Source organism: Caulobacter sp. GW821-FHT05F04 (assembly GCF_059419665.1).
On sequence record NZ_JBWKSF010000002.1, the window covers coordinates 557,837 to 614,340 of the forward strand.

General features: G+C 67.8%; 52 protein-coding genes and 2 pseudogenes (2 of these 54 running past the window's edge). 18 read left to right on the forward strand and 36 right to left on the reverse strand.

Features of this window, described 5'->3' with window-relative positions; translation table 11 throughout:
* From AC07R7_RS07055 to AC07R7_RS07070, 4 genes are all read left to right on the forward strand, one after another.
* Positions 1–492: the 3' portion of an RNA polymerase sigma factor gene (locus AC07R7_RS07055; RefSeq protein ID WP_492837182.1), read on the forward strand. 72 nt of this gene lie to the left of the window's left edge; the window shows 492 of its 564 coding nt (coding positions 73–564); the start codon falls outside the window, past its left edge; the stop codon is at positions 490–492.
* The gene (locus tag AC07R7_RS07060) at positions 461–1,447 is read left to right on the forward strand and encodes a FecR family protein (RefSeq protein WP_494634643.1); all 987 of its coding nucleotides are present in this window, start codon (positions 461–463) and stop codon (positions 1,445–1,447) included. Before AC07R7_RS07055 ends, AC07R7_RS07060 begins: the two co-directional genes overlap by 32 nt.
* Before the next feature lie 88 nt (positions 1,448–1,535).
* Positions 1,536–4,817 (forward strand): TonB-dependent receptor, encoded by a 3,282-nt coding sequence (locus AC07R7_RS07065; RefSeq protein ID WP_494634644.1) that lies wholly within the window; start codon positions 1,536–1,538, stop codon positions 4,815–4,817.
* Between the two features lie 10 nt (positions 4,818–4,827).
* Positions 4,828–6,414, forward strand: coding sequence for an alkaline phosphatase D family protein (locus tag AC07R7_RS07070; protein ID WP_494634645.1), 1,587 nt, complete (start codon positions 4,828–4,830; stop codon positions 6,412–6,414).
* A gap of 116 nt (positions 6,415–6,530) precedes the next feature.
* Here the strand turns inward: AC07R7_RS07070 and AC07R7_RS07075 are convergent, their stop codons facing one another.
* On the reverse strand, positions 6,531–8,279 hold the full coding sequence (locus AC07R7_RS07075) for an ATP-binding protein (protein WP_494634646.1): 1,749 nt from the start codon (positions 8,277–8,279) through the stop codon (positions 6,531–6,533).
* A 534-nt stretch (positions 8,280–8,813) separates the two neighbouring features.
* Here AC07R7_RS07075 and AC07R7_RS07080 point away from each other — a divergent pair.
* The gene (locus AC07R7_RS07080) at positions 8,814–9,377 is read left to right on the forward strand and encodes a helix-turn-helix transcriptional regulator (RefSeq protein ID WP_494634647.1); all 564 of its coding nucleotides are present in this window, start codon (positions 8,814–8,816) and stop codon (positions 9,375–9,377) included.
* Between the two features lie 97 nt (positions 9,378–9,474).
* On the opposite strand, the gene AC07R7_RS07085 is transcribed toward AC07R7_RS07080, so the two are convergent.
* From AC07R7_RS07085 to sapA, 6 genes are all read right to left on the reverse strand, one after another.
* Positions 9,475–9,867: a nuclear transport factor 2 family protein gene (locus tag AC07R7_RS07085; RefSeq protein WP_494634648.1), complete on the reverse strand. Its 393-nt coding sequence runs from the start codon at positions 9,865–9,867 to the stop codon at positions 9,475–9,477.
* 114 nt (positions 9,868–9,981) lie between these two features.
* Positions 9,982–10,173 (reverse strand): hypothetical protein, encoded by a 192-nt coding sequence (locus AC07R7_RS07090; RefSeq protein WP_125155443.1) that lies wholly within the window; start codon positions 10,171–10,173, stop codon positions 9,982–9,984.
* 87 nt (positions 10,174–10,260) lie between these two features.
* The gene (locus AC07R7_RS07095; RefSeq protein ID WP_494634649.1) at positions 10,261–10,884 is read right to left on the reverse strand and encodes a pyridoxamine 5'-phosphate oxidase family protein; all 624 of its coding nucleotides are present in this window, start codon (positions 10,882–10,884) and stop codon (positions 10,261–10,263) included.
* Between the two features lie 61 nt (positions 10,885–10,945).
* Complete coding sequence (locus tag AC07R7_RS07100; protein WP_492837174.1) at positions 10,946–11,377, reverse strand: OsmC family protein; 432 nt, start codon at positions 11,375–11,377, stop codon at positions 10,946–10,948.
* Between the two features lie 85 nt (positions 11,378–11,462).
* Entirely contained in the window at positions 11,463–11,699 is a 237-nt protein-coding gene (locus AC07R7_RS07105) for a DUF5961 family protein (protein WP_492886298.1), read from the reverse strand.
* Positions 11,700–11,836: 137 nt separating this feature from the next.
* A complete protein-coding gene (gene sapA, locus AC07R7_RS07110) occupies positions 11,837–13,831 on the reverse strand; it encodes a protease SapA (RefSeq protein WP_494634650.1) in 1,995 nt (664 codons plus the stop codon).
* 265 nt (positions 13,832–14,096) lie between these two features.
* Here sapA and AC07R7_RS07115 point away from each other — a divergent pair, with 265 nt between their 5' ends.
* Positions 14,097–15,311, forward strand: coding sequence for an OmpA family protein (locus AC07R7_RS07115; protein ID WP_494634651.1), 1,215 nt, complete (start codon positions 14,097–14,099; stop codon positions 15,309–15,311).
* Between the two features lie 272 nt (positions 15,312–15,583).
* Here AC07R7_RS07115 and mnmC2 read toward each other — a convergent pair whose 3' ends face one another.
* The 3 genes from mnmC2 to motA form a co-directional block, all read right to left on the reverse strand.
* A complete protein-coding gene (mnmC2, locus tag AC07R7_RS07120) occupies positions 15,584–17,371 on the reverse strand; it encodes a tRNA (5-methylaminomethyl-2-thiouridine)(34)-methyltransferase MnmC2 (RefSeq protein ID WP_494634858.1) in 1,788 nt (595 codons plus the stop codon).
* Between the two features lie 202 nt (positions 17,372–17,573).
* The gene (locus AC07R7_RS07125; protein WP_492886290.1) at positions 17,574–17,921 is read right to left on the reverse strand and encodes a hypothetical protein; all 348 of its coding nucleotides are present in this window, start codon (positions 17,919–17,921) and stop codon (positions 17,574–17,576) included.
* 106 nt (positions 17,922–18,027) lie between these two features.
* Complete coding sequence (gene motA / locus AC07R7_RS07130; protein WP_099575759.1) at positions 18,028–18,894, reverse strand: flagellar motor stator protein MotA; 867 nt, start codon at positions 18,892–18,894, stop codon at positions 18,028–18,030.
* Between the two features lie 179 nt (positions 18,895–19,073).
* Between motA and AC07R7_RS07135 the strand changes: the two genes are divergently transcribed.
* Positions 19,074–20,387 carry an MFS transporter gene (locus tag AC07R7_RS07135; protein ID WP_492886288.1) on the forward strand — a complete coding sequence of 438 codons (1,314 nt, stop codon included), beginning with the start codon at positions 19,074–19,076 and terminating at the stop codon, positions 20,385–20,387.
* A gap of 86 nt (positions 20,388–20,473) precedes the next feature.
* Here the strand turns inward: AC07R7_RS07135 and fixK are convergent, their stop codons facing one another.
* A complete protein-coding gene (fixK, locus tag AC07R7_RS07140) occupies positions 20,474–21,118 on the reverse strand; it encodes a transcriptional regulator FixK (protein WP_492837167.1) in 645 nt (214 codons plus the stop codon).
* 155 nt (positions 21,119–21,273) lie between these two features.
* Here fixK and fixT point away from each other — a divergent pair, with 155 nt between their 5' ends.
* Positions 21,274–21,600, forward strand: a complete 327-nt coding sequence (gene fixT / locus AC07R7_RS07145; RefSeq protein ID WP_492837166.1) for an oxygen-responsive sensory/signaling system negative regulator FixT — start codon at positions 21,274–21,276, stop codon at positions 21,598–21,600.
* 65 nt (positions 21,601–21,665) lie between these two features.
* Here the strand turns inward: fixT and fixJ are convergent, their stop codons facing one another.
* From fixJ to cydD, 4 genes are all read right to left on the reverse strand, one after another.
* A complete protein-coding gene (fixJ, locus tag AC07R7_RS07150) occupies positions 21,666–22,295 on the reverse strand; it encodes a response regulator FixJ (protein ID WP_492837165.1) in 630 nt (209 codons plus the stop codon).
* Positions 22,288–23,766 carry a PAS domain S-box protein gene (locus AC07R7_RS07155; protein WP_492886284.1) on the reverse strand — a complete coding sequence of 493 codons (1,479 nt, stop codon included), beginning with the start codon at positions 23,764–23,766 and terminating at the stop codon, positions 22,288–22,290. Before AC07R7_RS07155 ends, fixJ begins: the two co-directional genes overlap by 8 nt.
* 325 nt (positions 23,767–24,091) lie before the next feature.
* Positions 24,092–25,687: an ATP-binding cassette domain-containing protein gene (locus AC07R7_RS07160; RefSeq protein WP_494634652.1), complete on the reverse strand. Its 1,596-nt coding sequence runs from the start codon at positions 25,685–25,687 to the stop codon at positions 24,092–24,094.
* On the reverse strand, positions 25,684–27,309 hold the full coding sequence (gene cydD, locus AC07R7_RS07165) for a thiol reductant ABC exporter subunit CydD (RefSeq protein ID WP_494634653.1): 1,626 nt from the start codon (positions 27,307–27,309) through the stop codon (positions 25,684–25,686). Before cydD ends, AC07R7_RS07160 begins: the two co-directional genes overlap by 4 nt.
* Before the next feature lie 123 nt (positions 27,310–27,432).
* Here cydD and AC07R7_RS07170 point away from each other — a divergent pair, with 123 nt between their 5' ends.
* The 4 genes from AC07R7_RS07170 to AC07R7_RS07185 all read left to right on the forward strand — a co-directional run bounded on the left by AC07R7_RS07170 (position 27,433) and on the right by AC07R7_RS07185 (position 30,901).
* A complete protein-coding gene (locus AC07R7_RS07170) occupies positions 27,433–28,995 on the forward strand; it encodes a cytochrome ubiquinol oxidase subunit I (RefSeq protein ID WP_494634654.1) in 1,563 nt (520 codons plus the stop codon).
* Between the two features lie 14 nt (positions 28,996–29,009).
* Positions 29,010–30,161: a cytochrome d ubiquinol oxidase subunit II gene (gene cydB, locus AC07R7_RS07175; protein ID WP_494634655.1), complete on the forward strand. Its 1,152-nt coding sequence runs from the start codon at positions 29,010–29,012 to the stop codon at positions 30,159–30,161.
* A gap of 14 nt (positions 30,162–30,175) precedes the next feature.
* Positions 30,176–30,295: a cytochrome bd-I oxidase subunit CydX gene (gene cydX, locus AC07R7_RS07180; protein ID WP_035043223.1), complete on the forward strand. Its 120-nt coding sequence runs from the start codon at positions 30,176–30,178 to the stop codon at positions 30,293–30,295.
* Between the two features lie 153 nt (positions 30,296–30,448).
* Positions 30,449–30,901 (forward strand): chemotaxis protein CheW, encoded by a 453-nt coding sequence (locus AC07R7_RS07185; protein WP_125155460.1) that lies wholly within the window; start codon positions 30,449–30,451, stop codon positions 30,899–30,901.
* A 74-nt stretch (positions 30,902–30,975) separates the two neighbouring features.
* On the opposite strand, the gene AC07R7_RS07190 is transcribed toward AC07R7_RS07185, so the two are convergent.
* The 12 genes and pseudogenes from AC07R7_RS07190 to tet all read right to left on the reverse strand — a co-directional run bounded on the left by AC07R7_RS07190 (position 30,976) and on the right by tet (position 41,634).
* On the reverse strand, positions 30,976–31,455 hold the full coding sequence (locus tag AC07R7_RS07190) for an ASCH/PUA domain-containing protein (protein ID WP_492886276.1): 480 nt from the start codon (positions 31,453–31,455) through the stop codon (positions 30,976–30,978).
* A 230-nt stretch (positions 31,456–31,685) separates the two neighbouring features.
* Positions 31,686–32,375 carry a ribosome biogenesis GTP-binding protein YihA/YsxC gene (gene yihA, locus AC07R7_RS07195; RefSeq protein ID WP_494634656.1) on the reverse strand — a complete coding sequence of 230 codons (690 nt, stop codon included), beginning with the start codon at positions 32,373–32,375 and terminating at the stop codon, positions 31,686–31,688.
* Positions 32,375–34,228, reverse strand: a complete 1,854-nt coding sequence (gene yidC / locus AC07R7_RS07200; RefSeq protein WP_494634657.1) for a membrane protein insertase YidC — start codon at positions 34,226–34,228, stop codon at positions 32,375–32,377. Before yidC ends, yihA begins: the two co-directional genes overlap by 1 nt.
* A gap of 7 nt (positions 34,229–34,235) precedes the next feature.
* Positions 34,236–34,688, reverse strand: coding sequence for a ribonuclease P protein component (rnpA, locus tag AC07R7_RS07205; protein WP_492886270.1), 453 nt, complete (start codon positions 34,686–34,688; stop codon positions 34,236–34,238).
* Between the two features lie 93 nt (positions 34,689–34,781).
* Positions 34,782–34,916, reverse strand: coding sequence for a 50S ribosomal protein L34 (gene rpmH / locus AC07R7_RS07210; RefSeq protein ID WP_004622337.1), 135 nt, complete (start codon positions 34,914–34,916; stop codon positions 34,782–34,784).
* Between the two features lie 123 nt (positions 34,917–35,039).
* A complete protein-coding gene (locus AC07R7_RS07215; protein WP_494634658.1) occupies positions 35,040–36,038 on the reverse strand; it encodes an NADPH:quinone oxidoreductase family protein in 999 nt (332 codons plus the stop codon).
* Between the two features lie 147 nt (positions 36,039–36,185).
* Positions 36,186–37,250 (reverse strand): annotated as a pseudogene (locus tag AC07R7_RS07220) (alpha/beta hydrolase); the annotation flags it as partial.
* Between the two features lie 33 nt (positions 37,251–37,283).
* Positions 37,284–37,919 (reverse strand): TetR/AcrR family transcriptional regulator, encoded by a 636-nt coding sequence (locus tag AC07R7_RS07225; RefSeq protein ID WP_492837153.1) that lies wholly within the window; start codon positions 37,917–37,919, stop codon positions 37,284–37,286.
* 254 nt (positions 37,920–38,173) lie between these two features.
* Complete coding sequence (locus tag AC07R7_RS07230) at positions 38,174–38,425, reverse strand: DUF2164 domain-containing protein (protein WP_492886263.1); 252 nt, start codon at positions 38,423–38,425, stop codon at positions 38,174–38,176.
* A 132-nt stretch (positions 38,426–38,557) separates the two neighbouring features.
* Positions 38,558–39,955, reverse strand: a complete 1,398-nt coding sequence (locus tag AC07R7_RS07235) for a flavin-containing monooxygenase (RefSeq protein ID WP_494634659.1) — start codon at positions 39,953–39,955, stop codon at positions 38,558–38,560.
* Positions 39,956–40,029: 74 nt separating this feature from the next.
* Positions 40,030–40,356, reverse strand: coding sequence for a hypothetical protein (locus AC07R7_RS07240; RefSeq protein WP_494634660.1), 327 nt, complete (start codon positions 40,354–40,356; stop codon positions 40,030–40,032).
* Between the two features lie 60 nt (positions 40,357–40,416).
* On the reverse strand, positions 40,417–41,634 hold the full coding sequence (gene tet, locus AC07R7_RS07245; protein WP_494634661.1) for a Tet(A)/Tet(B)/Tet(C) family tetracycline efflux MFS transporter: 1,218 nt from the start codon (positions 41,632–41,634) through the stop codon (positions 40,417–40,419).
* An 83-nt stretch (positions 41,635–41,717) separates the two neighbouring features.
* Between tet and AC07R7_RS07250 the strand changes: the two genes are divergently transcribed.
* Entirely contained in the window at positions 41,718–42,341 is a 624-nt protein-coding gene (locus AC07R7_RS07250) for a TetR/AcrR family transcriptional regulator C-terminal domain-containing protein (protein ID WP_494634662.1), read from the forward strand.
* Here the strand turns inward: AC07R7_RS07250 and AC07R7_RS07255 are convergent.
* The gene (locus AC07R7_RS07255; protein ID WP_494634663.1) at positions 42,325–43,653 is read right to left on the reverse strand and encodes a PQQ-dependent sugar dehydrogenase; all 1,329 of its coding nucleotides are present in this window, start codon (positions 43,651–43,653) and stop codon (positions 42,325–42,327) included. The two genes, AC07R7_RS07250 and AC07R7_RS07255, sit on opposite strands and share 17 nt — an antisense overlap.
* A gap of 75 nt (positions 43,654–43,728) precedes the next feature.
* Here AC07R7_RS07255 and AC07R7_RS07260 point away from each other — a divergent pair, with 75 nt between their 5' ends.
* A complete protein-coding gene (locus tag AC07R7_RS07260; protein WP_494634664.1) occupies positions 43,729–44,394 on the forward strand; it encodes a GDSL-type esterase/lipase family protein in 666 nt (221 codons plus the stop codon).
* A gap of 159 nt (positions 44,395–44,553) precedes the next feature.
* Here AC07R7_RS07260 and AC07R7_RS07265 read toward each other — a convergent pair whose 3' ends face one another.
* The 8 genes and pseudogenes from AC07R7_RS07265 to AC07R7_RS07300 form a co-directional block, all read right to left on the reverse strand.
* Positions 44,554–47,634 (reverse strand): efflux RND transporter permease subunit, encoded by a 3,081-nt coding sequence (locus tag AC07R7_RS07265; protein WP_494634665.1) that lies wholly within the window; start codon positions 47,632–47,634, stop codon positions 44,554–44,556.
* 13 nt (positions 47,635–47,647) lie between these two features.
* Complete coding sequence (locus AC07R7_RS07270) at positions 47,648–48,718, reverse strand: efflux RND transporter periplasmic adaptor subunit (RefSeq protein ID WP_492886247.1); 1,071 nt, start codon at positions 48,716–48,718, stop codon at positions 47,648–47,650.
* A 238-nt stretch (positions 48,719–48,956) separates the two neighbouring features.
* The gene (locus AC07R7_RS07275) at positions 48,957–49,394 is read right to left on the reverse strand and encodes a hypothetical protein (protein WP_494634666.1); all 438 of its coding nucleotides are present in this window, start codon (positions 49,392–49,394) and stop codon (positions 48,957–48,959) included.
* Positions 49,395–49,469: 75 nt separating this feature from the next.
* On the reverse strand, positions 49,470–49,820 hold the full coding sequence (locus AC07R7_RS07280; protein ID WP_492837142.1) for a hypothetical protein: 351 nt from the start codon (positions 49,818–49,820) through the stop codon (positions 49,470–49,472).
* Positions 49,821–50,017: 197 nt separating this feature from the next.
* Positions 50,018–50,362, reverse strand: coding sequence for a hypothetical protein (locus AC07R7_RS07285; RefSeq protein WP_492886243.1), 345 nt, complete (start codon positions 50,360–50,362; stop codon positions 50,018–50,020).
* Positions 50,363–50,588: 226 nt separating this feature from the next.
* A pseudogene (locus AC07R7_RS07290) lies at positions 50,589–50,738 on the reverse strand (helix-turn-helix domain-containing protein); the annotation flags it as partial.
* Positions 50,739–50,800: 62 nt separating this feature from the next.
* The gene (gene mgrA, locus AC07R7_RS07295; protein WP_494634859.1) at positions 50,801–51,859 is read right to left on the reverse strand and encodes an L-glyceraldehyde 3-phosphate reductase; all 1,059 of its coding nucleotides are present in this window, start codon (positions 51,857–51,859) and stop codon (positions 50,801–50,803) included.
* Between the two features lie 95 nt (positions 51,860–51,954).
* Positions 51,955–52,857: a LysR family transcriptional regulator gene (locus AC07R7_RS07300; RefSeq protein WP_492837139.1), complete on the reverse strand. Its 903-nt coding sequence runs from the start codon at positions 52,855–52,857 to the stop codon at positions 51,955–51,957.
* Between the two features lie 150 nt (positions 52,858–53,007).
* Between AC07R7_RS07300 and wrbA the strand changes: the two genes are divergently transcribed.
* From wrbA to AC07R7_RS07320, 4 genes are all read left to right on the forward strand, one after another.
* Positions 53,008–53,607, forward strand: coding sequence for an NAD(P)H:quinone oxidoreductase (wrbA, locus tag AC07R7_RS07305; protein ID WP_492837138.1), 600 nt, complete (start codon positions 53,008–53,010; stop codon positions 53,605–53,607).
* 552 nt (positions 53,608–54,159) lie between these two features.
* On the forward strand, positions 54,160–54,981 hold the full coding sequence (locus AC07R7_RS07310) for a flagellin (protein ID WP_494634667.1): 822 nt from the start codon (positions 54,160–54,162) through the stop codon (positions 54,979–54,981).
* A 329-nt stretch (positions 54,982–55,310) separates the two neighbouring features.
* Positions 55,311–56,135 (forward strand): flagellin, encoded by an 825-nt coding sequence (locus AC07R7_RS07315; RefSeq protein ID WP_492886233.1) that lies wholly within the window; start codon positions 55,311–55,313, stop codon positions 56,133–56,135.
* A gap of 254 nt (positions 56,136–56,389) precedes the next feature.
* Positions 56,390–56,504 carry the 5' portion of a hypothetical protein gene (locus AC07R7_RS07320; protein WP_492886231.1) on the forward strand. It continues 41 nt past the right edge of the window, so the window shows 115 of its 156 coding nt (coding positions 1–115); it begins with the start codon at positions 56,390–56,392; its stop codon lies off the right edge, out of view.

A 56,504-nucleotide genomic window follows, 5' to 3' on the forward strand; every position in this document is an offset into this window, starting at 1 on the left:
GTCGATGACGTGATCCAGGAGACCTATACGATCCTGGCCGCCCGCGAGACGGTCGAGGATATCCGCAATCCTCGCGCCTATCTCTTCCAAGTGGCGCACTCGATCATCGTGCATCATGTGCGGCGGGCCCGCATCGTTTCGATCCGGGCGGCCGACGACCTGGAAGGCTTCGATCCCGCCGATCAGGCCGCCTCTCCCGAGCAGACGGCGATCGACCGCGATGAATTGCAGCGCCTGGCCGAGGCCATAGCGGCCATGCCGGGGCGAATGCGCGAGGCGTTCATCCTGCGCCGCGTGCATGACTTGCCGCAGCAAGAGGTCGCCAGGCGCATGAAGCTATCGGAGAGTACGGTCGAAAAACATATCGGCCGAAGCTTCAAGTTCTTGATCCAGCGGTTCGGTGATAGCGGAAGACCCGGGTCTCGAGCCTCTAGGACTGTGAAAGCGGAGACCGCCGTCTTTGATCGCGCGAAAAACCAACGAGGACATTGACGACGTCGCGGTCGCGTGGGTCGCGCGGGAGGATCGCGCGCCGCTTTCCGAGGAGGACAAACAGGCCCTGCGGGTCTGGCTGGACGGGGATCCCCGCCGGCCGGGAGCCTACTTGCGGGCCAAGGCGGTGGCGATGCGCACCCTGTCGGCGCGCGCTCTGGGCGCCCACTACGATCCGGCCGGCTTCGGCGCCGAGGGCGAGCAGAGGCCGTCGCGGCGGAGGATCATGGCCTGGGGCGGCGCGGCCCTGGCGTCCGCGGCCGTCGTCGGCGTCGCCATGGGCCTGCAGGCGCCCAGAGCCTACGCCACGGCCCGGGGCGAGATCCGGCTGACGCCTCTGGCGGACGGGTCGACGATGATGCTGAACACCCAGACCCTGGTGCGGGTGAAGTACGATCGCGACCGTCGGTTCGCGAGCCTCGATGAGGGCGAAGCCTATTTCACGGTTCTGCCCGATCCGGCTCGCCCGTTCGTGGTCGAGGTCGCGGGGCGGCGATTCAGCACCACGAGCGGGGCGTTCCGAATCCGCAAGCTGAAAGGCGAGCCGCTCGACGTGCTCGTCCACGGCGGACGCCTCGACCTGACCAGCCACGCGCCGACCGGAGCCGAACGCGCCTTGGTGCTGGAGGCCAATATGCGGCTGACCGCGAGGGACAACGCCGCGGCTGTTCCGCGTCGCGCCTCGCAGGATGAGGTCCGGCGGGATCTCTTGTGGCGGGAGGGCCAGATCGCCTTCGAGGGGGAGACCTTGGCGCAGGCGGCGGCGAGTTTCGCGCGCTACAGCGACGTCCGCGTGGTGGTGCCGGATCCGGCCCTGGCCCGCGAGCCGGTGGTCGGACTGTTCGCCGCCAACGATCCCGTCGGCTTTGGCCATGCGGCCGCCGAGATGTTCGGCGCCACCGCGGAGGTCAGGAACGGCGCCGTCGTTCTCCAGCGAGGCTCCGGCGAAGAATAAAGTTTTGTGACGTATGGAGGGGCGACGCGCCGCCGAGCCTCTCTGCCCCCGAACACCGCGCCTTCAGCGGTCATCGGGGATAGAGACCATGGTTTCCCAACGCGCCCTCCTGGCGTGCGCCGCCGCCGGGGCGATGCTGTGCATTACATCGCCCGCGCTCGCCCAGACACGAACCTTCAACGTTCCCGCGCAACCCGCCTTCAAGGCGCTTCCCGAATTCGCCCGGCAGGCTCGGATGCAGATCGTCGCGCCCGGACGCGACCTGGCGGGCATCCAGACGCCGGCGGTCGTGGGTGAGTTGGACGTGCGTCTGGCCTTGGCCCGCCTGCTGGAGGGCACGCCGCTCGAGGTCGCGCGGGACAACGGCCAGGTGATCGTCCTGCGCTCGACAGCGCGCGGTTCTCGCGGCCAGGCCGGACGCGGGGCCATTTCCGGCGCGGTGATCGACCCGGCCACCGGCGAATATCTGCGCGACGCCACGATCCGGATGGTGACGAGCAACGGCGAGCATCGCGCGGCCGCTTCCGGGGAGCGGGGCGAGTTTCGGCTGACGGACGTGCCGGCCGGCGAGGCGCAGGTCACGGTCAGCTTTACCGGCTATCCCGACAGCAGCGTGTCGGTGACCGTCGAGGCCGGCAAGAGCCTGCAACTCGACCTGCGGCTCTCGCGGTCCAGCGTGGACGACGCGACCAAGCTGGGCGAGGTCGTGGTCATCGCCTCTCAGCGCGACGGCGACGCGCGGGCGATCATGAGCCAGCGTCAGTCGATGGACATCAAGAACAGCCTGTCCTCCGAATCGTTCGGCGACATCGCCGAGGGCAATGTCGGCGAGTTCATCAAGCTCATGCCGGGCGTCGACACGAACGGCGAGGGCGATGACACGGTGCGCTATGTCCGCCTGCGCGGCCTGCCGTCGGAATATACCTCGGTGACCGTCAACGGGGTCAGCATGGCCGCCGCCGACGCCAATGACGGCTCGACCACCTCGCGCTCGTTCAGTTTCGAGCAGGTGTCGCTGAGCAGCATCGACTCTATCGAAATTTCCAAGACCATTAGCGCCGATGTCGACGCCAACGCGCCGGCGGGCGCCATCAACCTGCGCACCAAGCGCGCCTTCGACCGCAAGGGCCGCCGGGTCTCCGCCCAGCTCAATGCGTTCACGCATTCGGATCTGTGGAACGACAGGGAAACCGGCCCGGACGAAGGTCGACGCGGCGGCAAGTTCCTGCCGAGCGGCCAGATCGAATATTCGGATGTCTTCTTCAACCGTCGTCTGGGCGTCGTCGCCAGCGTTAGTCAGTCCAGAACCTACACGGAAATGGAGCAGACCTACTATCCGCGCAGCTACGTCCCGACCGCGGTCAGCCCGGAACCGATGGCGCCGAACACCATCTACGCCCACATGCGTGGGCAGGAGGTGTCGCGTTTCGCTTCATCCCTGACGCTGGATTTCAAAGCGACGGACCGGCTTATCCTGTCCTTGGCCGGCATCTACAATCAGTCCTATCTGTGGTCGGGCCAGCGCACCTGGATATTCACCACCGATGCGCGGGCTCGCGGCGTCATCGGCGACGCCATGACTGATTTCACGACGAAAAAGACGGCGTCGGCCACCGCGATTACCGCTCAGAACAACGCTATTTCCAAGGAGGGCAAGGGTAAGACCTTCATTCCCAGCTTCGAATATCAAGGCGATCATTTCGGGCTCGACGGCAACCTGTCCTATTCGGACTCGACGTCGACCTATGATCCCCTGGGCAAGGAAGGCTCCATCTTCAACCTGGTCACCTCGCCCACGGCGACCGGCAATTTCGCGGTGAAGCGTTCGGGCCTTATGGCCCAGGACTGGCGGATCACCCAGATCGACGGCCCGGACTGGAATGATCCGGCCAGTTTCAAGGCCGCCAATATCACCCTCAACACACAGGACGGCCGTTCCGCCCGCACCGAACTGGTCGGCGGCGCGTTGAACCTCACCGTCCCGGTGAAAATCCGCTCGACCCAATTGACGATCAAGACCGGTCTGAAGGCCAAACGCGCGGTCTATGATTTCAAGAATGAACGCAGCGCCTATCAGTACCGCTATACGGGCCCCTTGACCGTGGCGCAGTTTCTCGCCGACACGTCCAGTATAAACGAACTATCCTTCAATGATCTCGGTATCAAAGTCGCGTCGATTTCGGGCGACTCGGCGCTCTATACCCCCAGTAATATAAAGATGGGGCAGTTCTTCCTCGCGCACCCCGACCAGTTCACGCAGGCGTTGACGGCGGACAACTACTATACCGCCTTTATCGCCAATACCCGTCATTTCGAAGAAGACACCAACGCCGCCTATCTGATGGCGACGGCGGAAATCACCGACAGGATCACCGGACGGCTGGGCCTGCGGTGGGAGGAAACCGAGACGCGCGCGCGCGAGTTCGATCCGTTGACCGCGGCCGCGGTCAAGGCGGCTGGATACGCGGTGTCGGCTTCGACCGGGCGCGCCACGACGATCGACGGCCTGAAGTATCAGTACGAGAGCCGGCCCAGGATCGACCGGGAGGGCTCCTATGACTATTTCTTCCCCAGCGCCTCGCTGAAGGTCGCCATCAACGACAGCACCGATTTCCAGCTGGGCTACAGCCGCACCATTCGCCGGCCGGAAGTCAACGTGCTGGCCGGCGTGTGGTCGGTCAATGACGATCTGCAGATCGTCACGGCGCCGAACCCGGGGCTGAAGCCCGAACTGTCGGACAACATCTCCGTACGCATCGCCCACTACTTCGAGCCCATCGGGCTGGTGGCCATCAACTATTACCGCAACAAGGTCAAAGGCCTCTTCCAGACCGAGGATCTGACGGCGGAAGAATTCGGCTACGCGGGCACGGACTACGCGAACTATATGTTCCGGACCACCAGGACCGCCGGCGGCGACGCCATCAACATCAATGGCTTCGAGATCGAATTCAATCACGCGCTAGCCTATCTGCCGGGCGTGTTGAGCGGTCTTTCGGTCAAGGGCTCCTATACCCAGACCAATCCGGAAGCGCCGATCGCTCTGTCGGCGCGTCACTTCGGTTCGCTGGCCTTGGCCTACAAGAAGGGGCCTCTCAGCTTCAACCTCAACACCGTCATGACTGGGCGCAAGCTGAACAGTGTTTCGACGGGGTCGTTCATCGAGCCGCGTACGGACATGAGTTTCTCGGGAGCCTACGCCGTGCGCCAGAATGTGCGCCTCTTCCTGTCGATGCGTAACCTGCTGAACGAGAACACGAACATCATACTGCCGGGCGTCGACACGCCGAACGGTCCGATTGGCGACCATGCCGGCGACTACCGCGCCTATGGCCGGAGCGCCACGCTTGGCCTTCGGCTGACCTTCTGAGGTGGCGGCGATGCGTCTGCAAAGATCCGGCCTTGATCGCCGGACGTTCCTCGCGGCGGCGGGCGGCCTGGCGCTGTTCGCGGGTCCGGATCGCGATGCTCGGGCCTGGGTCGCGCCGAGGTTCGCCGACTATCCGTTCTCGCTCGGCGTGGCCGCCGGCGACCCCTGGCCCGACGGCTTCGTGATCTGGACCCGCCTGGCGCCCCGGCCTCTGGAAGCGCATGGCGGGATGCCGACCCTGGCGGTCCAGGTTCGCTGGGACGTGGCGGAGGACGAACGCTTCGAGCGGATCGTCCGGTCGGGCGAAGCCATCGCGCGGCCCGAGCTCGCCCATAGCGTCCATGTCGAGATCGACGGGCTGCGGCCCCGCCGCCCTTACTGGTATCGCTTCCGGGTCGATGGCGCCGAGCCCAGCGCGGCGGGCCTGGCCTGGACGGCGCCGGCCTCCGGCGACCAGCCCGAGCGGATCCGTCTCGCCGTGGCCGGTTGCCAGGCCTATCCCAACGGCTGGTACGACGCCTGGCGCCACATCAGCCGCGAGCCGGATCTCGCCGCGGTCTTCCACTACGGCGACTACATCTACGAGGGCGGCCGCAGCGACTACGTCGTCACCGACGCGGCCGGCGCCGTCGTCGAGCGCAACCACCTCGGCGGCGAGGTCTACAGTCTCGACGACTACCGGCGGCGCTACGCCCTCTACAAGACCGACCCGGACCTGCAGGCGGCCCACGCCGCCGCGGCGTTCATCGTTTCGTTCGACGACCACGAGGTGGACAACAACTGGGCTTCGGCCTTCGACCAGGATGGCACGCCGCCCGAGGTGTTCCTGCTGCGCCGCTACGCGGCGATGCAGGCCTGGTACGAGCACATGCCCGTCCGCAAGGCTCAGTTTCCACGCCCCGACGGCCTCGCCATGCATCGGCGGCTGGACTACGGGCGGCTCTTCCGGATGCACGTCCTGGACACGCGCAGCTACCGCGGCGACCAGCTCTGCGACCGGGCGGGACAGGCCCATTGCCGGGCCGAGGATGGATCGGACGCCACCATGCTCGGCGCCGCCCAGGAGACCTGGCTGGGCGAGGGACTGAACAACGGCGCGCGCTGGAACCTGATCGCCCAGCAGGTCTTCGTGATGCCCTTCGTCCGGCGCGGATCGGCAGGCGAACGCATCGTCTCCAATGACACCTGGAACGGCTATCCGGCGGCCCGGGCGCGACTGGTCCGCGCCATCACCGAACGCAGCCTGACCAACGTGGTGATCGCCACGGGAGACGCGCATATCCACGCGGTCGGTTCGGTTCCGCTACGCGATGAAGAACCGGGCGGGCCCGCCGCGGCGACCGAATTCCTGGCCACTTCGATCTCATCCGCCGGCGATGGCGCGCCGATGACGCCGAACCTGCGCTCCGCGCTCGAGAACAGCCCCAATCTCGCCTTGGCCAACGCGCAGCGCGGCTACCAGACCTTCGACATCACGCCGAACGCGTGGCGAACCGACGTCAAGGTGCTGGACAAGGTGCAGTCGCCTGGCGGCGCGCTCGACACCCTGGCGCGGTTCGCCGTCATGCCGGACCGGCCCAAGCTGCACAGGCTGTAGTGTGCTGGATTTGAAGTTCGCCCGCGCTTGGATCGGGCTCTGAGCGAACTTCGGAATCGGGACACTAGCCTGTCGCTGGCCGTTCCTGTCGCCCCGGACGGAGCGGCCTTGCATCGTCAGGATTCCTGCCGACCCCGGGAGCGGGGGACGCGGGCGGTATTGGCGACCGCGGAAAGCAATTCACAGGCATTGATCGGCTTGCCGACGAAGCCGTCCATTCCCGCGTCGAGGCACTCGGCGATCTCTTCGCTGGAAGCGTTGGCCGTCACCGCGATGATCGGGGTTGCGGCGACCTCTCCGCCGAGCCTCCTGATCCGTCGGGTGGCCTCCAGTCCGTCGAGCTGGGGCATGTGAACATCCATCAGGATCAGATCGAACCGCCCCGACGCGGCGGCCGCGACCGTCGACAGGCCGTCCTCGGCGAACTCGTAGCGGAGACCCGCCTCGTCCAGCAGGATCGCGATCACGCGACGATTGAGCGGATGATCCTCGGCCACGAGGATCAGGGGATCGAAGTCGATGGGGTCGGGCGAAGCGGATGGCGTGGGCGTCTGGCTCGACGGACTGACGCGTGGAAGGGTCACGTCGACCGTGAAGGTCGAGCCCGTCTGGAGGCCGGGCTCGGCTCTGATGTCGCCGCCCATCATGGCGACCAGCTCCCTGCAGATCGCCAGGCCCAGTCCGGCGCCGCCATGACGGCGCGTCGTACTGGCGTCGCCTTGCACGAACGGCTCGAACAAGCGCTCAAGCTCGCACGGCGCGATGCCCGGGCCGCTATCGGAAACGGAGAACGTGACGCGATCCGAATTCCTGTCCCCGGCGGCGCGCAGGCTGACGGCGCCGCGTTCCGTGAACTTGATCGCGTTGCTCAGGAGGTTCGAAAGCACCTGCCGCAGTCGATGGCCGTCGGCGAGAGCGGCTTCAGGCAGATCCACGCACTCGACGTGCAGCTTCAGATCCTTGGCCTCGGCCGCGAAGCGCCAGACCTCGGTGATGGCGAGCACCAGCTGGCCAAGGTCGATCGGCGCCGGGTCCAGCGAGAGGGCGCCCGACTCGACGCGCGCCAGGTCCAGCACTTCATTGAGGATAGACAGAAGGGCGTCTCCCGACGACTTGATGAGCTTGGCCATCTCAAGTTCCGCGGCGGGCAGAGGGCGCTTGGCCAAGGCGTCGGCGACGGCCAGGACCCCATTGAGCGGCGTTCGCAGCTCGTGACTCATGATCGCCATGAACCGGGACTTGGCCTGGCTGGCTTGCTCGGCCTCCTGCCTGGCGGCCTGGGCCTCTCGCGTGCGCTCCTGGAGGTCACGCTTTCGCGCCGTCAGGTCCTGGCCCAAGACGCGAAGCTCTTCGACCTGCTGGCGCAGGCGCTGATTGGCGAGCGTCAGGGCGGCGTCGACCCGGAGGCGCTCGTCGATGTCTCGACAGACGCCGATGAACTTCCGGGCGCCGCCGATCGTCGCCTCACCCACCGACAGCTCGATGGATACGCGGCCGCCATCGCGTCGTGTCAGGCTAAGGGGCCTTGGACCCGCGTTCAGAATGCCGCTGCCGCCTGTCTCCAGGTAGCGTGTGACACGGACCTGATGCGTGTGGGCGTCGTTCGAGCTCATCAGCACCGACAGGGGCTCGCCGACGAGCGAGCCTGGCGGCCAGCCGCCCAGGGCGTGAGCCGCGGGGTTGGCGTTCTCGATGACGCCATTCACGTCGATCACGAAGATCGCATCGGCGGCGTTGTCCAGGATCGCGTTCAGGCGGTCCTCGGCGGCGGAATGGGTCTCTCGCGGAAAGAGCACGATCTGGGTGGCGGCGTCGTCGCCCTCGGCCTGGCGCCAGGAGAGGGCCGACCAGCCCAATGCGGTCAATGCCTCATCGTTCGCCGGTCCCGTGGGCGCGCGCGCGAGCCTGCGCAAGAGCGTCCGCGCGGTCCGCTCTGGAACCTTCAAGCGCTGGCTGACCAGAGCGATCGCGTCCGTGGTGTTCAGGATATCTCGGTCGCCCGCTATACAGCGAGCCAGCGTTCCGGCGCTCTCGAACTGTAAGACGATCGGCGCGACAGCGCCCGATCTTGCCGCGTCTTCAGAGGTATAGTTAGCGCTAACTACAGGGCAATTTCGAGCGGGTCTTGTCGCCATAACTTCCTCGAATCGGCTCTCGACACGAGCGTGACACGGTGACGTCTGGCGTTGCTCATCCCTATGGCTAGGCGCCGTACCGTAAGTTGCGGCAGATCAATTCCTTGCGGTTCGATTTCGTCAAAATACTAGCCAGAGGGCTAGGTGACGCGCCAGGATAGATTCCCTATTTGCAGTGGGGGTATTTGGCGGCGCCACTAAGTTTATCGACGTAGGTCAGCAATGAGGGTGGCGATCTTAGGCTCGGACATGGAGCGCGCGGCGATGCTGCGGACCATGGTTGCCGAAGCGATCGGAGGCGAGATTTCCATCGGCGTCCAGACCGCCCAACTCCCGGCCGATGTGACATTCGACTTGCTTCTCCTGGACGTGCCAGCCACCGCCGACCCGGCCGACAGCTTCGCACAGGTCGCGAATCTGCGGGCGCGACAGCGTGTCCTGTTCGCCCCTCGATGCGACCTGGACCTCGCCAAGCTCGCCTATGCGCAGCGTTTCCAGGGCTTTATTGGAGAGCAGATCACCCGGGAGATGCAGCACGCGATATTGCGGTTCATCGTCGCGGGCGGCGAATATTTTCCGTGGGTCGACAAGGGCAAACTGCAGGAGCGGCCGTCAGTGGAGCGGCTGTCCAAACGGCAACGCGAAGTGCTTGGTCATTTGCTGAACGGCAAGACCAACAAGCAGATCGCCGACGCGCTCAGTATCTCTCTGGCGACCGTGAAGCTGCACGTCCAGGCCATCCTGAGCGAGGCGGGCGCCCGCAACCGCACGGAAGCCGTCGTCCGGTTCGGCGGGCTTGGCCGAGCGGGTCTCGGGAAGGACGTCTGACTATCCGAGTTTGCGGATGCGCGAGCCGCCTGCGGCAAGGGGGCGCGCTTCCCAGGATTCCGTCGGCGAGACCACCTTCCGGCGTCGCCATGGGGCTCTAGGTCATGTCCGGGATCTGGTTCCATATCATGCGGCCGATCTTGACGGCGCCCGCGACGTCTCGAAACTCCCAGATCTCACGGGAGTGATCGACCTGGGTGGGGGCGCCGCTGTCGAAGCGTATCGTCTGCGTGCCGTGCAGGGCCGCCAGGCCGAAGTCGTCGCGGACGACAAGCTCCACGGCCTCGAACACTGGCTCGATGTGGCAGCCGCTGATCACGCCCGCGAAGCCTTCGGCGATTTCCCGCCGGCCGATCCGCGTCTCGCGGCCAAGGGGCCACCAGACCCCGTCCTCGGTGGACAGGCTGGCATAGCCCTCGACGTCGCCCGTGCGCACGAAGTGAGGCTGCACCTCCTTGAAGATGCGCTCGATCCGCTCCCTGGTGATCATGCGGCCGCCTCCCGACGCCGGCACGATGCGCCTGGTAGTAACTTTCGGTCAAATTGTATCGAGAATTTATTCTCTTTTAAGGAGTGTTCGTCCCGGCCAACGCGAGGCTGACGTCTAGATGGGCTCGCTGATCGGCTGGAAGCTGGCCGGGTCCAGCCCCTCGTCGACGCCTTTGACGTAAAGGCCTTCGGCGTGGTGATGGTAGTCCTCGACCTCGTAGACTTGGCCCGAATAGACGCCCAGATGCGGCAGGCTCACCCCGGTGCGCAGCAGCATGTCGCCCTGGCGGAAGATGCGTTCGCTCATGGTGGCTCCCTCGTGTGACGACGAAGCGTGCGGCGCCGGAGGCGGCGGCGCCAAGACACGAGTTCGTCAGCTTCCGGAACGGAACGTCTATGAAGGGCCGAGGCGCTCGCGCAGCTGCTGGTTTTCCGCCTCCAGAGCGGCGAGCCGGTCGCGCAGCGGCGCGACCGCGCGGGCGATCTCGGCCTCTGTGAAGCGCGGGACGATGTGCTGCGGACAGTTCCAGTCGAAGGCCGCCAGCCGCAGGCGGAAGATCCGCTCGGGGCGGGCGCGGTGGCCGGGGACGCTGACCCGCGCCAGCAGGTCGGGCTCGGCGTCCAGCGCCAGGCGCTCGGCGTGGGCCAGGATCTTCAGGCGGGCGCGGCGGGGATAGTCGACCAGGATCAAGGCCACGCGGTCGTCGGCGTCCAGATTGCCCGTGCTGATGTACTGGCGATTGCCCGCGTAGTCGGCGAAGGCCAGGGTCGTCTCGTCGAGCACCTTGAGGAAGCCGGGCGGGCCGCCGCGGTGCTGGACGTAGGGCCAGCCGGTCTGCGAGACGCTGGCCATGTAGAAGCTGTCGCGCTCGGCGATGAAGGCGACCTCGTTGGGCGTGAAGGCCTCGGAGACGCGATCGACCGCGCCGGGCGTCCACAGCTGGTCGACGCCCATCTCGGCCTGGACCGCGCGCACGCTGGGCGAGCTGGCCAGGTCCAGGAAGCTGTAACGGTTCACGGCGCGATCTCCCGGCGTCGCGCCCGCCCGGAAGGGGAGGCGCGCGACACCGGGCAGGATCCTATTCGATCAGGCTGGCGTCGAGGGTGATCTCGGCCTTCAGCAGCTTCGAGACCGGGCAGCCGGCCTTGGCCTTGGCGGCCAATTCCTCGAACTGGGCCTGGTCGGCGCCGGGGATGCTGGCCTTCAGGGTCAGGTGCGAGGCGGTGATGGCGTAGCCGCCCTCGACCTGTTCCAGGGAGACCTTGGCGGAGGTGTCCATGCGGTCGGCCTTCAAGCCCGCCTCGCCCAGGATCAGCGACAGGGCCATGGTGAAGCAGGCCGAGTGGGCCGCCGCGATCAGCTCCTCGGGGTTGGAACCGGGCTGGCCCTCGAAGCGGCTGGCGAAGCCGTAGGGATAGTCCTGCAGGGCGCCGCTCTCGGTCGAGATCGAGCCCTTGCCGTCCTTGATGCCGCCGCTCCAGGCGGCCGAGCCGCTTCTGACGATCTTCATGTCGGTCTCTCCAGGTCAGGGGAATATCGGGACGATCCACCACGGCGCGGCCGCGGCGGCTTGAAGGAAACGGCTCTTCTTGTGTTCAGGCGCCGGCGCAAGGTTCGGTCTCGCCGGTCGCCAGGTCCACCCGGAAGCACTGCTCGCGCCCGGTGTCCTCGTCGCGGACGAGGATCGCCAGGTCGCCGCCGCCAGCGTCGCTATCGGGGGCGTCGTGGGCGAACTCCTCGACATAGGCGAGCGCCGCCGCTTCCGGGCTGGCCTCGTCGATCAGGCGGGCATGGTGGCCGTGCAGATGCAGGGCGCGGGCGGTGAAGGTCATGCCAATCTCCTCGGGGCTATCTCCTCGGCCAGGAGAAACGCGCCGGGGCCGCTTTCGGATTCACCGAACGCGAAAACGGCGGCGAGCCGTGAGGCCCGCCGCCGCGTCGCGTCGCCGGATCGGAGGCCCGGAGGGCCTCAGATCAGATTGTATTCCGGCTTGGCGTAGGTCCCGATCAGGTCGACGCCATAGACGTTGTGCGCCACCTGGTCGGCGAAGAAGACGTCGGCCGACTTGGCATAGACGCCGACGTGCTCGGTCTCGGCCGCCGCCAGCAGCCATCCGACCATTGCCGCCTTGGTCCCCTGACCATTCGCGCCGTCCTGACCGTAATAGGCCATGTAGCTGGCGCGGGTCATGGTCGAGCCGCCCACGGCGACGGTGGTGTCCAGCAGGTCGTGGACCTTCTGGTCGGTCGGCGTCGCGCCGAAGATGGCCGCATAGGCTTTCTTGGTGGCGTCGAAGAGCGTCAGGGACCCGTAGCTCGCCGTGAAGCCCGAGGCGCCTTCGCCATTCTTGCCCAGATTGACGGCGAAATTGATGAAGCGGTTCACCGTGTCGAACGACTGGTAGTAGGCGCTGTTCAGGGTGTTGGGGTTCGCGCCGTTCGGGTCGACCAGATAGTCCATGCCCGCGACGGTCGGGGTCTTGCCCGTGAAGAACTGGTAGGAGAGGGCGGCGACCGCGCTGGTGTTGACCGCCGCCTTGACGACCAGGCCGATGGCGTCCGTGTAGCTGGTCCCGGAGGCCATGGCACCGGCGATCGACTTGGTCATGGCGTCGGCGCCGGTGCTGAAGGGCTGCAGGCGCAGGACGCTGGCCATGGCCGAGGCCACGCGGCTGTCGACCATGGCGACCGCGCGGTCCGAAAACTGCAGGTTCTCGATATTGATGGCGGTGTCCGTGCCGTCGGTTCCGGCGCTGTCCTTGATCTGCCAGCCGCCGTTGGCCAGGGCGCTGAAGGCATAGGACGCGAACTTGCCGGCGTAGGCGGCGGTGTCCAGGCCCGCGCCGCCGTCCAGGATGTCGTTGCCCGAGCCGCCGGTGATGCGGTTGGCCACCGCGTTGCCGGTGATGGTGTCGGCCGCGGCGCCGCCGATGGCGTTCTCGATGACCGCGCCGATGGCGATGGTGACGTTGCCGGTCAGGCCGCCGACGCTGGAGAAGAAGCCCTCGCGCAGTTCGATCGTCTGGGCGACCTTGTAGCCGGAGAAGTCGAAGGTGTCGGTCCCGCCGGCGTCCCAGGCGGCGAACACCAGCTTGGTCGACGACGAGGTCGCCGAGAACCAGTCGCGCCCAGCGTTGGCGTTGAAGCCGTAGATGGTGTCGCCGGTGCGGGTGGTCATGTTGGCGCCATAGGCCAGCTGGGCCGCGGCGATGTCGTCCAGCAAGGGCGAGGCGGCGTAGGCGCCGCCGAACGCGCCGCCGGTGTTGGACTCGCCGAAGTAGGACATCACCGTATACTGACGGCTGTCCTCGTAATAACCGGCGTTGGCGCTGTAGGTGATCGCGGCGGCCGCGCTGTCGGCGTCGTATTTGGACGGGTGGGCCAGGCCGATGGCGTGACCGATCTCGTGGACGAGCACCATGCCGCCATAGTTCGAGCCGCTTGGGCTGCTGTTATAGCCGAGGCTGGAATTGACCCAGACATCGCCCGAGTCGCTGCTGGGCTGGGCGTTGCCCGGATAGTAGGCGAGGGCGGCCGAGCCGGACTCGCCGGTGCTGTAGTCGCCGAACAGAATGGCGGCGTTGTCGCTGTAGGCGGCCGCGCCGGTGGTTCCGGTTCCGACGCGTACGAACTTGATGTCGGCCACGTCCGACCAGGCCTGCAGAGCCTTCTCGGTCTGGACGATCTGGGCGGCGTTGAACTGCGAGAAGCCCGAGGTGTCGCTGGGCATGGTGGTCGGCGCGGTGGCGCGATAGGCGTAGGTCACCGTCGCTCCGACATGCAGGGCCGGACCCCAGCCGGGCGCGCCGCGCAATAGCTGCGAGGCCGCCTCGGCCACCGTCAGGCTTTCCTTGCCCGCCACGACCCCGTCGCGAGCGTCGGCGTTGACGAAGGCGTTCGGAGCCTCGCCCCCCGTGATCCTCACGGGTTCCTGGCCGGCCTGTGAAAACGCTTCAATGCTCACGGACATACTCCACCCGACCAAGCCCGCAGTATGTAGAAATCGAATTTCTCCTTCAATCTCCGTTACTTGCGACATGAGCGCACAGTTTTCCGGCCAAGCTAAGCGCTGCCGGAACACCGGTTGGTCCGCGCCCATTTCACAATTGATCGGCCTTTGTGGCGTTTCTGCCACACCTAAATCCGCTGAGTGCGCGTTTGTCGTGCTGAGGTCCCGGGGCCGTGTCGGGCCCGCGACATACTACTAGAGACTAGAGAGGGTTTTAGAGATGAATATGCGGTTGCTTGCCGGCGTCGCCTTGGTCGCGCTCGGCGCGGCCTCGGGCGCTTCGGCTCAAAGCGCCTTGAGCGGCTTCTATGTCGCGGGCGATGTGGGCTACCACGAGCCGAGGGACGTCAAGGCTACGTCCTCGAACGGCTATCAGTGGAATTTCTCGGGCGACAAGGACTGGGCCGGCTTCGCCCGCCTGGGCTACAAGTTCTCGCCGAACTGGCGCGTGGAAGCCGAATACGGCTATCGCCCCAGCGACCTGAAGAGCGTCCGCGGCAACGGTCTGGCCGGCGCTCAGCCGATCGGCCTCTGCACGCCTGGCGTCGGCCGCTCGCCGGCCTCGCCGGATTGCGGTGAGCTGGACGGCAGCCTGAAGGCCACCACCCTGATGGCCAATGTCATCTTCGACCTGGCTCCCGGTGGCACCTTCAACCCGTATATCGGCGCCGGCGCCGGTACGGCCTGGGTGCACAACAAGGCCTATGGCCAGCTGTCGGGCGTTCCCGCGGGCGGCGCTCGCTTCCAGAACACCAACTTCGACGACGTCGACCAGGCCTTCGCCTATCAAGGCATCGTGGGCGTGGGCTGGAACTTCGCCGAGAACTGGTCGATGGACCTGACCGGCCGTTACCTGGAAACCAAGAACCTCAAGTGGGGTTCGGTGACCCAGAACACGGGTCCGGCCGGTGGTTCGATCACCGACGTCGGCACCTTCTCGGGCAAGTACAAGGACGCTTCGGTGACCCTGGGTCTGCGCTACACCTTCGGGTCCGCGCCGCCCCCGCCGCCCCCGCCGCCTCCCCCGCCGCCCCCGCCGCCCCCGCCCCCGCCGCCTCCTCCGCCCCCGCCGCCGATGCCGGCCGCTCCGGCCTATGAAGCGCGCGAGTTCGTGGTCTACTTCCCGTTCGATCAGTACGTGCTGACGCCGGAAGCTCAGGCCGTGGTCCAGCAAGCCGCTGAATACGCCAAGGGCGGCAACGCGACCAAGGTCGTGGTGACGGGTCACACCGACACCTCGGGCTCGGATCGCTACAACCAGAAGCTCTCGGAACGCCGCGCCAAGGCCGTCGCCGATGGCCTGGTCAGCCAGGGCCTGGCGGCCACCGCCGTGGCGGTCGACTGGAAGGGCGAAAGCGCTCCGGCCGTCGCGACTGGCGATGGCGTCAAGGAACCGCTGAACCGCCGTTCGACGGTCTCGATCAACTTCCAATAAGGAAGTCCGGATCGGTGGAATTGGGGCTGGCCGCGAGGCCGGCCCCTTTTTCTATGGGCGGCGCTGTCCATGGGCGGCTCCAGGGACGCGTGGCTCAAATGGAAAGACGCTCCCGATGGGGCGTCGGGAGCGTCCGATCCGGCGGACCAAGAGGGCGGAGGACCGCCGTAATGGGCCGGCAAGAAGGGGGCGCCGGCCTCATCGGTAGATTTGAGCGGATAGGAAGCACGGGCGGCAAAGGGTCCGTCGCGCGCTCCGATAACCGTGTTCGATTATACGCCGATACCCGTGTCAGGCGAGTCGAAACGGCCGGACTCGGTCAGGTGCGACAATTGGCGCGGCAAGGGCGAGGGATGGCCCAGGAGGCTGGCGATCAGGTGCTCGGCCAGCAGCGGGGCCAGGCAAAAGCCGCGCGAGCCGAGGCCGGCGAGGACCAGCAGGCCATCGTCGCCAAGGCTCGCCAGCGGCAGACGGTCCGGCGTCGTGGCGCGCACGGCCGCGCGGCCTTCGAACGTCTTGCCCGCCAGGCGCGCGGCCAGATCCGGCAGACCCTTGGCCAGGATGTCGAGGTTGCGGGCGTGGTCCTCGGGACGGACGTCCACGGCGGTCTGGTCGCGGTCGTGGGTGGCGCCAAACAGGACGCCATCGCGGGTCGGCACGGCATAGCCGCCGAAGGCCGTCGCCCGGGTCGTCTCGCCCGCGGTCCAGCTGGCCTGGCCGCGCACGGGTTTCAGGCGGATCTGGGGAAGAAGTTCAGCGCTCGCCGCGCCGGCGGCCAGGGCCACGCGATCGGCGGTCAGGATAAGGTCGCCGGCCTCGTCGAGGAGTCGCCAGGCCCCATGGCGTCCTGGGCCGGCGCGCTCCAGGCGGGTGACGCGGCGGCGGATGATCTCGCCGCTCCAGGCGGCGGTGACCAGGGCCGGCTCGATGACCAGCGCGCGGGTCATGGCCAGGGCGTCGTCGCGCAGGAGCATGGCGCCTGGCTCGAACAGGTCCTGTCCGGCCACGGTGGCGAAGCGGGCCGGATCGCGTTCGCTGGCGGGCAGCTGCAGCACCTCGCGGGCGATGATCGCGCCGGGCTCGGCCTCGTACAGCGCTGCCGCGCGGGCGAAGGCCTGGGCGTAGAGCGCCGCGCGCGGGCCGCCGCCGGCGTCGAGCGCGGGGGTGACCAGGGCGGCCGGATTGCCCGAGGCGGCGACGTGGTCCGGATCATCGACGACGGTGACGCCAAGGCCTTCGGCGCGGGCGGCGCGCGCCAGGGACGCGCCGGCGATGCCGCCGCCGATGATCGCCAGGGTCTGGGGCCGCGGCGCGGGCGCATGCGCGCCCATTTCTCTTGAGGGGGGCAGCCAGGCCTCCAGCCGCTCGCGCTTACGGCCGAAGCCGGGGCGCTTGGCGATCTCGAAGCCGGCGGCTTGCAGGCCGCGCCTTACCGCGCCGGCCACGGTGAAGGTCGCCGCGCGGGCGCCCGGGGCCGAGCGGCTGGCGACGGCGGCCAGCACCTCCTCGCGCCACATGGCCGGGTTCAGCGCCGGGGAGAAGCCGTCCAGGAACCAGGCGTCCGCCGCACCGTCCCAGGCCTGCAGCGCCGGGATCACGTCCATGACCGCCAGGTCCAGCAAGGCGTCGAAGCCGGGCAGGTCCACGCGGTGGAAGCCCCGCGCGCGACCCGGCCAGTGGTCCAGCAGCACCTGGGCCGCCTCGCCCAGCTCCGGCCAGTGGGCCAGGATCCGGGCGGCCTCGTCGCGCGCCAGCGGATGGGCCTCGATCGAGAAGATATGCAGGCGGCCGCCTTGCCGGCCGTTCGCGGGCTTCTCGCGCCGCCAGAGGTCGAGCAGGGCGGCGATGTTCAGGCCCGAGCCAAATCCAAGCTCGCCGACCGTGAAGTCTGGCTGCGCCCCGAACCGCTCGGGAAGGCCGCAGCCGGTCAGGAACACGGCCCGCGTTTCGGCCAGGCCGTCGACGCTGGAGAAATAGACGTCGCCGTACAGGCTGGACTGCGGCAGGCCGTCCTCGCGCCAGACGAGGGGCGAACCGTCGGGAGGGTTGGTGACGCTCATGGGGCTGCTAGAGCGCTGGGGGAGGTCAAACGTCAAGACCGCTCTCCAACCCGATCCCCCCGGCGAAGGCCGGGGCCCAGATTCATCCTGAGCGTCAGATGTGAAAGCGCCCTCCGCCGAGGTTCGACGAAGGGCGCTCTGGGCTCGACCTGGGCCCCGGCCTTCGCCGGGGAGATCGGATCTTGAATTTTAGGCGAGACCCCTAGTGCCCCGCCTTCTTCTCTTCCGGCTTGGCGGCGGTCGCCGCGTCCGCAGCGGCGGTGGCCGAGGTCTCGGACGGCGTCGAGGTGGCGCCCGTGGCGGCGGCGTCCGCGGCGGTATCCGCCGGGTCGGCCGGCGCCGCGGCCGCGTCGGCGGCGGCCTTGTTGGCGTCGGCGGCGGCCTGGTCCTTGGCCGAGGCGGCGTCGGTCACGGTGCTGGCGTCGGCGGCGGCGGCCTTGGCGGCGGCGCTGTCGCCTTCGGCTTCCTCATGCTTGCCGCAGGCGGCCAGCGACAGGGCCGAGACGGCCACGCCGGCGATCAGGAGTTTGCGAAGCATCGTGGTGTTCATGCGGATTTCCCCTAGCGGCGGACGCCGTCGCCTTGTCGACGACGGCTTTGCGCAGAAGGAATACCGGTTCGAAAGCGCGTGCAAGTTACGACGCGCTAACGTGCGACTACTCGTTCGGGATCTGCGACAGCGCCTCTTCCAGCTCGGCGAAGCTGGGCTGGGCGGGCGAGGGCACGTTGCCGCGGCCGATCTCGACCGAGATCTGGGCGGCGTTGCCGTGCAGGTGGGCGACCAGGACGGCCTGGATGATCTTGTAGAAGGCGCCGTCCTCGTTGACGACGGCCTGCAGGCGCGTGGCCATGGGGCCGACGATGCCATAGGCGATGAACACGCCCAGGAAGGTGCCGACCAGGGCGCCGCCGATCATGCCGCCGAGGACGGCCGGCGGTTCGGTGATCGAGCCCATGGTCTTGATAACGCCCAGCACGGCGGCGACGATGCCCAGGGCGGGGAGGGCGTCGGCCATGTTTTGCAGAGCGTGAGCCGGCTCGAGCGCCTCGTGGTGGTGCTTCTCGAGCTGCTTTTCCATCGCGTCCTCGACCTGGTGGGGGTCCTCCAGGTTCATGGTCATCATCCGCAGGGTGTCGCAGATGAAGTCGACGGCGAAGTGGTCGTGGGTGATCTTCGGGTAGCGGGCGAAGATCGTGCTCTCGCCCGGTTTTTCAATGTGGCTTTCCAGGGCGATGACGCCCTTGGACTTCATCGTCTTGGTCAGCAGGAACAGCAAGGACAGCAGGTCGCGATAGTCAGACGGCTTCCACTTGGGACCCTTGAAGATCTTGCCGAAGCCGCCGGCCGTGCCCTTGATGACGACCATGGAGTTGGAGATCAGGAAGGCGGCGACGGCCGCGCCCAGAATGGCCATCAGCTCGTGTGGGGCGGCTTCGATGATCACGTCCAGCTTGCCGCCACCCATCAGGTAGCTGCCAAACACCATGCCGAAGAGCATGACGATGCCGATGATCTGGAACATGGTGGAAGACCGACCCCGAGAATGAAGCCGCATGATCGCGATTAATGATTAAGCCAACGTTTTCACGCGCTCATCCAAGCCGTCCGTGATCCGCGACACATCGCGCGCGCGACCCAAAAATCGCGTCTTTCCGGTTCTGATGCTTCCCTCGGAACAGGAGGGGGCCTAACAAGTGTTTGATGACTGGGGAGTCCAAAGAGGCCCGGGATAACCGGGCGCCGTTCGCGATCCTCTTTGGCGTGTCCGTGGCGACCGCCATGGGGAACAACGGCATGCTGTCGGTGCTGCCGGCCATCGGCCGCCAGATCGGCATCCCGGACGCCATGGTCGCGGCCATCTTCTCGCTATCGGCTGTGCTGTGGGCCATCACCTCGCCGCTGTGGGCTCGCCAGTCGGACCTGCGTGGGCGCAAGCCGCTGATCCTGCTGGGCCTGGGCGGCTTCTGCGTGTCGATGCTGCTGTGCGCCCTGGTGGTGTCGGCCGGCCTGCATCACCTGGCCCCGCCGCTGGTCATCTTTGTCGCCTTCCTGCTGTGCCGGGCGCTGTTCGGGACCTTCGGCTCGGCCGCCAATCCGGCCACCCAGGCCTATATGGCCGAGCGCACTAGCCGCGAGGAGCGCACCCAGACCATGGCCACCCTGGCCGGAGCCTTCGGCCTGGGCACGGTGGTCGGTCCGCTGCTGGCCCCGCTGTTCGTGCTGCCGGGCGTGGGCCTGGCCGGACCGATGTTCGCCTTCGCCCTGCTGGCGGCGGGCATGATGGTGGTCGTGCATCGGGGCCTGCCCGAGACCTTCAAGCCCGGACGCGGCGAGACCCCGCCCCGCCGCCGGATCGGCCTGTCCTGGCGCGGCGGCGATGCGGCCCTGTGGCGGGATCCGCGTCTCAAGCCGTTCCTGATCTTCGGCTTTCTCGTGGCCGCCTGCCAGACCGCCCAGACCCAGACCCTGGGCTTTCTGATCATCGACAAGCTGGGCCTTCCGCCGATCAAGGCGCAGGGCTTCATCACCCTGGCCATGGCCGCCGGCGCGGTGGCGGCGCTGCTGGCCCAGTGGGGCCTGATCCGCATGTTCCGCATGGGGCCGCGCGACCTGATGCGCTGGGGCGTGGGCTGCGCGGCGATCGGCAACATCGTCGTCGCCTTCGCGCCGGACTACGCCGCCGTGGCCATCGGCTACGCCATCGCCAGCCTGGGCTACGGCTTCGCGCGCCCGGGCTTCACGGCCGGCGCCTCGCTGTCGGTCGAGGCCAAGGACCAGGCCGGGGCGGCCGGGGCCATCGCCGCCATCAACGGCCTCAATGTCGTGGTCGCGCCGCTGTTCGTGCTGCTTTACGAGCGCATCGGCTGGGGGCCGTTCGTCCTGAACGCGGCCATCCTGGCGGCGCTGGTCGTCTACGCCCTGCGCCAGGCGACCCTGCGCGCGGTCGACAAGGGCGGCGCGCGGGAAGAGGCGACGATCGCGGGGCTCGAGCGGACGGACGAAGGCGGGGTCTAGTCCCTTCAAAGCTCCTAATTCTTGTCATCCCGGACAGCCTCTGCGAGGCTTCCGGGATGACAAGAGCTTGGTTGCGTTGCTGGTGATCAATCGACCATCCGCTCCAGCGCCCGACGATCCTGCAGCACCACGCACCGCACGCTGGGCAGGGCGATCAGACCCTCGTCCTGCAAGGCCGTCAGTGTCCGCGACACCGTCTCGATCGTCAGGCCCAGATAGTCGGCCATGTCCTGGCGGCCCATCGGCACGTTCAGCTCGGCGCGGGCGTGAGTGCGTTCAGCGATGTCCAGCAGCAGGCCGACAACCCGCTCCTGGGCCGAGCGACGGCCCAGCATCAGCACGTGGTCCTGGCTGCGCTGCAGGACCTCGGCGGTCAGGCGGAACAGAGCCCGGGCGGCGTCGCTGCGCGTCGCGGCCAGATCGCTGAGCGCCCCGCGCCGGATCATCCGGATGCTGGCGTCGGTCAGGGCCTCGGCCGTGATGCGGTGAGCATCTGCCATCTCCAGGCCGAAATACTCGCCAGCGAAGTGGAAGTCGTCGATCTGGCGGCGACCGTCGCGCAGGATGCGGTAGGTCCGCACCGCGCCGGTGACGACTTGGTAGACATAGTCGGCGGCCTCGCCCTCGCCGAAAATCTCCTCGTCGCGCGAGAAGCGCGAGCAGGCGCCCGGAATGGCCAACACGGAATCGAGGGCGCCCGGAGCGGCGTCGATGCGAAGCGGAGACAGCATGGAAAGACCCTTCTGATAGTGGGGTCATGCGCCTATTCCCGACGCCGCGATATTCGGGAGCCGCGCCTAAGGAAACCCCCTTACGCGGGCGTGCGGGTGGCGAGTGTTTGAGGCGGATCAACCCGCGCGGACAGGTGTCCAGGCAAGATGACGCCATGTCGGATCGTCCCCTCATCCTGCTGCTCGTCGAGGACGAGCCCCTGCGCGAGGCGCTGCGCTTCTCGCTGGAGACCGAGGGTTATGCGGTGGGAACGCGGCCGGATGGGAGACCGGCCGCGGCGGTGGTCATCGACGATGATCGAGAGGACTGGCCGGCCGTGGGGGAGAGCCCGACGATCGTGCTGACCGGCGATGCGGAGCGGCTGCTGCGGCGAGGCGTGCGCGGCGTGTCGCTGGTGGAGAAGCCGCTGCTGGGGGATGCGTTGAGCGTGAGGCTGAGCGAAGTCCTGAAATTCAACCAAAGCCTGTTATCGCGGCCGTAGCGAAGCGGACAGGAGCATCTGGAGCCCTTTGCGCTTCGGATGATTCCATCCAACGCTACAGGGCCCTAGGTCTGCCCCCGCACCGACAGCGTCATCCGCACCAGCGCCGCCAGGTTGTCGGCCTGCATCTTGGTCATCAGCTTGGCCCGATAGATCTCCACCGTACGCGGACTGATGCCCAGTTCGCGGGCGATGACCTTGTTGGCGTGGCCGGCGACGACGCCGTCCAGCACCTGGCGTTCGCGTTCGGACAGGGTTTCCAGGCGATGCAGGATGGCGGCCTGGTCGTCGGTGACCGGGGCGGCCTCGGCGGCCTTGATGGCGCGACCGAGCGCATCCAGCATGCGGGCGTCCGAGAACGGCTTCTCGATGAAGTCCACGACACCCGAACGCATGGCCTCGACGGCCATCGGGATGTCGCCGTGGCCGGTGATCATCACGATCGGCATCTTGACCTTCAGGGCCGCCAGGCGCGCGACCAGCTCCTGGCCGCTCATCTCCGGCATGCGCACGTCGGTGATCACCACACCCGGCTTGGCGTCTGGCAAAGCCTCGAGGAAGGCCGGGGCGCTGGCGTAGGCGACGACCTCGAAGTCGGCGGACTCCAGCAGGAAGGCCAGAGACTCGCGGGCGCTCTCGTCGTCGTCGACCACGTGCACGACGGCGGTCGGGGTCGCCAGGGGGGCCTCACTCATCGACGGTTTCCTTCTTATGATCGGCGGGCGGCAGGGTGAAGCGGAACAGCGCCCCGCCGCCGGGATTGGCCTCGGCCCAGATGCGGCCGCCATGGGCCTCGATGATCGAACGCGAGATCGACAGGCCCACCCCCATGCCCTGCGGCTTGGTGGTCATGAAGGGCTGGAACAGGCGCTCCAGCACCTCGGGCGCGATGCCGGGGCCGGTGTCGGCGACGCTGACCTGCGACCAGCCCTGGTCGGTCACGGCGCTGGTGATGGTCAGCGCCTTCCGCCGCGCGCCGTTCTCCTGCATGGCGTCGATGCCGTTGCGGATCAGGTTCAGCAGCACCTGCTGCACCTGGACCCGGTCGGCATAGACGGCGTCCGCCGCCGGATCCAGGGAGAGGCGCACATCGACCTGGCGGTCGCGCTCGCCGATCAGGGCCAGGGCCGAAGCCTCCTCGATCAGCTTGGACAGGCTCTCGTCGACCCGCTCGCTGGCCCCGCGGCGGACGAAGTCGCGCATGCGGTGGATCACCTCGCCGGCCCGCAGCGCCTGGGCGGCGGCGCGGTCGATGGCGTCGCGGACCTTGGCCTGGTCGGCCTCGCGGCCCCGGTCGATCAGGCGGCGCGAGCCGGTCAGGAGGTTGGCGATGGCCGACAGCGGCTGGTTCAGCTCGTGGGCCAGGGTCGAGGCCATCTCGCCCATGGCCGTCAGTCGCGAGACGTGGACCAGCTCGTTCTGCAGCTCCTGCAGGCGGGTCTCGGTCTCCTGGCTCTGGGTCAGGTCGCGGATGAAGCCGGTATAGGAGGGCATCGGCCCCTTGGTCTCGCCGACCGCCAGCTCCATCGGGAAGGTCGAGCCGTCCTTGCGCAGGCCGACCACGACGCGGCCGACGCCGATGATCCGCTTGTCGCCGGTGCGGTGGTAGCGCTGGATATGGTCGTCGTGGGCGGTCGCATGCGGCTCGGGCATCAGCAAGCCGACGTTCTTGCCGAGAACCTCGGCGGCGGTCCAGCCGAACATCCGCTCTGCTGCGGGACTGAACGAGGTCATCAGGCCGTCGCGGTCGATGACCACCACCCCGTCGGGCACGGTGTCGAGGATCGAACGCAGGTGGTCGTTGACCGCCGCCTCGCGCCGCCGCGCGGCGTGGAACCAGCCGCCGCCCACGGCCATGCCGAAGCCGACCGACAGGAAGATCGCCGCGCACAGGCCGCTGACCAGGTTGAACGGGATCTCGCGCGTCACCCACCAGACGCTGGCCCAGGCGAAGGTGGTGGCGAAGGCGCCGGGGCCCAGGCCGCCGAGCGCGGCGCTGACCAGCACCGCCGGCACGAACAGCAGGAACGACGAGGGCGCGGTGAACGCCGCCGGCAGGTACAGGCGCGCCACCGCCGTCGCCATCACCGCCGCGAGGGCGGCCAGGTAGGCGGTGGGATGTGGATCGCTATAGAGCGTCGAGGACAGGCCCCGGGCTGGCTTCATGGGTGTTCTCAGTCTCGAAGTCCTTATAGCCGGACGGGTTTGAGCCAGGTCAAGGCGCGGTTATTGCGTAGGTCGGAGGCTGGACGTTCCAAGCAATCGGAGCGTTCGAATGTCTGACGGGCAAATGGCGTACCTGGGTCTGGTGATCGCGGCGTTCTCGGCGTTCGCCGTGGTGCTGTTCGTGACCTACATCCGCGTGAACATGAAGTAGGGGATCCCAAGTCGAGCTGGGAGTTCCCCCAAAGCCCGATTTCCCCGGCGAACGCCGGGGCCCAGATTCATCCGGAGCCCTTAGGGTTTTCGCGACAGCGCTCGCGTCCAATCCTCAAACTTTGGTGAGTTCGATCTGGGCCCCGGCGTTCGCCGGGGAGATCGGGTTTTTGTTTGCATTCATCTCCAGCCGCCGCCCGCAGATCGCCGCCGGCGCCGCGCGATGGCTGACCAGCACCAGGCCCTGGCCGGTGCGGTCCAGACGTTCTCGCAGCCGCTCCACGACCATCATCTCGGTCGCCGCATCAAGGCCCTCGGTGGGCTCGTCCAGCAGCAGCCACGGCGCGTCCCGCAGATAGGCCCGCGCCAGGGCCAGGCGCCGCCGCTCGCCGCCGGACAGGCGCTCGCCGTCGTCACCGAGATAGGCGTCCAGACCCCGCGGCGCGGCGCGGATGCGGTCGGCGAGGGCGGCGGCTTCCAGGGCCTCCCACAGCTGCGCGTCGGTCGCCTTGGGCGCGGCCAGGCGAAGGTTGTCGCGCACCGTGCCGGCCACCAGGCCGGCGTCCTGTGGCAGCCAGGCGAAGGTCGAGCGGGGGAGGACGGCTTGGCCGCGCAGGCCCAGCAAGGCCTCGATGGCGCTGGTCTTGCCGCAGCCGGACGGGCCGACGACTGCCAGACGTTCGCCGGGACGCAGGGTCTGGCCGAGGATGGTCACGCTGGGCGGCGTCTCCGGCTTCGGCGTGATCGCCTGAGGGCGATGCCGCAGGATCGCGTCCAGCCGGTCCCGAGCCTCGCGCGCCGCGCCGTCCTGGTCGAAGGCGTGGGCCAGGCCGGCCAGGGCGTCGACGCTCATGGCGGCGGCCAGGCCCGCCAGGGCGGCCAGAGGCGCGCCGGCCGGGGCGGCGCTGGCGATGGCGGCGGCGACCGCGACGCCGAGGAGCGTGGCCTGGCTCATCAGGATCAGGCCCTGGGCGCGGGCGGCGGCCAGCCGCGCGGCGTCGAGCTCGGCGGCCTTGGCGTTCAACGCCTCGCCGGCCCAGGCGTCCAGGCCGTAGGCGCGCAGCTCGGCCGAAGCGGCGACGAGGGCGGCGGTGGTCTCCTTCAGCGCTCCGACCTTGGTTTGAATGGCGGCGCGGGCGGGCGTGGAAAAGCGCTTGGCCAGGGCGCGGGCGATCAGGATCGCGGCGCCGGCGGCCAGCAGAATCAGGACGGCCGGGAGCCAGCCGGCCAGGGCGGCCATCACTAGGCCCGAGCCCAGGCCGGCGACCGCGCTCCAGGGGGCGGAAAGACGGACGAAGCGGGTCTCGATCGCGTCGACGTCCTGCACTAGGCGGGCGGAAGCCTCGCCGCGCGACAGGGTCAGCGACTGGGACGGCGGGGCGGCCGCCAGGCTCTCGAACACCGCCGGGCGGATGGCGGCCAGGGCGCGCAGGGCGGCGGCGTGGCCGCTCAGGCGCTCGCCATAGCGGGCGGCGGTGCGCAGGATGGCCAGCAGCCTGATCATCGCGCTGGGGATCAGCACGTTGAAGGCATGGGCCGCGGCCAGCCCCGCCAGGCCGGCGGCGGCGCTGGCGACGATGAACCAGCCGGACAGTCCCAGCAGGATCGTCGAGGCTCCGCCCACGACCACGGCGCTGGCGATCGCCAGCCGCAGGGCGCCGGCGCGCTGGCGTTTCTGGGCGCGGATCAGGTCGTCTAGGGGGCTGGTCAAAGGCGGATCACTTGGTCGGCGAGGGCGGCGACGGCCTCGGAGTGGGTGGCGATCAGGGTCGTGCGGCCCTTGGCGGCCACGCGGATGGCGGCCAGCATCCGCTCCTCCGCGAGCGCGTCGAGATTGGCCGTCGGCTCGTCCAGCAGCAGGATCGGGGCGGGCTTGAGCAGGGCGCGGGCCAGGGACAGCCGCCGCCGCTCGCCGCCGGACAGACCGCTGCCGCGCTCGTCGAGCACGAAGTCGAGGCCGCCGGGGCGGTCGAGGGCCAGGCCGACAGCCCTGGCCGCCGCCTCGATGTCGGCGCGGGTCGCGTCGCGGCGGGAGAGGGCGATGTTGTCGGCGATCGAGGCGGGCAGGATCAGCGGCGACTGGCCGGCCCAGGCGATGTCGGCGGCGCGGGGCGCGGCGCCGTCGATCAGGATTTTCCCGCCGGTCAGGGGCGCGAGATCCAGCAGCAGGTTCAGCAGCGAGCTCTTGCCCGCGCCGCTGGGGCCCACGAGGGCGGTGATGGTTCCGGCCTCGGCGGTGAGGTCGAAGGCGTCCAGCGCGGGGGTGTCGGTGTCGGCATAGCGGACGGTGACGCTCTCGAAGCGGATGGTGGGGGCCTGGGTCAGCGGCGTCGTGGCGGGCCTGGCGGCCGGGAGCTTGAATGTCGCGAGACTGGCCGAAGCCGCCTCGGCGGCCTGGCGGTCGTGATAGGCCGCGGCCAGGCGGCGCATCGGGGCGTAGATCTCCGGCGCCAGGGCCAGGACGAAGAAGGCGCGCTTCAGATCAAGGGTCTCGGGGACCGGGAACGGCAGCAGGCGCAGCAGATTGAAGCCGCAATAGACCGCCACCAGCGCCACCGACAGGGCCGCGAAGAACTCCAGCGCCGCCGAGGAGATGAAGGCCACGCGCAGCACGCGGATGGTGCGCTCGGCCAGCTCGGAGGCCGAGCGGCGCAGGGCGGCGGTCGTCGTCCCCTCGGCCTGGAAAGCCAGGACCACCGGCAGGGCGCGGACGCGGTCGAGGAACAGGCCCGACAGGCGCTCCAGGGCCAGGAACTGGGCGCGGCTCTCGGCGGCGGCGGCCGTGCCGGACAGGATCATGGCGGCGATGAAGGGAATGAGCGTTGCCAGCAGAATGCCGGCGCAGATCGGGCTGGCGATCGCGGCCACGGCGATCATCACCAGCGGCAGCACGGCGGCCGACAGCCGCGCGGGCAGGAAGCGGGCGAAGTGCCCGTCCAGCGCCTCGACGCCCTCGACCAGGGCGGTGACGGCCTGGCCCATCGGGCGACGCGGGCCGGCGAACACGGAACGGGCCAGATCGGCGCGCGCGGCGGCCTTGACCTGGGCGGCGGCCCGCGCGCCCGCTTCACCCGCCGCGCGGGCCAGCCAGCCTCGCAGGGCCCCGGCCACGACGATCGCCAGCAGGGATAGGCTCAGAGCCAGCGTTCCGCGCTGGCTGGCTATCGCATCGACGCTGAACGCCAGCCCCGCGGCGAAGCCGATCGCGGCCAGGCCGTCCAGCAGTACGAACGTCCGCGCGCGGCCCATCGCGGACCCGCCGCGCCGGCCGGCCTGCTCGAGCCACGTCCTTGGTTCAACGGAACCATCAATCTGCACTATGTCGGCGCCCATGGGTTGAGTGTAGGCTGGTTTGGTCCGCGAGCCTTGATCCCGATCAAGGAGTGGGCGGTCGCGGCGGTCTAGGGGAAAGTCCTCGAACGGCGTGATCATCGGCCGTTCGTTTGGGAGCTGTCCATGGACCCCGCCGTCATTGATCTATCGCGACTGCAGTTCGCGCTGACCGCCTTGTACCATTTTCTGTTCGTGCCCCTGACGTTGGGGCTCAGCATCATGCTGGTCATCATGGAGAGCATCTATGTGATGACCAAACGGCCGATCTGGCGGACCACCACCCGCTTCTGGGGCGCGCTGTTCGGCATCAATTTCGTGCTCGGCGTGGCCACCGGCATCACCATGGAATTCCAGTTCGGCATGAACTGGTCGTACTACTCGCACTATGTCGGCGACATCTTCGGCGCCCCATTGGCGATCGAAGGGCTGATGGCCTTCTTCATGGAAGCCACCTTCGTCGGGCTGATGTTCTTCGGCTGGGACAAGCTCAAGCCCGTCGGCCACCTGTTCGTGACCTTCATGGTCGGTCTGGGCACCAATCTGTCGGCCCTGTGGATCCTGGTCGCCAACGGCTGGATGCAGAACCCGATCGGCGCGGCCTTCAATCCCGACACCATGCGCATGGAAGTCTCCAGCTTCCGCGACGTGCTGTTCAACCCGGTGGCTCAGGCCAAGTTCGTGCACACGGTCAGCGCCGGCTATGTGATCGCCGCCGTGTTCGTTCTGGGGATCTCGGCGCTGTATCTTCTGAAGGGCAAGTACGCGGGCGTGGCCAAGCGCTCGATGACCGTCGCCGCCGCCTTCGGCCTGGCCGCCTCGCTGTCGGTGGTCGTGCTGGGCGACGAGAGCGGCTACGCCCTGACCGACAACCAGAAGATGAAGCTGGCGGCGCTGGAAGCCATGTGGGAGACCGAGCCCGCCCCGGCCGGCCTGACCGCCTTCGGCATACCGGACCTGAAGGAGCGCAAGACCCACTACGAGGTCAAGATCCCCTATGTCCTGGGCCTGATCGCCACCCGCAGCTTCGACACGCCGGTGGAGGGCATCTTCCAGCTGGTCGCCAAGGCGCAGGACCGCATCGAGTCCGGCGTCGTCGCCTATGGCGCGGTCGAGGCCCTGAAGGCCAACCCCAAGGACATCACCGCCCGCGCCACCTTCGAGGCGCACCGCCGCGACCTGGGCTACGCCCTGCTGCTGAAGCGCTATGTCGCCGACCCGCGCCAGGCCTCGCCCGAGCTGATCCAGAAGGCGGCCTGGGACACCGTGCCGCCGGTGCCGGTGATGTTCTGGGCGTTCCGGATCATGGCCGGGATCGGCTTCCTGATGATCGCCCTGTTCGCCACGGCCTTCCTCCTGGTCACCCTGCGTAAGCACGACACCAAGTGGTTCCTGGTCATCGCCGTGGCGGCCATCCCGCTGCCGTGGATCTCGACCGAGCTTGGCTGGTTGCTGGCTGAGGTCGGCCGGCAGCCCTGGGCGGTGGACGGCGTGCTGCCGACCTTCCTGGGCGCCTCCAGCCTGTCCGTCCCGCAACTGCTGACCAGCATCGCGGCCTTCACCCTTCTGTACGGCGCGCTGGCCGTGGTCGAGATCGGCCTGATCATCAGGACCGTCAAGAAGGGTCCCTTCGCCCCGCATGAGTCGGTGCTCGACGGATCCGTCGAAGCCGAACCGGCCGTCGCTTAAAGGAGCGCTGAATCATGGATATCCCCGTCGATTTCGCCACGCTTCGCGTCATCTGGTGGGCTCTGGTCGGGATCCTCCTGATCGGCTTCGCCTTGACCGATGGCTTCGACATGGGCGTCGGAGCGCTGCTGCCCTTCGTCGCCAAGACCGACCAGGAACGCCGGATGGTCATCAACACCGTCGGCGCGACCTGGGAAGGCAACCAGGTGTGGTTCATCCTGGGCGGGGGCGCGATCTTCGCGGCCTGGCCGTTCGTCTACGCCATCAGCTTCTCGGGCTTCTATCTGGCGATGTTCCTGGTCCTGGCGGCGATGATCATGCGACCGGTGGGCTTCAAGTATCGCTCCAAGCGGCCGAATCCGAAGTGGAGGGCGTTCTGGGACTGGGGTCTGTTCGTCGGCGGCTTCGTGCCGGTGCTGGTGTTCGGCGTGGCCATGGGCAATGTGCTGCAAGGCGCGCCCTTCCGCCTGGATAGCGACCTGCGGGCCTTCTACGAGGGCGCCTTCATCGGTCTGTTCTCGCCTTTCGCCCTGGTGTGCGGTCTGCTGTCGGTCTCGATGCTGGTGCTGCACGGCGCGGCGTGGCTGACCATCAAGGCCGAGGAAGGGCCGGTCACCGAGCGCGCCCGCCTGTTCGGCGAGATCGCGGCCCTGGCCAGCATCGTGCTGTTCGCGGCCGGCGGCTTCTGGGTGGCGTTTGGCGGCCTGGGCTTCCGGATCGAGGGCTTGGCCGACGCGGCTGGTCCGTCCAACCCGCTGCGCGGCGCCGCCGCCGTGCGGGCTCCGGGCGCCTGGCTCGACAACTATGGCCGCCATGGCTGGATGGTCATCGCCCCGGTTCTGGGCTTCGTGGGCGCGGCCCTGGCCCTCTATGGCCTGCGGTTCAACAAGGCCTGGGCGGCGTTCAGCGGCTCGTCCGCCTCGGCCGTCGGCATCATCGCCACCGTGGGTCTGTCGATGTTCCCGTTCATCCTGCCCAGCAGCTTTGATCCGCGCTCCAGCCTGACGGTGTGGAACGCCTCGTCCAGCCACATGACCCTGTTCATCATGCTGATCGTGACGTTGATCTTTCTGCCGCTGGTCCTGATCTACACTGCCTGGGTCTACAAGGTGCTGTGGGGCCGCAGCACGACCGGCGCCCTCGCCACCAACCCCGACCTGTACTGAGGAGCTAGAAAGTCATGTGGTACTTCACCTGGATCCTCGGCCTTGGCCTCGCGGTCGCCTTCGGCGTGCTGAACGGCGTCTGGTACGAGTTCAACCTGTCGGACGACGGCGACGAGGGCCTGTCGGAGCCGTAGGGACTCGGTTTGAGGGGGCGCGACAATCCGGCGCGCCCCTTCGAGCTCAGCCTTAACGGTTGTTAAAGGCCATTCGGGCTCTTGTAGGCAGGAGCCCGAGAGCGCGTCGAACACGCCGCCCCGGGACCGCTGAATTCGACCCGGGGATATCGCATGACCGACAACACCGCGCCCGCGCTGGAGCTGATCTCGTTCTGCATCGGCGAGCAGGAATTCTGCATCGACGTGAAGACGGTCCGCGAAATCCGCGGCTGGACCCCGGCCACCCCGATCCCGCACGCGCCGGCCTATATGCGTGGCGTCATCAACCTGCGCGGCGCGATCATGCCGGTCATCGACCTGCGCAACCGCCTGGGCCTGGGCGTCACCATCCCCGAGACCCGCCACGTGATCGTGGTGGTCGAGTGCCAGGATCGCCTGGCCGGCATCCTGGTCGACGCCGTGTCGGAAACCTTCACCGTGCCGCGCGACAGCCTGCAGCCGGCCCCCGATGTCGGCGTGGAAGAGCTGCGCTACATCCAGGCCATCATCTCGATGGAAAACCGCCTGATCACCTATCTGCGCATGGACGACGTGTTCCCGGCCGTGGTTCGCGAAGCCGCGTAGGCTTCGTCTCTCCGGACAAAAGAAAAGCCGCCGAGGGTGACCTCGGCGGCTTTTCTCTGTCTGGTGCTCGGCGATCAGCTCTTGCGGACGATCCGCGCCGCCGCGGCATGGAAGCCGGCTTCGGCGGCGGCCAGGTCGGCCACGGCGCCTTGGCGCTCGGCCGCGACGCCCATGTTGCTCGCCGCGTAGCTCTCCGAGACCTTGCGGGCCCCCTGGGCGCGCAGGGCCGCGTTGGAGGCGGCGGTCTCGTGCCAGGTCGCCAGGCTCTCGACGGTGACCTCGGCGGCGGCGTCCGGGTGCGGAGGAACCTCGCCGAAGCCGATGGCCACGAAGCCGTGGATCACGCCGCCATAATCCTCCTCCGACAGCAGGAAGGTGATCTGGCGCTCTTCGCTCTGGCCGGTATAGGCGTCGTCCTCCGGATCGAACTCGCGCAGCACCAGGATGTCGCCGACCTTGAAGTCACGGTCGTTGCGGCGGATCTCGAAGCGCTTCTGGCCCGAGCGCACGGCGGCGAAGTATTTAGGCCAGGTCTTGAGTTCGTGGCGGGTCATGGGCGGCGGACTTTCGAAACTAGAAAGCGGGCGGTTCTGGCGGCCGAAGCCTAGCGCAGGGTTAACCGTCCAAACATATCCCCAAATTCCGATTTCCCCGGCGAAGGCCGGGGCCCAGATCTATCCGGACCGGCTTGGGTGAGCGCGCCATCCGCCTCATCGGCTTCCAACGCGCTCGTGGGCTCGATCTGGGCCCCGGCCTTCGCCGGGGAGATCGGATTATTGTTGTCTCACTCGTCGATACACAACCGGACGATCTCGGCCCGCAGCTCCGGCATGCCCAGGCCCTTTTCGGACGAGGTGGCCAGCACGCGCGGGAAGGCGGCGGCGCGCTTGGAGATCGCCTTCAGCGTCTCGGCCACGACCTTGTCGACCTCGTGCGGCTTGATCTTGTCGGCCTTGGTCAGGACGATCTGGTACGAGACCGCCGCCGTATCCAGGGCGTCCAGGGCCTCGAGGTCGACCTTCTTGAGGCCATGGCGGGCGTCGATCAGCACATAGACGCGCTTCAGGTTCGGCCGGCCGCGCAGATAGGCCCGGCCCAGGTCCTGGAACTTGTCGGCGATCGAGCGCGAAACGCGGGCGAAGCCGTAGCCGGGCAGGTCGACCAGGCGCACCTGCTCGGCCAGCAGGAAGAAGTTGATCTCCCGCGTGCGGCCCGGCTCGTTCGAGGCGCGGGCCAGGTACTTCTGGCCGACCAGGCCGTTGATCAGGCTGGACTTGCCGACGTTGGAGCGGCCGGCGAAGGCCACTTCCGGCAGATCCGCGGCGGGCATGGCGTCCATGCGCACCGCGCCCATGATGAACGAGACCGGCTGGGCGAAGAACACCCGCGCCGTCTCGATCTGCTCGTCCGTGAAGTCGGCCGCGCCCGACAGGACGCTCGGAAGCTCGGCGGGAAGGTTGGGTTCGTCGCTCATCAGGTGGCGTTAGCAGGTTTGCCCTGCAAGCGGGCGATGATCTTGTCGATCGGGTTCTCGACCTTGTAGCGGCGCATGATGATGTATTGCTGGATGATGGTCAGGACGTTGCTCCAGCACCAGTAGATCACCAGGCCCACGGCGAACTGCGACAGGGTGAAGGTGAAGACGATCGGGAACAGCTGGAAGATCCGCTGTTGCATCGGGTCGCCCGCCGGCGGGTTCATCGCCGTCGTCAGCCACATGGTGAAGCCGTACAGCAGCGGCCAGACGCCGATGTGCAGGGTGGTCGACAGGAAGGCGCCGATCAGCGGGGCGTGGGCCGGGTCCCAGGGGATCAGGCCGAACAGGTTGAAGATCGTCGTCGGGTCGCGCGCGGACAGGTCGTGGATCCAGCCGAAGAACGGCGCGTGGCGCATCTCGATGGTGACGGTCAGCACCTTGTACAGCGAATAGAAGACCGGGATCTGCACCAGCATGGGCAGGCAGCCCATCATCGGGTTGATCTTCTCCTTGGCGTACAGGGCCATCATCTCCTGCTGCTGTTTGGCGGGATCGTCCTTGTGCTTGGCCTTCAGCTTCTCGACCTCGGGGGAGATCTTCTTGATCTTGGCCATGCTCTCATAGCTCTTGTCCGCCATCGGATAGAGGATGAGCTTGAGCAGGACGGTCAGCGCCATGATGGCCAGGCCGAAGTTGCCGACCATACGATAGAAGATCTCCAGGATGTTGAAGATCGGGCGCGTGAAGAAGCTGAACATGCCCCAGTCCACGGCCCAGTCGAAGCGCGGGATCTCGGCCTTGCTGTTATCCCAGAACTTCCACCAGGCGGGCGCCTGGCCGTTGTATTCGTACTTGCGCAGCAGCGGCACGGTCTTGGCGCCGGCGAACAGGCGGGTCTTCTGGGTCAGGGTGGCGCCCGGGTTCAGGGCCTGGGTCGGGCCGACGAAGTTGACGTCGTAGATGTCGGCGCCGCCGGCCTGGGTGACGCGGTACTGGGCCTTGATGGTCTGGTCCTGGTTGGGGATCAGGGCCGCCAGCCAGTACTTGTCGGTGATGCCGGCCCAGCCGCCGACCGAGTCGAAGGTCGAGAGCGGCTTGTCCTTCTTCCACTTGCCGTACTTGGCCACCTCCAGCTTCTGGTCCTTGCCGGAGCCCAGCACACCGATGGCGCCTTCGTGGACGATCTGGGTCTTGCCCAGGTGGTCGGTGATGCCCTGGCGCTGGACGGTGGCGTAGGGGGCCAACTGGAAGGCGGCGGTCCCGTTGTTCTTGACGCTGTCGGTGACGGTGAACATCGCCTGGTCGTCCACGCCGATCACACGGGTGAAGGTCAGGCCCATGCCGTTGTCATAGGTCAGGGTGACGGGAGAATTGGGACGCAGCACCTGGCCCGGCGCGGCGGTCCAGACGGTGCGGCTGTCGGGCAGGCCCGGCAGGTTGGCGCCGGCCCAGCCGAAATCGGCGAACCAGGCGTGCTCGGCGCCCTCGGGGCGGAACAGCTCGACCGGCGGTGAGCCCTTGTCGGTGGTCTCGGCGTACTTGCGCAGGAACAGGTCGTCGATGCGGCCGCCCTTCAGGGCGATCGAACCCGACAGGGTCGGAGTGTCGACCACGATGCGCGGGCTCTGAGCCTTGGCGGCGTCGCGCGACAGGCGCAGCGGGGCCGGATTGCCGTTGGCGTCCAGGGTCACGCCCGGCTGCGTCGCGGCCTGGACCTGGGCGGCCTTCTTGGCGCGCGCCTCGATCTCGGCGCGCTTCTGCTGCGGACCCAGGATGAAGAACTGGTACCCGATCAGGATCACGAACGCGCTGACAATGAACATCAGCGTGTTTTTGTTGTCGTTCTGCATGGAGCGCTTAACCGGAAACTTTGAGATCGGGTTGTTGGGAAGTGGCGTCTTGAGCGGATGCGCCGGATGACGGGCGGGGAACCTTGGGTCCTCCGCGATCATGCTCGGCGGCGAGGCTTATCAGCGCTGTTTTAACGTCGTCAAGCAAACGCCCCCATTCGCGCGTCGTGGTTCCTCCGCGCGCGATGAACACATAGTCGTGCGAAGGGCGCGCATGAAGGGGCAGGACCAGCCGGGCGGCCTCGCGGAGACGGCGCTTGGCGCGGTTGCGATCGACGGCCCCGCCGATCTTCTTGGTGGCCGTGAAGCCGACCCGGACGACCGGATCCTCGTCGGGGCGCTTGCGCATCTGGATGAAGACGGCGCCGCGCGACAGGGCGGGGGCCTTGGCCGCCAGCAGGAAGTCGGGGCGCTTGCGCAGCCGCTCGAAGCGAAGGGGGGCGAACTTGGGTTCAGGCATGAAAAAAGCCGCCTTTCCGGCGAGAACCTGAAACCAGGTCTGTGGAAAAGGCGGCTTTGATCATCGTCTAACCTCCCGAGGGAGGAAGAGAAATTAGGCGGTCAGGCGCTTGCGGCCCTTGGCGCGGCGACGCGCGACGACCTTTTGGCCATTCTTGGTGGCCATACGCGCGCGGTAGCCGTGACGGCGGGCGCGCACGAGCTTCGACGGCTGGAAGGTGCGCTTCACGACGTGGCTCCGAAATGCAAATACGTTGAACGCGGTGACCAGGTCCCCGCGAGTGAGGGGCGGTGGATAAAAGAACGGACGAGGGATGTCAACCTGAGTCGGTTCAATCACTTGCCCGTGGGGTCACGGAACGATCACCGCTTTCCCCACCACCTTACGCCCCGCCAGCAGCTCGAACGCCTCACGCCAGCGATCCAGCGGCAGCGCCATATGCACATGCGGCCGGATCACCCCCTCGTTCGCCATTTTCCAGATGGCCTCGGCGTTCTCGCGGCCTTTCTCGGGAAACCGCCGGCCGTACTCGCCGGCGCGCACGCCCATGACCGAGAAGCCCTTGATCAGTGGCATGTTGACCGAGACGTTCGGGATCCGGCCCGAGGTGAAGCCGATGACCAGCAGCCGGCCGTCGAAGGCGATGCAGCGGACGCTCTCGTCGAACACGTCGCCGCCCACGGGATCATAGATCACGTCGGCCCCGTGGCCGCCGGTGATCTCTTTCACGCGTTCCCGAAAGCCGCCGGTGACGTTGATGAGGGCGTCGGGGGCGTAGAGCGCCTGAACGGCCGCCAGCTTGTCGTCCGAGGCCGAGGCGGCGATGACGCGCGCGCACAGCGCCTTGGCCAGGTCCACCGCCGCCAGGCCCACCCCGCCGGCCGCGCCATGGACCAGCACCCACTCGCCAGGCTCGACCCGCGCGCGGCGGACCAGGGCGACATAGGCCGTGAGATAGGCCGCGCCATAGGCGGCGGCCTCGGCGAAGGACAGCCGCGCGGGCTTGGGCTTCAAGGCCTCCGCCGACAGCACGGCGTATTCCGCGAACCCGCCCAGCCGCGCCCCGCCGACCACGGCGTCACCGACCTGGAAGCTGGTGACGCCCTGGCCAAGCGCGGCGACCTCGCCGGCGATATCGAGGCCCGGCGTGAAGGGCAGGGGCGGTTTGAACTGGTACTCGCCGCGGGTCATCAGCAGGTCGGGAAAGTTGACGCTGGCGGCGCGCACGCGGACCAGCACCTCGCCGGGGCCCGGCTGGGGCGTGGGGACGTCTCGGACGGCGCAGCCGGCGAAGTCGGGGGCCAGGTCCTCGACGACGAGGGCGCGCATGGTGGGGGGAACAGAACTCACGCCATCTCCTCAATCCGGTTTCCCCGGCGAATGCCGGGGCCCAGATTCAGCCTGATCGGTTGGGGCTGATCCGAAAAGCGCGCCCATCAGCGTGTCAGGCGCTCATGGGTTCGATCTGGGCCCCGGCATTCGCCGGGGAGAACGGACTTATTGAGAAGCGCGCTGATCAAACGCCTGCCGCACCAGTCCCGCGATTTCGCGGCACGCGCCGTCCGCCGCCGGGATCGCGCCGGTGAAGGCCGTGAACCCGTGGGCCAGGCTATCGTAGCAGCGGTACAGCACCGGCACGCCGGCCGCCTGAAGGCGCTTGGCGTAACCCTCGCCCTGGTCGACCAGCGGGTCGAAGCCGGCGGTGGCGACCACGGCGGGCGACAGGCCCGTCAGGTCGGCGGTCCTGTCCGGCGACAGGCGCGGGTCCGCCGGGTCGGCGTCGGCGCTCATATAGTGGCCCATGAACCAGTCCATGGTCGCGCGGGTCAGCGGATAGGCGTCGGCATAGGTGGTCATGGACGGCGTCTCGCTGGCCACGTCGACGGCGGGATAGATCAGGATCTGGGCGGCCGGCCGCGGCTCGCCCTTGCGCTGCATCTCCTGGGCGACGATGGCCGCGAAGTTGCCGCCCATGCTGTCGCCGCCGATGGCCGGCGGGACCGGCGCGGCGCCGAAGCGGCCGGTGTTGTCGCGCGCCCAGCGATAGGCGGCCAGCACGTCCTCCAGCCCAACCGGGAACTTGTGATCAGGGGCCAGTCGGTAGTCGACCGAGATCACCGCCGTGCGGACGATCCGCGCCAGGATCGAGCAGAAGGCGTGGCAGGACTCCAGGTCGCCGATCACCCCGCCGCCCATGTGGGCGTAGACGATCAGCGGCATGGAGCTGTCCTGGTTCTCCGGACGGTAGGCGCGGCAGGGGATCGCGCCATTGGGACCCTCGACCGACAGGCTCTCGGTGCGCACGCCCGGCTCCAGGGGGCCCTGGACGGCGGCCAGGCCCCGAGCGCTGCCGGCCACGGCCTCGGCGGGGCTCAGCGTGGTCATGGGCGGCAGTTTCTTGGCCGCGTGGGCGAAGAACTGGAAGCGGGGGTCCAGGGTTCGCCCGCCCTCATAGACGACCCCGCCGCCCGACATGGCCCGCAGGATCGGGCTGGGCAGGGACAGGATCAGCTTCAGGATGGTCTTCTGGGCGGCGTCGGAGGCCATGGTTTCCCCACTCTCTGCGTTCTTGTTGTTCTGATTATCTGGAAGGCTCTAGAGCCTTGGCAAGGCCGGCAGCCCGCCCAGGATCAGCTTGACCGCGAAATCCGCGGCGCTCTCTGTGTCGACGGGCCGCCGCTCCAGCATCTTGTCGCCGATCTCGCGAGCCACGGCGATGCAGGCGGCGGTCAGGTAGTCCAGGTCGACCGGCGGGGCGTGGGTCTGCTCCAGCACTCGGGCGAAGGCTTCGCGGACCTCGTCGAACACGGCGGTAACCTCGGGCGACGGACGCGCGTGCGGGATCTGCTCGCCCGGCGGCCGGTTGATGCGCCAGCTTTCCTGCTCGGTGGCCACGAAGTTGAAATAGGCCAGGATCGCGCCGCGCACGAACGACTGGAAGTCGGCGGCCTTCTCGGACTCGGCGCGCAGGAGGGGCCGGAAGCGGCGCGCGCCGTCGTCGGCCAGGGCGTCGAACACCTCCTCCTTGGACTTGTAGTAGTTGTAGAAGGTGCCCGAGGCCAAACCCGTGCGGCGGATGATGTCGCGCACGGTGGCGGCGTCATAGCCCAGCTCGCCGAACACCTCGCGCGCGGCGTCCAGGATCGCTTGGCGATTGGCGGTCTTGGTGCGTTCCCGCTTGCCCGGCCGCTGATCGACGTGGGGTTTGGGGAAATAGGCGATGTTCGACATGGACCGCGACTCGGAGATGGAGCGATCTTGACGCTCCGTCAGGATCACAGCCTTAGTCGGGCGCGAGACGCAAGGGGTTGGCTGGGGGCGGCTGAATCCCGCCCCCCACCCCGACCTTCCCGGCGAAGGCCGGGACCCAGGTTCAGCCAGAGCGGTTTGGGATGATCCGAGATGCGCCCGGTCAGCTTGTCGGGCGCCCATGGGTTCGATCTGGGCCCCGGCGTTCGCCGGGGAAATCGGAATGGAGGGGATTTTCATAACGGTTTGATCGGCTGCTCGATCTCCCACACGGCCTCGCTGATCGCCTCCAGTTTCTCGCGGTACAGCGCCGAGGCGTCGTGGAGGCCCTGGTTGTAGTAGTAGGGGCCCAGCCGCTCGGTGATGAAGTCGAGCAGGAACTCGGCGTCGAAGCCTTTCACCTCAAGGTCCAGCTCGGTCCGCAGATAGTCCGAGAGCCCGCCGACCAGCTTGGCGCGGGTGTCCTTGTCGAAGGTGATCTTGGCCATGGTCGTCACTCTCAACTTATCATTCCGGCCGCAGCGAAGCGGAGAGCCGGGACCCCGGGGCCCTCCGCACTACCATTGGCCCCTGGGTCCCGGACAGCCTCTTCGAGGCTTCCGGGATGACAAGGTTTTGCGTCAAGACGCCAGCAAGGGTTCCATCCTGATCTCCGCCAGCGCCGGCACCGGCAGCTTGCCGCCCTGGCTCCGCGCCCGCGCCTCGCCCTTGGCGATCTCCTTCTTCAGGTCGGCGCAATAGACGTTGAAGTCGACCTGGATTGTGTGCCGCGCGGAGTCATAGAATTGGCCCGTGTGGCGCGCCTCGTCGTTGGTCATGATCCGGACCATCTCGGCGTCCGACGGCGGGGCGTACTTGCCCGCCAGATAGGCCGCCGCCAGTTTCGCCTGCTGTTCGGCGAAGTTCACCAGGGTCGGCAGCGGCTGGGCCAGGCCCATGAAGAACAGGTTCGGAATCCCCGGCTTCATCATCCGCTTGAACAGCGGAAAGCGGTGGTCGGCGCCCGGCAGCAGGGCCGGGTCATCGAAGAACGGGAAGCTGATCTTGTAGCCGGTGGCGAAGACGATGGCGTCGACGTCCTCGACGCTGTCGTCGGCGAAGCGCACGCGCTTGCCCTCCAGCGCCTTGATCGCCGGCTTGAACTTGATGTCGCCGCAGCCGGCCCGGGTCAGGAACTCGCCCGAGACCGACGGGTGCGCCTCCAGCGGCTCGTGATCGGGCTTGGGCAGGCCGTAGTCCTCCATCTTGCCGATGGTCTTCTTCAGCACCGAGCGGGCCAGGGCCACGCCCAGCTTGCGCGGCATCCAGGCGGGCATGGCGCTCTTATCCGCCGGCTTGCCGTTCAGGTACTTGGGAAACACCCAGACCCCGCGCCGGGCCGAGACCCAAAGGTTCTTCGCGATCGGCCGCTGGGAGAGTTCGCTGGCGATGTCCATGGCCGAATTGCCCATGCCGACCACCACGACGTTCTTGCCGCGCATGTCCACCGGATCGAACGGGTCGCTATAGGCGTGGGCGTGAAAGGCCGGACCGTCGAACTCGCCTGGATACTCTGGCACGCGCGGGTCCCAGTGGTGGCCGTTGCAGACGAACAGCACGTCGTAGAGCCGCGTCTCGCCGGTCGACAGGGTCACCGACCAGAGACCATCGTCGGTGCGGCGAGCCTTCTCGACGCGGGTGTTGAAGGTGATCGTCGGACGCAGGCCGAAGTGGTCGACATAGTCCTTAAAGTACTGGAACAGCTGCGCGTGGTGCGGGAAGTCCGGCCAGTCCTTCGGCACGGGGAAGTCCTCGAACGCCAGCCGCCACTTGCTGGTGTCGATGTGCAGGCTCTCGTAGCAGGCCGACATCCCGTTAGGGTTCTTGAAGTACCAGTTGCCCCCGATCTCGTCGGACATCTCGAAGCAGTCGTAGGGGACCCCGTGGTCCTTCAACCGCTTGATCGTGGTGAAGCCGCTGCAGCCCGCGCCGATGACGCACGCTTTCGGAAGTTTCCCCCCTGAAGCTTTGAGCGACATTCCACCCTCCTGACTTATCGTTGTTCAGGAGCGTATCAGCGTTATGCGGAGCGGCAAGCGGCCGTTGCGGAAGCCTAACGACCGAAGCGGGACGGAGAATAGGTGGCCGTGCAGGCGGCGTTGCACTGGGCCCAGCGACCGCCGCACCCGTCATCGTCGCCGGCCGCCTGGCAGAAGTAGAGCGTCTTGGAGCAGGTCGTCTTGCACTGCTGGGTGTCGCCGGCGGGCCGGCCCTGGGCCAGCGGGATCGGGGCGGGCAGGATGAAGCTGGGCGCGTCGACCGGCGCGGCGAGAACCGCGACGGGCTTCTTGGGCTTCGGCGCGGCCGGGACCGTCGGCTGGCCGGCCAGGGCCGGACCGGCGATGGCGAGGGTCAGCAGGACGAGCAGGCGGCGGCGCATGAAGCAACCCTAGGCGGCCGGGGTAAAGGTCCGATTAACCATGTTTCTCCGGTTCGGACCCTATCGGCGGACCGCCGTCGAAGGGCCTCTCAGGAGGATCGGCAGGCACAGCAGGCCGATCGCCGCGCCAGCCATCCACACCAGGCCCGGGAACCAGCCGCGACTGGCGAAATAAACCTGGGCGATGACCACGGGACCGATCACCGAGGCCAGGCTCGCCAGGCTCGCCAGCACGCCTTGCAGACGGCCCTGCTGGTCCTCGCCGACCTGGGCCGACAGCAACGACTGGATCGCCGCGTGGCCTATGCCGCCCAGGCAGAAGAACGGCAGCAGCGCAAAGGCCATCCAGCCTTTGGTCGCCAGGCCGATGGCGACATAGGCGAAGGCGTCGCAGACGATGGCGATGGCCAGGGTCTTGCGCTCGCCGAACCGCCCGGCCACCGGACCGGCCACGAAGGCCTGGGCCAGGGCGGTGAAGACGCCGAAGCCCGCCAGTGAGAAGCCGACCGTCCAAGGATCCCAGGCGAACTTGTCCTCGCCGTACAGCACCCAGATCGTGCCGCCGACCTCGCCGACGATCGCCAGCATGACGAACGCGGCCATCAGCGGCAGCAGGGCCGGGAAGGCGGCCGCCCAACGCAGCGAGCCGAACGGGTTGAGGGCCCCGCGGTCGAAGGGCCTGGCCCGGCTCTCGGCCAGGGTCTTGTGCGACTCCGGCAGGATGAAGAAGGCCATCAGGAAGTTGACGCCGTTCAGCGCCGCCGCCGCCAGGAACGGCGCGCGCGTCCAGACCTCGCCCAGGAACCCGCCGATCACCGGACCCAGAATGAAGCCGACCCCGAACATGGCGCTGAACAGGCCAAAGCGGCGGGTGCGCTGCGTTTCGGGCGTGATGTCGGCGATATAGGCCTGGGCCACGGCCATGTTGGCCCCGGTGATCCCGGCGATGGCGCGGCCGACGAACAGCCAGGCCAGCGAGGGCGCGAAGGCCATGAACACATAGTCGATCGCCGCGCCCGCCAGCGAGACCAGCAGCACCGGGCGGCGGCCGACCTTGTCGCTGATCGCGCCCAGCACTGGCGCGCACAGGAACTGCATCAGGGCGTAGAGGCCCAGGAACGCCCCGAACCGCCAGCCCAGGTCGCCTGTATGGCCGACCTCGCGCAACAGGCGCGGGATGATCGGCATGACCAGGCCGATGCCGACGGCGTCCAGCATCACGGTGGCCAGGATCAGGGGAAAGGCGAGCTTAGCGCGGCGCTGAAGAAGATCGGACATAAAATTTATCATCGATAAAGTTCCTTATCGGCGATAAAGTCCGGATCGGCCGCGAGGTCAAGATGATTCAGAATGGGACTCTCATGAAGGTCGATCGTCGGCGGATCCTGGAGACGGCGCTGGAGGTGCTGAACGAGGTCGGGGTCGACGCCCTGTCCACGCGCGCCATCGCCGAGCGCCTGGGGGTGCGGCAGCCGGCCCTCTACTGGCACTTCAAGAGCAAGCGCGACCTGCTAGACGCCATGAACGGCGAAATCCTGGGGAGGGCCCACGAGGCGCGCGTACCCCGGCCAGGCGAGACCTGGCAGGACTTCGTGCGCCGCAACGGCAGGAGCTTCCGCGCGGCGCTATTGAACTACCGTGACGGCGCGCGGGTCCATGCGGGCACCGAGGCCGATCCGGACGGCCTGACGCACGTCGAGGCCCAGGTCGCCTTCCTGGTCGCGGCGGGCTTCACGCCCGGCCAGGCCATGCAGCTGTTCGTCGCCGTCAGCCGCTACGTGGTCGGTTGCGTGCTGGAGGAACAGGCCTCGTCCGCGGACGGCTCGGTCGAGCAGAGCCAGCTGGACGAAGCCGCCAGGGCCTATCCGGTTCTGTCCGAGGCCGTCGCCTACTACCGCACGAGCGGCCATGCGGGGCTGTTCGAGCGCGGGCTGGAGCTGATGGTGAAGGGCGCGGAGGCGGAGCTGGCTACCGCGAGGGGCTGACCCTCCACACCGCGTTGCCGACGTCATCGGCGACCAGCAGCGCGCCGGAGGCGTCGACCGTCACGCCGACCGGCCGGCCCTGGGCCTTGCCTTTAGCGTCCAGGAATCCCGTCAGGAAGTCCTCGACCGGGCCCGCCGGCTTGCCGTCGACGAAAGGCACGAAGACCACCTTGTAGCCCGCCTGCGGATTGCGGTTCCACGAGCCGTGCTGGCCGATGAAGGTTCCGCCCCGATAGTGAGCCGGGAAGCTCTTGCCCGTGTAGAAGGTCAGGCCCAACGAGGCGGTGTGGGCGCCCAGGGCGTAGTCGGGGACGCTCGCGCGCTCGACCAGGTCGGGGCGGCGGTCCTTGTCCCTGACCCGTTTGTCGACGTGGCGGCCGTAGTAGCTGTAGGGCCAGCCATAGAAGCCGCCCTCGCGGACCGAGGTCATGTAGTCGGGGACCAGGTCGTTGCCCAGTTCGTCGCGCTCGTTGACGGCGGTCCACAGCTGGCCATTGGCCGGGTTCCAGGACAGGCCGACGGGATTGCGCAGGCCCGAGGCGAAGATGCGCTGCTGGCCCGTGGCGAGGTCGATCTCGTGGATCGCGGCGCGGCCCTCCTCGGCCGGGATGCCGTTCTCGCCGACATTGCTGTTCGAACCGACGCTCGCATAGAGCTTGGAGCCGTCCGCGCTGGCGATGATGTTCTTGGTCCAGTGGTGGTTGATCGGCCCGCCCGGCAGGTCGGCGACCTTGCGCGGCGGCGCCGATATGCGGGTCGCGCCGGTCGTGTAGGGGAAGGCGACGATGGCGTCGGCATTGGCCACGTAGAGGGTGTCGCCGACCAGGGCCATGCCGAACGGCGAATAGAGATTGGTCAGGAACGGGACCTTCATCTCGGCCACGCCGTCGTGATCGGCGTCGCGCAGCAGGGTGATGCGGTCGGCGCTGGGCGCGCCGGCCCCGGCCTTCTTCATCAGCATCTTCTCGAAGAAGCCCTTCAGGCCGCGCGGCGGCTCCTTCTTGGGCGGGGCGTTGCTCTCGGCCACCAGCACGTCGCCATTGGGCAGGACGAGCAGCCAGCGCGGATGGTCCAGGCCTTGCGCGAACGGCTGCACGCGGAAGCCCGCCGGGGCGCTCGGCGTGACGCCCGCCGGCCAGCCGACGACGTCCGAGACCTTGACGGTCGGGATCAGGCTCCTGCTGGGCTTGGGCAGCTGCGGGTCAGGGCCGTAGCCGACCGCGCCGTTCTGCTGGCCGTTGCTCCGCCCGCAGGCGGCGAGGGCGGTCAAGGCCACGCCGACGATCAAGATTTCGCGAAACCGACGCCGCATTGAACACTTCCCTCTTCATCCTGCGTTCAACGCGCAGGGTGTTTGATCTGTTCTGGTTATGGATACGGTTCGACGATGGTGAAGTTCCAGTCTTCCGCTCTTGATCGCCGGTTCCTGCTGGCCGGCCTCGCGGCGCTCATGACGCCCGGCGGCGCCTCGGCGACCGCGCGGAACGCCAAGTCTTCGCCGCCGTCCTTGCCGGTCGTGACGGTGCTGGGCGACTCGATCACGGCGGGCCTTGGTCTGGCGCAGGACCTTTCCATGCCCGCGCGGCTGCAGGCGGCGCTGGAGCGGATGGGCGCGCCGTCGCGGGTGCGGAACCTGGGCGTGCTAGGCGACACCAGCGCCAACGGCCTGGCGCGCGTCGATCGCGTGCCCGTCGAGAGCGTGGTCTGCGTGGTGGCGCTCGGCGGCAACGACCTCCTGCTCGGCCTCGCCCCGACGATGACCAAGGCCAACCTGCGGGCCATCGTCCAGCACCTGAAGTCGAAGAACATCCGCGTGGTGCTGGCCGGGGTCCGCGCGCCGGGCCTGCTGGGCGTCGACTACGCCCGCCGCTTCACCCAGCTCTATCCGGACCTGGCCCGCGAGCAGGGGGTATTCTACGCGCCGGACTTCCTGACCGGGGTGATCGGCGTGTCGCGCTACATGCAGCGCGACGGAATCCACCCGAACGCCGACGGGGCGAGGATCATCGCCGACCGCCTGGCGCCGGTGGTGGCGCAGGCGCTGAGGGCTTAGGGGCTCAACCCCAACACCGACCTCCCCGGCGAAAGCCGGGGCCCAGATACATCAAGGGCGGTTGGGGCTTTCGCGCCAACCGCCCTTTCCATGTCTGAACCGCTCGTGGGTTCGATCTGGGCCCCGGCTTTCGCCGGGGAGATCGGGATATTGGAGACTCTACTCCACGATCGGCTTCTTCGGCGCCACGTGGTGGTGATTGCCGAACAGGCGGCCCATCAGGCGCTCGGAGCGCGTCTTCAGGCCGTCCATCAGGATGAACACCACCGGGATGTAGAGCAGCGACAGCAGGGTCGAGGTGATCAGGCCGCCGATGACCGCGATGGCCATGGGGGCCCGGAACTCGACTTCCGCGCCCAGGCCGATGGCGGTGGGCAGCATGCCCGCGCCCATGGCCACGGTGGTCATCAGGATCGGCCGGGCCCGCTTGTGCGCGGCGTCGATGATCGCCGTGCGCTTGTCCATGCCGTGCTCCTTCATGGCCATGATCGCGTACTCGACCAGCAGGATCGAGTTCTTGGCCGCGATGCCCATCAGCATCAGGATGCCGATCAGGGTCGAGATCGAGAAGCTGGAGTGGGCCAGCACCAGCAGGCCGAAGGCGCCGCCAATGGCCAGGGGCAGGGCCACCATGATGGTGATCGGGTGGGCGAAGCTGCGGAACAGCAGCACCAGCACGACGTACATCAGCAGGATGCCGGTGATCAGCGCGCCCAGGAAGCCGGTGACCATCTCCTGGATGAACTCGGCGTCGCCGGCGGCCACTTCCTTGACCCCGTTCGGCAGGTTTTTGACCGCGGGCAGGGCGTGGACGCGCTTGGCGGCCTCGCCCACGACGATGCCGTCCAGCTCGGCGGTGATCGTCGCCACGCGCGCGCGGTCGCGGCGGTCGACCTGCGAGGGACCCGCGCCGAAGCGGACGTCGGCGACGGCGTTCAGCGGCACGGGGCCGTTAGGCGACGGCACCTGCAGGGTCTGCAGGACGGCGATGTCCTCGCGCGCGGTCTGGCTGAGGCGCAGGCGGATCGGCACCTGGCGGTCGCCCAGATTGTACTTGGGCAGGTTCTGATCGACGTCGCCGATGGTGGCGACGCGCACGGCCTGGGAGATCGCGCCGGCCGAGACGCCAGCGCGGGCGGCCTGGTCGGGCTTGGGCGTGACGACGATCTCGGGACGGGCGATCGAGGCGGTGTTGACCACGTGGGCCAGGCCCGGGACGCCGCGCATCTCGGCCTCGACCTTGCGTGCCGCCGCTTCCAGGGCCGGGCCGTTGTCGCTGACCAGGCTCAGGGTGTAGCTGCCGCCGCTGGACGGGCCGCCGCCGTTGTTGCTGCCCGAGCCGATCCGCGCGCCGGGGATGGCGGCGAACTGGTCGACCATCTGGCGGCTGAACACCTTCTGGCTGATGCGTTCCTTCTTGTCGGTCAGATCGGCGGTCAGCTCGGCCTTGTTGACGGCGCTGTTGCTGCCGACCGCGGCATAGACGCTGACCACTTCCTTGCGGGCCCGCAGTTCGCGGGTCACGCGCTGCACGATGGCGTCGGTCTCGTCCAGCGTGGCGCCGGGCGGCAGCTCGACCGAGAACTCGGCGCGACCGCGGTCGGCCTGGGGCTGGAACTCGAACGGCAGGCGGGTGGCCAGCAGGATCGAGATGGCGAACATCGGGATGCCCATCGCCAGCACCTTCCAGCGATTGCGCAGACCCCAGTTCAGGGCCTTCAGGTAAGGCCCCATCCACGCCGGATCCTTGTCCTCGTGGTTATGGTCGGCCTTCAGCATGTAGGCGCCCATCAGCGGCGTCAGCAGGCGGGCGACCACCAGCGAGAACAGCACCGAGATACAGGCGGCCAGGGCGAAGGCCTTGAAGAACTGGCCGATGATGCCGGGCATGAAGCCCACCGGCGCGAACACGGCCACGATGGTGAAGGTGGTGGCCACGACGGCCAGGCCGATCTCGTCGGCCGCCTCCATGGCCGCCGCATAGGGGCTTTTGCCGCCGCGCATGTGGCGGACGATGTTCTCGATCTCGACGATGGCGTCGTCGACCAGGATGCCGACGGTCAGCGACAGGGCCAGCAGGGTGATGCCGTTCAGCGACTGGTTCAGCGGCGCCAGGACGGCGAAGGTCGGGAACAGCGACATCGGGATGGCCACCGCCGCCAGCAGCGTGGCGCGCCAGTCGCGCAGGAACAGCAGCACGACCAGCACCGCCAGGATCGCGCCGACGATCAGGGCCTCCATCGAGGCGATATAGCTCTCCTCGATGTATTTCACGTTCGAGGTGATTTCCTGGATCTGGATCTCGGGATGATCCTGGTCGAGCTTCTCGACGGCCTTGCGGATCTTCTCGGCGGTCTGCACCTCCGAGGCGCCGCGGCCGCGGACCATGTTGAAGGTGACGACTTCCTGGCCGTCATAGCGGGCGCGCGAGCGGGGCTCGGCCCAGTGGTCGGTGACCTGGCCCAGGTCGGCCAGGCGCACGGCGTCGCCGCTGGAGACGGGCACGCGGGTCTCGCGCAGCTGCTCGACCGAGCCGGCCGCGCCCAGGGTGCGGATGGCGCGCTCGGCGCCCGAGATGGTCACGCGGCCGCCGGGCAGGTCGGCGTTCGAGGACACCAGGGCCTGGCTGACGGCGGCGGCGGTGACGCCGCGCGCGGCCAGGCGGTCGGGATCCAGGGCGATCTCGATCTCGCGGCTCACGCCGCCCTGGCGGTTGACCTCGCGCACGCCCTTGATGGCCAGCAGGGCGCGGCTGACGTCGTTGTCGACGAACCAGCTGCGCTGCTCGGGCGTCAGGGTCGGGGCCTTGACGACATAGGTGATCAGCGGGTCGCCCGAGATGTCGATCCGGGTGACGATCGGCTCCTGCATGTCCTGGGGCAGGGAGCCGCGCAGGTTGGACATGGCGTTGCGCACGTCGTTGGTGACGCGCTCGTGGTCCACCCCCAGCTCGAACTCGATGAACGTGGTCGAGGCGCCGTCGACGACGGTGGAGTTGATGTGGCGCACCTGGCCCAGGCCCGCGATCGAGTCCTCGATCAGGCGGGTGACCTGGGTCTCAAGCTCCTGCGGCGCGGCGCCGGGGCGCACGGCCGTGACGACGACGAACGGCAGGTCGACGTCGGGATTGTTGTTGATCCGCATGCTCTTGAAGCCGGCGATGCCGGCGAAGCAGAGCAGCACGAACAGCATGATGACGGGGATCGGGTTCTTGATCGCCCAGGACGAAATGTTGCGCATCGGTCTGTCGTCCTCAGCGCGCGGTCTTGGAGGCGGCCGGCCGGGCGGCCGCGCCGACGCGGACCAGGTCGCCCTCGCCCAGGAAGCCGGCGCCCTCGACCACCACCTGCTCGCCGGCGTTCAGGCCGGTCGCCGCCACGCGGTCGCCCGTCGTGGCCAGGATGGCGATGCGGCGGAAATGGACCTTCTTGGCGGCGTCGACCACGAACACGCCGGGGCGGTTCTCGCGGTACAGCACCGAGGCCGACGGAACGACCAGGGCGGCCTGATCGCCGGCGTCGATCGTGGCGCGGGCGAACATGCCGGGACGGAAGCCGCCCATCGACGACAGGGCGATGCGCGCCGTGCCGATGCGGGTGGCGGGGTTGACTTCCGAAGTGACGATGCGGACGCGGCCGGTCGTTTCACCAACCTTGTCGGAATAGATCTTGGCCGACATGCCGGCCTTGACCGAGCCGAGGTCGGTCTCGGGGATGTCGGCGTCCAGCTCCAGGCGGCTGTCGCGGACGATACGGAACAGTTCCGAGCCGGCCGTGACGATCTGGCCCTTGGTGACGCTGCGGCGGCTGATCAGGCCGCCGACCGGCGCGCGGATCGAGGTCTGGGCCACGCGCGCGGCGGTCTCGCCGCGCGCAGCTTCGGCGGCGGCCAGGTTGGCCGCAGAGGTGCCCTGGCGGGCGACGGCGGTGTCGAGGCCGGCCTGGCTGAGATAGCCCTTGGCCTGCAGCTCCTTGGCGCGGTTCAGGGCGGCGCTGGCCTCGGCCAGGGTGGCCCTGGCGCTGGCGACGGCGGCGTCCTGCTGGCGCAGTTGGGCGGTGATCAGCGCGCTGTTGAGCTGGACCAGGACCTGGCCGGCGCGGACGGTCTGGCCTTCCTCGGCGTTGACGGCGACGGCGGTCAGGCCGCCGGTCTCAGCGCCGACAGGCACCTCTTCCCACGGCGAGACCGTGCCCGTGGCGTTGATCTGGCGCGCGATCGGCTGGCTGGAGACCGTGGCGAGGCTGACGGTCGCCGAAGCGCTCGGCGCGGCCCGAGTCTTCTTCTCCGGCTTCTTCCCGCATCCGGCCAGAGCGATCGCGCTCACGCCCAGGACCAAGACCAGCGCGCTCAGAGTCGGGCGGCGCCCATTGATCCCGTTAAGCACGAACATTTCCCCAGCAACAATTGAGCCCGACGGCCTTCTAGCCGACAAACCTCGGGTCGCTGAGTTAATTTGCCGTAAGACGATAAGAAGCCTGGAATTCATCCCCTCTTGAGGGGGGAGGCGTGAACCGGGCGTTGGTAGCGCTGTCAGCGGTGAGACGGCGTCACGGGGTTGGGCGTCAGGGCGCGACGGCCTTGGGCGGCGCCGGGCGTCGGCGCGGCAGCGCGCCGCAGAACAGCGCCGCCATGGCCAGGTAGCTGAAGACTCCGCCGCCCGCGATGTAACCGGCGCGGTTGGAGAGCTTGTGATCGGCCAGGTTGGCGAGAACCAGGATCAGGGTCAGGCCGTGAAAGCCGCAGGTCCACATCGGCCACCAGCGATCCGATCGCAGGGCGATGAACAGCAGCACCAGCATCAGGGCCAGGTCGACCAGGATGACCGCGGTCTGGGGACCGAACCTCTGCAGGCTGTTGTAGAACAAGGCCGTGGCGAACCAGGCCAGGATCATGGCGACGGCGGCTACGCGCTCGGGCCAGCCGCCACGCCACAGGGCCACGCCGGTCGCGATCAGCAACGCGGCGAGACTGGCCCATTGATAGAAGAAGCCGAGAGACATCGCGCCAGGGTGGCGCCATTCGTCCAGATTGCAACGCCTCTCGCCGATCGAGACCGGCGAGAGGCGCGCTCGAACCTAGGCGGCGACGGTCAGGCGGCCGCTGGGGCTGGTCTCGATCAGGCCGGCCGGCTTGACGGCGCCTTCGCCGAAGGAGACGGCCGACAGGCCGATGTCGTGCTGGGCGGTCGACAGGTGCTTGTGCGTGACCACGATGCCCTCGCGGGCCGCGCCCAGGGCCTGCATGGTGTTGATCGCCGCCATCAGGGCGTCCTGGCCGACCAGGGCGGAGAGGTTGGCGTCCTGGCGGGTGGTCGGCATCAGCCCGGCCAGGGCGGCGGTGCGGGTGATCGCGGCGTCGATGGCCTTTTCGGCGGCGAACAGAGCTTCGGCCACGGTCTCGGCGGCCAGGCGGCGTTGCTTGAGCATGAGAAGTCTCCTCGCGCCGAGAGCTCCCGGCGCGTTGCTGAGGTGAAAATCTGGGCGGATGGACGCCCCGGCTCCCCGGAGGCGGAAATCTTACGGAAACAGGCCTTGCAGTGCGTGGAGCCCCGCCAGGATCGAGCCGAACGCGAACGCGGTCACGATCATCACGGCGGCGATGAAGGCCAATCGCAGGGGCAGGCTCAGATGATTGGGCCGTCCTCCTCCGAGTCCGAAGAGGACAAGTCCGACAGGAACGTCTCGTCCATCACCGCGCTGGCGATGCACAGGATCTCCCGCATCACCAGCTCGCTGGGCTTGAACGAAGCCTGCTTGCGGGTGGCTTCCACCAGGTCGTGCACCATCGAAGCGCCCGCCGGAGTCACCGACAGGCTCTGCAACTGGCGCTCGAGCTCGCTCCACGTGATCGGGGGCATGGTCTCGGCCGAATTCAGCAGGGGCCACGCGTGCCGGAAGCTCGACACTTCCTGGCGCAGGTGCGTGGCCCGGCCGATCGCGTCCTTCTGGTGGGGGGTCAACTCGTTCACTGGGAACTCCTTCCTCGATGGGGTCAGCAGACCGCGAGGAAGGATGTTCGCCTAGCCGGGCCGTGTCGGACCCCGACGCGATAGGAGGGGGGGGCGCGATAGGAGGGGGGGCGCGCCCCTGATGGGGGCCCTGATCGCCCGCCTGATACGCCCGGTCGAAGACGCGGCGCGCCGCGTCGTAGCGGTCGGCCGCGCCCAGGCGCTTGCGGGCCTTGTCCAGGTGCCAGTCGACGGTGTGCTTGGAGAGGCCCAGTTCGCGGGCGATCTCCTTGGAGCTCATGTGACGATCGACGAGTCGGAGACACTCGCGCTCACGTTCGGTGAGGCGTTCCAGGCCGTCGGCCTGGTCAGGCAGGGTGTGAGCGCCCTTATCCATCACCGAGAACCATATGCAAACGCGACAGGTCGGCCAAGCGCCGGAACATTAAACCTTGGCTATCAGCGACGCGGCAAATCGCCGTCTGCCAGGGTCGACGACACTTTCCACAGGTCGACGCCGCCTTCGGAGGCATGGCGATCGATCAGCGCCAGCTCCTCGGCCGAGAAGGTGACGCCCTTCAGCGCCGCCAGGGAATCCTCCAACTGGGCGACGGTGCGGGCGCCGATCAGGGCCGAGGTGACGCGCGGATCGCGCAGGGTCCAGGCGATCGCCATCTGGGCCAGGGTCTGGCCACGACCTTGGGCGATCGCGTTCAGGGCCTTGATGCGATCCAGATTGTCCTGGGTCAGCAGATGCCCGCCGAACGAGCCGTCCCGGGCCGCCCGCGAGTCCGCGGGCACGCCGCCCAGGTACTTGCTGGTCAACAGCCCTTGGGCCAGCGGCGAGAAGGCGATGCAGCCGACGCCGAGGTCGTCCAGGGTGTCCAGCAGCGCATCCTCGATCCAGCGATTGACCATCGAATAGGACGGCTGGTGGATCAGCAGCGGCACGCCCTCGCTCTTCAGGATCGCGTGGGCCTTGCGGGTGAGCTCGGGCGAGTAGGACGAGATCCCGACATAGAGCGCCTTGCCCTGTCGGTGCAGGTGGGCCAGCGCGCCCATGGTCTCCTCCAGCGGCGTCGTGGGATCGACGCGGTGCGAGTAGAAGATGTCGACATAGTCGACGCCCATGCGCTTGAGGCTCTGATCGCAGCTGGCGATCAGATATTTCCGCGACCCGCCGATCCCGCCATAGGGGCCCGGCCACATGTCCCAGCCGGCCTTGGTCGAGATGACCAGTTCATCGCGGTGGGCCCTGAAGTCGCTCCCCAGCACCTTGCCGAAGTTCTCCTCCGCCGAGCCGTAGGGCGGGCCGTAGTTGTTGGCGAGGTCGAAATGGGTGATCCCCAGATCGAAGGCCCGGCGCAGGATGGCGCGGCCGGTCTCGAACACGTCGGCCCCGCCGAAGTTCTGCCACAGGCCCAGCGAGATCGCCGGCAGATCCAGGCCGCTGCGGCCGGTGCGGCGATAGGGCATGGCCGCGTAGCGGTCGGCGGCGGCGACATAGGGAGTCTGCATCGGGTGTTCCTTGGAGCGCGTGCGAATACAGCCGCCCCGCGCCGGTTCGGCAAGAGTGTTCAGGCCATAGGTCTGACCAAAGCGCGGCGGGCGGCTCAATTGGCCTGGCTGCGGAACCGTTCGATCAGGAAAGCGGTGGCGGGACCAGGCGGGGTGTCGCTGCGATAGATGGCGTGCAGCGTGTAGACCGCGTCGCTCAGGTCCGGCATGTCGAGGCGCTTCAGGCGGCCGGCGGCGATGTCCTCGCGGACCATCGGCTCGGGCATGTTGCCCCAGCCGAAGCCCTCCTTCATCAGCAGGTGCTTGGCGCCGAGGTCGGCCAGCCGCCACGTGTGGACGCTGCCGACGGCGAAGTCGCGACCGTCGGTCAGCTTCGAGCGGTCGGTCAGAACGAGCTGGGTATGGCCGCGCGCCGCGCCCGGCGGATTGCGGCCCTGGGCCAGCGGATGGTCCGGCGCGGCGACGGGGATCAGCAGGGTCGAGCCCACGGCGATGGTCTCCAGGGCGTCGCCGCCGTTGACGACGTCCAGCGGTCCGGCGACGCCGATCGTGGCCCGGCGGTCCAGCACCATCTGGGTCACCGCGCCCAGGCCCTCGACATAGAGGCGCAGGGTCACGGTCGGAAAGGCCTCGCGGAAGGCGCGCAGGGCGTCGACCACCCGGGCGGTGGGCAGCATGACGTCCAGCACCAGGTTGACCTCGGCCTCCAGCCCCTGGATCAGACCCCTGGCCTGGGCCCGGAGGGACGCGACGTCGCCGGCGATCACCCGGGCCTGGGCCAGCACCACCCGGCCGGCTTCGGTCAGCACCGGCGTCTTGGCCGCGTCGCGGTCGAACAGCGTCAGGCCCAGCTGGGCCTCCAGATTGGCGATCGCGTAGCTGACCACCGAATTGGCCCGATTCATCCGCCGGGCCGCGCCCGCGAAGCTGCCCGCCTCGACCACGGCGAGGAATACGGACAGCTGGTCGAGGGTGGGAAGGCCGGGCTCGGCGGTCATCGGGCTCTAGGACCTAAGATTGGCAATCGAAAATCTCGAACATATCAGACGATTTTATTCGGCTGTTTCGCAAGCTCATGCGGCGCCAAAAGGCGCGTCAACGACGGGGCATGACGCTTCCGCCAAGCAAGACACCGAGGGTTCGCCGTCATGGCCAAGGTTCTGGTTCTCTACTATTCGTCCTACGGTCACCTGGAGACGATGGCCAAGGCCGTCGCCGAGGGCGCGCGCGAAGCCGGCGCGAGCGTCGACATCAAGCGTGTGCCCGAAACCGTGCCGCTGGACATCGCCAAGAGCGCCCACTTCAAGCTCGACCAGGATGCTCCCGTCGCCTCGGTCGAGGATCTGGCCAATTACGACGCGATCATCGTCGGCGCGCCGACCCGCTTCGGCCGCATGGCCTCGCAGGTCGCGGCGTTCTTCGACCAGGCCGGCGGCCTGTGGGCCCGCGGCGCCCTGCACGGCAAGGTGGCCGGCGCCTTCACCTCGACCGCCACCCAGCACGGCGGCCAGGAAACCACCCTGTTCTCGATCATCACCAACCTGCTGCACTTCGGCACGACCATCGTGGGTATGGACTACGGCCACGCCGGTCAGATGACCCTGGATGAAATCACCGGCGGCAGCCCCTACGGCGCCACCACCATCGCCGGCGGCGACGGCTCGCGTCAGCCCAGCGAGAACGAGCTGACCGGCGCCCGCTACCAGGGCCGCCGCATCGCCGAAACGGCGATCAAGCTGCACGGCTGATCTCAAGCCCCGGCTTTCGCCGGTCACATCGCTAGCGACCGGCCGTGAGGGGCCGGCCGGCTCCTTCCCCCTCCCGGGGAGCCGGTCGGCCCCTTCTTTCGTTGAACTGGAAAGCAAGGAGTCTCGTCATGCGTCGCCGCAACGGCCTTTTCGCCGACCTCTGGAGAGGTTTCGTGTTCATCGTGACCATCCGGGCGATCGCCAGGCCCTATCGCTCGCGCCGTCTGTACCTGGCGGGCCGCTGAGATCCGGCCGCCGGTCCGCCCCAGCCTCCCGGGGAAGCCGGGGAGGCTGAGGCGGGGTCTGGGTGACTGCCAAGTCATCGTAGGCAATACATAAGATGTGCCATTTTGATACAAAGTGTTATCGCTCGTTAATTCAAATTCAAAGTTGATTTGGCTTTAATAGTAAACGAAATAGTTTGAATTGTTAATTATGGAATACTGAAAATTAAACGAAGCCGTAAGCTCGTTGTGCGAGGTTCGTATTGGGCAAAACGCCCACCGGTCGTCAAAATGACGCCGGAATACCTCGAATAGGAGTTACTTCGTTATGGCGCTGAATAGCATCAACACGAACTCGGGCGCTCTGATCGCGCTGCAAAACCTGAACTCGACGAACGCGGAACTGGGCGTCGTCCAGCAACGCATCAATACCGGCAAGAAGGTCGGCAGCGCCAAGGACAACGGCGCGATCTGGGCCATGGCCAAGACGCAGACCTCCAACTCGTCGGCGCTGAACTCGGTGAAGGACTCGCTGCAACGCGGTCAGTCGACCATCGACGTGGCCCTGGCCGCCGGCGACACCATCACCGACCTGCTCGGCAAGATGAAGGAAAAGGCCCTGGCCGCTTCCGACACCTCGCTGAACACCTCTTCGTTCAACGCGCTGAAGTCGGACTTCGACTCGCTGCGCCAACAGGTCCAAAAGGCCGCCGACAACGCCAAGTTCAACGGCGTCAGCCTGGCCGACGGCAAGGCCTCGAACATGACCTTCCTGGCCAACTCCGACGGCTCGGGCTTCACCGTCAAGGCCCAGACCCTGGGTCTGGCCGGCATCGGCCTGTCGGCGGGTTCGACCTTCGCCAGCGCCAGCGCTGCCAAGACGATGATCGGGAAAATCGACAGCGCCATCGGCACGGCCACCAACAAGCTGGCCTCGCTGGGCACCGCCTCGACCGGCCTCGACACCCACCTGACCTTCATCGGCAAGCTGCAAGACAGCCTGGACGCCGGCGTCGGCAACCTGGTGGATGCCGACCTGGCCAAGGAAAGCGCCAAGCTGCAATCGCTGCAGACCAAGCAGCAGCTGGGCATCCAGGCCCTGTCGATCGCGAACTCCTCGAGCTCGTCGATCCTCAGCCTGTTCCGCTAAGCCGGACACCTCGACCGAAAGGTCGTCGAAAGGGCGAGTCTCCGGACTCGCCCTTTTTCTTTTGCGCGCAGTCTCTCAGAGTCTAGGTGGGAATCGTCAGGTAGAGCGATCGGTGTTTGAATGTGTGCCAATTTGGGACACTTTCGGAAATATAGTAATGAGTCCTAACGTCCGGGCCTTGTTTCTTAAGGAAAAGGTTTGATGATTCAGTCGGGGCCTGTCGCTCATCAACAATATTGAAAGAGCGGGTGGCATAGTGTCGCGGCGGGCAAAACGCCCGCCGGTTGTCAAAACGACGCCGGAACACCTTGAATAGGAGTTGTTTCGTCATGGCGCTGAACAGCATCAACACGAACTCGGGCGCGCTGATCGCCCTGCAAAACCTCAACACCACCAACAGCGAACTGGGCGTCGTCCAGCAACGCATCAACACCGGCAAGAAGGTCGGTAACGCCAAGGACAACGGCGCGATCTGGGCCATGGCCAAGACGCAGACCGCCAACTCGTCGTCGCTGAACTCGGTGAAGGACTCGCTGCAGCGCGGCCAGTCGACCATCGACGTGGCCCTGGCCGCCGGCGACACAATCACCGATTTGCTCGGCAAGATGAAGGAAAAGGCCCTGGCCGCTTCCGACACCTCGCTAAACACCGCCTCGTTCAGCGCGCTGAAGTCGGACTTCGACTCGCTGCGCGAACAGGTCCAGAAGGCCGCCGACAACGCCAAGTTCAACGGCGTCAGCCTGGCCGACGGCAAGGCCACGCAAATGACCTTCCTGGCCAACTCGGACGGCTCGGGCTTCACCGTCAAGGCCCAGACCCTGGGCCTGGCCGGTCTCGGCCTGGGGACCGCTAGCCCCACCTTCACTTCGGCCTCGTCCGCCAAGGCGATGATCACCACGATCGACAAGGCCATCGGCACGGCCACCAACAAGCTGGCCTCGCTGGGTACGGCCTCGACCGGCCTCGACACCCACCTGACCTTCGTCGGCAAGCTGCAGGACAGCCTGGACGCCGGCGTCGGCAACCTGGTGGACGCGGACCTCGCCAAGGAAAGCGCCAAGCTGCAGTCGCTGCAGACCAAGCAGCAACTGGGCATCCAGGCCCTGTCGATCGCGAACTCCTCGAGCTCGTCGATCCTCAGCCTGTTCCGCTAAGCCGGACGTCTTCGACCGAAAGGTCGTCGAAAGGGCGAGTCTTCGGACTCGCCCTTTTTCTTTGTCCGATCTCTCGTTGAGACGCGCCAAAGGGGCCAGACCGCCGCCTCGGCGACCTCGATCGTTCCGCGACAGCTTCCCGCGTTACGGGGGCTTCCCGCGGAAGCTCCAGCGCGAAAGTCTGGTTACCCGCGCGTTAACCAGCAACCCCTTGTTCCGCCGAGCCATTGGAACCCCCGAAAGGAGTTCGCCCGGTGGAGTACGAAGAGCGTCAGGCGTGGATCGCCCTGTGGGTCGCCGTCTTCGGCGAGCCGCCGCCCGTGCAGCCCGATCGGGAACCGACGTCGCGGATCCTGGTCCAGCATCTGC

Bases quoted from the DNA above. Each gene is read 5' to 3' on its own strand.
- mnmC2 (WP_494634858.1), bottom strand. From the start codon at position 17,371: ATGAGCGTCACCAACCCTCCCGACGGTTCGCCCCTCGTCTGGCGCGAG.
- AC07R7_RS07065 (WP_494634644.1), top strand. From the start codon at position 1,536: ATGGTTTCCCAACGCGCCCTCCTGGCGTGCGCCGCCGCCGGGGCGATG.
- wrbA (WP_492837138.1), top strand. From the start codon at position 53,008: ATGGCCAAGGTTCTGGTTCTCTACTATTCGTCCTACGGTCACCTGGAG.
- rnpA (WP_492886270.1), bottom strand. From the start codon at position 34,688: ATGCCTGAACCCAAGTTCGCCCCCCTTCGCTTCGAGCGGCTGCGCAAG.
- AC07R7_RS07170 (WP_494634654.1), top strand. From the start codon at position 27,433: ATGGACCCCGCCGTCATTGATCTATCGCGACTGCAGTTCGCGCTGACC.
- AC07R7_RS07225 (WP_492837153.1), bottom strand. From the start codon at position 37,919: ATGTCGAACATCGCCTATTTCCCCAAACCCCACGTCGATCAGCGGCCG.
- AC07R7_RS07275 (WP_494634666.1), bottom strand. From the start codon at position 49,394: ATGTCTCTCGGCTTCTTCTATCAATGGGCCAGTCTCGCCGCGTTGCTG.
- AC07R7_RS07315 (WP_492886233.1), top strand. From the start codon at position 55,311: ATGGCGCTGAACAGCATCAACACGAACTCGGGCGCGCTGATCGCCCTG.
- AC07R7_RS07230 (WP_492886263.1), bottom strand. From the start codon at position 38,425: ATGGCCAAGATCACCTTCGACAAGGACACCCGCGCCAAGCTGGTCGGC.
- AC07R7_RS07255 (WP_494634663.1), bottom strand. From the start codon at position 43,653: ATGCGGCGTCGGTTTCGCGAAATCTTGATCGTCGGCGTGGCCTTGACC.
- AC07R7_RS07250 (WP_494634662.1), top strand. From the start codon at position 41,718: ATGAAGGTCGATCGTCGGCGGATCCTGGAGACGGCGCTGGAGGTGCTG.
- AC07R7_RS07265 (WP_494634665.1), bottom strand. From the start codon at position 47,634: ATGCGCAACATTTCGTCCTGGGCGATCAAGAACCCGATCCCCGTCATC.
- AC07R7_RS07115 (WP_494634651.1), top strand. From the start codon at position 14,097: ATGAATATGCGGTTGCTTGCCGGCGTCGCCTTGGTCGCGCTCGGCGCG.
- motA (WP_099575759.1), bottom strand. From the start codon at position 18,894: ATGTTCCAGATCATCGGCATCGTCATGCTCTTCGGCATGGTGTTTGGC.
- AC07R7_RS07310 (WP_494634667.1), top strand. From the start codon at position 54,160: ATGGCGCTGAATAGCATCAACACGAACTCGGGCGCTCTGATCGCGCTG.
- AC07R7_RS07085 (WP_494634648.1), bottom strand. From the start codon at position 9,867: ATGATCACCAGGGAGCGGATCGAGCGCATCTTCAAGGAGGTGCAGCCT.
- cydX (WP_035043223.1), top strand. From the start codon at position 30,176: ATGTGGTACTTCACCTGGATCCTCGGCCTTGGCCTCGCGGTCGCCTTC.
- fixJ (WP_492837165.1), bottom strand. From the start codon at position 22,295: ATGAGTGAGGCCCCCCTGGCGACCCCGACCGCCGTCGTGCACGTGGTC.
- AC07R7_RS07135 (WP_492886288.1), top strand. From the start codon at position 19,074: ATGACTGGGGAGTCCAAAGAGGCCCGGGATAACCGGGCGCCGTTCGCG.
- AC07R7_RS07125 (WP_492886290.1), bottom strand. From the start codon at position 17,921: ATGAACACCACGATGCTTCGCAAACTCCTGATCGCCGGCGTGGCCGTC.
- AC07R7_RS07070 (WP_494634645.1), top strand. From the start codon at position 4,828: ATGCGTCTGCAAAGATCCGGCCTTGATCGCCGGACGTTCCTCGCGGCG.
- AC07R7_RS07100 (WP_492837174.1), bottom strand. From the start codon at position 11,377: ATGAAGATCGTCAGAAGCGGCTCGGCCGCCTGGAGCGGCGGCATCAAG.
- cydD (WP_494634653.1), bottom strand. From the start codon at position 27,309: ATGGGCGCCGACATAGTGCAGATTGATGGTTCCGTTGAACCAAGGACG.
- AC07R7_RS07240 (WP_494634660.1), bottom strand. From the start codon at position 40,356: ATGCGCCGCCGCCTGCTCGTCCTGCTGACCCTCGCCATCGCCGGTCCG.
- AC07R7_RS07090 (WP_125155443.1), bottom strand. From the start codon at position 10,173: ATGAGCGAACGCATCTTCCGCCAGGGCGACATGCTGCTGCGCACCGGG.
- yidC (WP_494634657.1), bottom strand. From the start codon at position 34,228: ATGCAGAACGACAACAAAAACACGCTGATGTTCATTGTCAGCGCGTTC.
- AC07R7_RS07190 (WP_492886276.1), bottom strand. From the start codon at position 31,455: ATGACCCGCCACGAACTCAAGACCTGGCCTAAATACTTCGCCGCCGTG.
- AC07R7_RS07185 (WP_125155460.1), top strand. From the start codon at position 30,449: ATGACCGACAACACCGCGCCCGCGCTGGAGCTGATCTCGTTCTGCATC.
- fixT (WP_492837166.1), top strand. From the start codon at position 21,274: ATGTCGGATCGTCCCCTCATCCTGCTGCTCGTCGAGGACGAGCCCCTG.
- AC07R7_RS07260 (WP_494634664.1), top strand. From the start codon at position 43,729: ATGGTGAAGTTCCAGTCTTCCGCTCTTGATCGCCGGTTCCTGCTGGCC.
- AC07R7_RS07280 (WP_492837142.1), bottom strand. From the start codon at position 49,820: ATGCTCAAGCAACGCCGCCTGGCCGCCGAGACCGTGGCCGAAGCTCTG.
- AC07R7_RS07080 (WP_494634647.1), top strand. From the start codon at position 8,814: ATGCTGCGGACCATGGTTGCCGAAGCGATCGGAGGCGAGATTTCCATC.
- yihA (WP_494634656.1), bottom strand. From the start codon at position 32,375: ATGAGCGACGAACCCAACCTTCCCGCCGAGCTTCCGAGCGTCCTGTCG.
- mgrA (WP_494634859.1), bottom strand. From the start codon at position 51,859: ATGCAGACTCCCTATGTCGCCGCCGCCGACCGCTACGCGGCCATGCCC.
- AC07R7_RS07155 (WP_492886284.1), bottom strand. From the start codon at position 23,766: ATGAAGCCAGCCCGGGGCCTGTCCTCGACGCTCTATAGCGATCCACAT.
- cydB (WP_494634655.1), top strand. From the start codon at position 29,010: ATGGATATCCCCGTCGATTTCGCCACGCTTCGCGTCATCTGGTGGGCT.
- tet (WP_494634661.1), bottom strand. From the start codon at position 41,634: ATGTCCGATCTTCTTCAGCGCCGCGCTAAGCTCGCCTTTCCCCTGATC.
- fixK (WP_492837167.1), bottom strand. From the start codon at position 21,118: ATGCTGTCTCCGCTTCGCATCGACGCCGCTCCGGGCGCCCTCGATTCC.
- AC07R7_RS07105 (WP_492886298.1), bottom strand. From the start codon at position 11,699: ATGACCTTCACCGCCCGCGCCCTGCATCTGCACGGCCACCATGCCCGC.
- AC07R7_RS07235 (WP_494634659.1), bottom strand. From the start codon at position 39,955: ATGTCGCTCAAAGCTTCAGGGGGGAAACTTCCGAAAGCGTGCGTCATC.
- AC07R7_RS07300 (WP_492837139.1), bottom strand. From the start codon at position 52,857: ATGACCGCCGAGCCCGGCCTTCCCACCCTCGACCAGCTGTCCGTATTC.